At 64.8% G+C, this 54866-nt stretch carries 62 protein-coding genes and 2 pseudogenes (1 of these 64 running past the window's edge); 29 read left to right on the forward strand and 35 right to left on the reverse strand.

Going from position 1 to position 54866, the window contains the following annotated elements; genetic code table 11:
- Positions 1-193: pseudogene (locus J7347_RS11130) on the reverse strand (energy transducer TonB); the annotation flags it as partial.
- 368 nt (positions 194-561) lie between these two features.
- Between J7347_RS11130 and J7347_RS11135 the strand changes: the two are divergent.
- Genes J7347_RS11135 through J7347_RS11145 form a run of 3 tightly spaced genes read left to right on the forward strand, consistent with a single transcriptional unit; the run spans position 562 to position 3236 of the window.
- A complete protein-coding gene (locus J7347_RS11135) occupies positions 562-1422 on the forward strand; it encodes a hypothetical protein (RefSeq protein ID WP_245174050.1) in 861 nt (286 codons plus the stop codon).
- 58 nt (positions 1423-1480) lie between these two features.
- Positions 1481-1921 carry a thioesterase family protein gene (locus J7347_RS11140; protein ID WP_209162132.1) on the forward strand — a complete coding sequence of 147 codons (441 nt, stop codon included), beginning with the start codon at positions 1481-1483 and terminating at the stop codon, positions 1919-1921.
- The gene (locus tag J7347_RS11145; RefSeq protein WP_209162134.1) at positions 1914-3236 is read left to right on the forward strand and encodes a homoserine dehydrogenase; all 1323 of its coding nucleotides are present in this window, start codon (positions 1914-1916) and stop codon (positions 3234-3236) included. The genes J7347_RS11140 and J7347_RS11145 overlap by 8 nt, the downstream gene beginning before the upstream one ends.
- On the opposite strand, the gene J7347_RS11150 is transcribed toward J7347_RS11145, so the two are convergent.
- Positions 3196-3801, reverse strand: coding sequence for a hypothetical protein (locus J7347_RS11150; protein WP_209162141.1), 606 nt, complete (start codon positions 3799-3801; stop codon positions 3196-3198). The genes J7347_RS11145 and J7347_RS11150 overlap by 41 nt on opposite strands.
- A gap of 147 nt (positions 3802-3948) precedes the next feature.
- Here J7347_RS11150 and glpX point away from each other — a divergent pair, with 147 nt between their 5' ends.
- Both glpX and J7347_RS11160 read left to right on the forward strand, forming a co-directional pair.
- Positions 3949-4932 carry a class II fructose-bisphosphatase gene (gene glpX / locus J7347_RS11155; RefSeq protein WP_209162149.1) on the forward strand — a complete coding sequence of 328 codons (984 nt, stop codon included), beginning with the start codon at positions 3949-3951 and terminating at the stop codon, positions 4930-4932.
- A 205-nt stretch (positions 4933-5137) separates the two neighbouring features.
- The gene (locus J7347_RS11160; RefSeq protein WP_067681549.1) at positions 5138-6073 is read left to right on the forward strand and encodes a ribose-phosphate pyrophosphokinase; all 936 of its coding nucleotides are present in this window, start codon (positions 5138-5140) and stop codon (positions 6071-6073) included.
- 9 nt (positions 6074-6082) lie between these two features.
- Here J7347_RS11160 and J7347_RS11165 read toward each other — a convergent pair whose 3' ends face one another.
- The gene (locus J7347_RS11165; RefSeq protein WP_209162151.1) at positions 6083-7081 is read right to left on the reverse strand and encodes a helix-turn-helix domain-containing protein; all 999 of its coding nucleotides are present in this window, start codon (positions 7079-7081) and stop codon (positions 6083-6085) included.
- 199 nt (positions 7082-7280) lie between these two features.
- Between J7347_RS11165 and J7347_RS11170 the strand changes: the two genes are divergently transcribed.
- A complete protein-coding gene (locus J7347_RS11170; protein WP_209162153.1) occupies positions 7281-8087 on the forward strand; it encodes an inositol monophosphatase family protein in 807 nt (268 codons plus the stop codon).
- A gap of 1 nt (position 8088) precedes the next feature.
- Here J7347_RS11170 and J7347_RS11175 read toward each other — a convergent pair whose 3' ends face one another.
- Positions 8089-8796, reverse strand: coding sequence for a bacteriorhodopsin (locus tag J7347_RS11175; RefSeq protein WP_209162155.1), 708 nt, complete (start codon positions 8794-8796; stop codon positions 8089-8091).
- 93 nt (positions 8797-8889) lie between these two features.
- Here J7347_RS11175 and J7347_RS11180 point away from each other — a divergent pair, with 93 nt between their 5' ends.
- Complete coding sequence (locus tag J7347_RS11180) at positions 8890-9669, forward strand: SDR family oxidoreductase (protein WP_209162158.1); 780 nt, start codon at positions 8890-8892, stop codon at positions 9667-9669.
- 16 nt (positions 9670-9685) lie between these two features.
- Positions 9686-10426 (forward strand): SDR family oxidoreductase, encoded by a 741-nt coding sequence (locus J7347_RS11185; RefSeq protein WP_209162159.1) that lies wholly within the window; start codon positions 9686-9688, stop codon positions 10424-10426.
- An 18-nt stretch (positions 10427-10444) separates the two neighbouring features.
- Here J7347_RS11185 and J7347_RS11190 read toward each other — a convergent pair whose 3' ends face one another.
- The gene (locus J7347_RS11190) at positions 10445-11092 is read right to left on the reverse strand and encodes a hypothetical protein (protein WP_209162161.1); all 648 of its coding nucleotides are present in this window, start codon (positions 11090-11092) and stop codon (positions 10445-10447) included.
- Between the two features lie 197 nt (positions 11093-11289).
- Between J7347_RS11190 and rpmI the strand changes: the two genes are divergently transcribed.
- The 10 genes from rpmI to J7347_RS11240 all read left to right on the forward strand — a co-directional run bounded on the left by rpmI (position 11290) and on the right by J7347_RS11240 (position 21305).
- Positions 11290-11493: a 50S ribosomal protein L35 gene (gene rpmI / locus J7347_RS11195; protein ID WP_067681531.1), complete on the forward strand. Its 204-nt coding sequence runs from the start codon at positions 11290-11292 to the stop codon at positions 11491-11493.
- Positions 11494-11552: 59 nt separating this feature from the next.
- Positions 11553-11912: a 50S ribosomal protein L20 gene (gene rplT / locus J7347_RS11200; protein ID WP_160661505.1), complete on the forward strand. Its 360-nt coding sequence runs from the start codon at positions 11553-11555 to the stop codon at positions 11910-11912.
- Positions 11913-11998: 86 nt separating this feature from the next.
- The gene (gene pheS / locus J7347_RS11205) at positions 11999-13102 is read left to right on the forward strand and encodes a phenylalanine--tRNA ligase subunit alpha (RefSeq protein WP_209162163.1); all 1104 of its coding nucleotides are present in this window, start codon (positions 11999-12001) and stop codon (positions 13100-13102) included.
- Complete coding sequence (gene pheT, locus J7347_RS11210) at positions 13099-15483, forward strand: phenylalanine--tRNA ligase subunit beta (protein ID WP_209162165.1); 2385 nt, start codon at positions 13099-13101, stop codon at positions 15481-15483. The genes pheS and pheT overlap by 4 nt, the downstream gene beginning before the upstream one ends.
- Before the next feature lies 1 nt (position 15484).
- Positions 15485-16237, forward strand: coding sequence for an SDR family NAD(P)-dependent oxidoreductase (locus tag J7347_RS11215; RefSeq protein WP_209162167.1), 753 nt, complete (start codon positions 15485-15487; stop codon positions 16235-16237).
- A gap of 17 nt (positions 16238-16254) precedes the next feature.
- A complete protein-coding gene (locus tag J7347_RS11220; protein ID WP_067681516.1) occupies positions 16255-17787 on the forward strand; it encodes a peptide chain release factor 3 in 1533 nt (510 codons plus the stop codon).
- Between the two features lie 49 nt (positions 17788-17836).
- A complete protein-coding gene (locus J7347_RS11225; RefSeq protein WP_067681513.1) occupies positions 17837-18706 on the forward strand; it encodes an alpha/beta hydrolase in 870 nt (289 codons plus the stop codon).
- A gap of 4 nt (positions 18707-18710) precedes the next feature.
- On the forward strand, positions 18711-19412 hold the full coding sequence (locus J7347_RS11230) for an endonuclease/exonuclease/phosphatase family protein (RefSeq protein WP_209162169.1): 702 nt from the start codon (positions 18711-18713) through the stop codon (positions 19410-19412).
- 145 nt (positions 19413-19557) lie between these two features.
- The gene (locus J7347_RS11235) at positions 19558-19896 is read left to right on the forward strand and encodes a P-II family nitrogen regulator (RefSeq protein ID WP_209162171.1); all 339 of its coding nucleotides are present in this window, start codon (positions 19558-19560) and stop codon (positions 19894-19896) included.
- Positions 19897-19922: 26 nt separating this feature from the next.
- Positions 19923-21305 (forward strand): ammonium transporter, encoded by a 1383-nt coding sequence (locus J7347_RS11240; RefSeq protein WP_209162173.1) that lies wholly within the window; start codon positions 19923-19925, stop codon positions 21303-21305.
- 460 nt (positions 21306-21765) lie between these two features.
- On the opposite strand, the gene J7347_RS11245 is transcribed toward J7347_RS11240, so the two are convergent.
- From J7347_RS11245 to J7347_RS11265, 5 genes are read right to left on the reverse strand one after another with little or no spacing between them, the layout of a single operon-like run.
- Entirely contained in the window at positions 21766-23349 is a 1584-nt protein-coding gene (locus J7347_RS11245) for a GMC family oxidoreductase N-terminal domain-containing protein (protein ID WP_209162175.1), read from the reverse strand.
- Positions 23350-23374: 25 nt separating this feature from the next.
- Positions 23375-24310: a sterol desaturase family protein gene (locus J7347_RS11250; protein ID WP_209162177.1), complete on the reverse strand. Its 936-nt coding sequence runs from the start codon at positions 24308-24310 to the stop codon at positions 23375-23377.
- Positions 24311-24320: 10 nt separating this feature from the next.
- Positions 24321-24719 (reverse strand): hypothetical protein, encoded by a 399-nt coding sequence (locus J7347_RS11255; RefSeq protein ID WP_209162179.1) that lies wholly within the window; start codon positions 24717-24719, stop codon positions 24321-24323.
- A gap of 11 nt (positions 24720-24730) precedes the next feature.
- Positions 24731-25171 (reverse strand): TIGR01244 family sulfur transferase, encoded by a 441-nt coding sequence (locus J7347_RS11260; protein ID WP_209162181.1) that lies wholly within the window; start codon positions 25169-25171, stop codon positions 24731-24733.
- Positions 25168-25992, reverse strand: a complete 825-nt coding sequence (locus J7347_RS11265) for a TerC family protein (RefSeq protein ID WP_209162183.1) — start codon at positions 25990-25992, stop codon at positions 25168-25170. The genes J7347_RS11260 and J7347_RS11265 overlap by 4 nt, the downstream gene beginning before the upstream one ends.
- 281 nt (positions 25993-26273) lie before the next feature.
- Between J7347_RS11265 and J7347_RS13450 the strand changes: the two genes are divergently transcribed.
- The 7 genes from J7347_RS13450 to J7347_RS11300 all read left to right on the forward strand — a co-directional run bounded on the left by J7347_RS13450 (position 26274) and on the right by J7347_RS11300 (position 33238).
- Positions 26274-27050 (forward strand): cold-shock protein, encoded by a 777-nt coding sequence (locus J7347_RS13450; protein ID WP_209162191.1) that lies wholly within the window; start codon positions 26274-26276, stop codon positions 27048-27050.
- A gap of 149 nt (positions 27051-27199) precedes the next feature.
- Positions 27200-28393 carry an aspartate aminotransferase family protein gene (locus tag J7347_RS11275; RefSeq protein ID WP_209162193.1) on the forward strand — a complete coding sequence of 398 codons (1194 nt, stop codon included), beginning with the start codon at positions 27200-27202 and terminating at the stop codon, positions 28391-28393.
- Entirely contained in the window at positions 28390-29349 is a 960-nt protein-coding gene (gene argF, locus J7347_RS11280; RefSeq protein ID WP_209162195.1) for an ornithine carbamoyltransferase, read from the forward strand. The genes J7347_RS11275 and argF overlap by 4 nt, the downstream gene beginning before the upstream one ends.
- Positions 29350-29404: 55 nt before the next feature.
- Complete coding sequence (locus J7347_RS11285; RefSeq protein ID WP_209162197.1) at positions 29405-30334, forward strand: Hsp33 family molecular chaperone HslO; 930 nt, start codon at positions 29405-29407, stop codon at positions 30332-30334.
- A gap of 97 nt (positions 30335-30431) precedes the next feature.
- A complete protein-coding gene (locus J7347_RS11290) occupies positions 30432-30848 on the forward strand; it encodes a DUF3617 family protein (protein WP_245174052.1) in 417 nt (138 codons plus the stop codon).
- 39 nt (positions 30849-30887) lie between these two features.
- Positions 30888-31598 (forward strand): 7-cyano-7-deazaguanine synthase QueC, encoded by a 711-nt coding sequence (gene queC / locus J7347_RS11295; protein WP_209162201.1) that lies wholly within the window; start codon positions 30888-30890, stop codon positions 31596-31598.
- Positions 31599-31618: 20 nt separating this feature from the next.
- Positions 31619-33238, forward strand: a complete 1620-nt coding sequence (locus tag J7347_RS11300; RefSeq protein ID WP_233999418.1) for an MFS transporter — start codon at positions 31619-31621, stop codon at positions 33236-33238.
- Between the two features lie 45 nt (positions 33239-33283).
- Here J7347_RS11300 and J7347_RS11305 read toward each other — a convergent pair whose 3' ends face one another.
- The 21 genes and pseudogenes from J7347_RS11305 to J7347_RS11400 all read right to left on the reverse strand — a co-directional run bounded on the left by J7347_RS11305 (position 33284) and on the right by J7347_RS11400 (position 49822).
- Positions 33284-33832, reverse strand: a complete 549-nt coding sequence (locus J7347_RS11305) for a superoxide dismutase family protein (RefSeq protein ID WP_209162203.1) — start codon at positions 33830-33832, stop codon at positions 33284-33286.
- 116 nt (positions 33833-33948) lie between these two features.
- Positions 33949-35025, reverse strand: a complete 1077-nt coding sequence (locus J7347_RS11310; RefSeq protein ID WP_209162205.1) for an OmpA family protein — start codon at positions 35023-35025, stop codon at positions 33949-33951.
- A gap of 189 nt (positions 35026-35214) precedes the next feature.
- Positions 35215-35673 (reverse strand): DUF2793 domain-containing protein, encoded by a 459-nt coding sequence (locus J7347_RS11315; protein WP_209162208.1) that lies wholly within the window; start codon positions 35671-35673, stop codon positions 35215-35217.
- A 24-nt stretch (positions 35674-35697) separates the two neighbouring features.
- A complete protein-coding gene (locus J7347_RS11320) occupies positions 35698-37875 on the reverse strand; it encodes a phage tail protein (RefSeq protein WP_209162210.1) in 2178 nt (725 codons plus the stop codon).
- A gap of 6 nt (positions 37876-37881) precedes the next feature.
- A complete protein-coding gene (locus J7347_RS11325) occupies positions 37882-38304 on the reverse strand; it encodes an NlpC/P60 family protein (RefSeq protein ID WP_209162212.1) in 423 nt (140 codons plus the stop codon).
- The gene (locus J7347_RS11330) at positions 38301-39116 is read right to left on the reverse strand and encodes a DUF2163 domain-containing protein (protein ID WP_209162214.1); all 816 of its coding nucleotides are present in this window, start codon (positions 39114-39116) and stop codon (positions 38301-38303) included. The genes J7347_RS11325 and J7347_RS11330 overlap by 4 nt, the downstream gene beginning before the upstream one ends.
- Entirely contained in the window at positions 39113-41455 is a 2343-nt protein-coding gene (locus tag J7347_RS11335; protein ID WP_209162216.1) for a DUF2460 domain-containing protein, read from the reverse strand. Before J7347_RS11335 ends, J7347_RS11330 begins: the two co-directional genes overlap by 4 nt.
- Positions 41456-41605: 150 nt before the next feature.
- Positions 41606-42181 carry a tail tape measure protein gene (locus J7347_RS11340; protein ID WP_209162218.1) on the reverse strand — a complete coding sequence of 192 codons (576 nt, stop codon included), beginning with the start codon at positions 42179-42181 and terminating at the stop codon, positions 41606-41608.
- The gene (locus tag J7347_RS11345; protein ID WP_209162220.1) at positions 42174-42365 is read right to left on the reverse strand and encodes a phage tail assembly chaperone; all 192 of its coding nucleotides are present in this window, start codon (positions 42363-42365) and stop codon (positions 42174-42176) included. The genes J7347_RS11340 and J7347_RS11345 overlap by 8 nt, the downstream gene beginning before the upstream one ends.
- Positions 42362-42673: a gene transfer agent family protein gene (locus J7347_RS11350; RefSeq protein WP_209162481.1), complete on the reverse strand. Its 312-nt coding sequence runs from the start codon at positions 42671-42673 to the stop codon at positions 42362-42364. Before J7347_RS11350 ends, J7347_RS11345 begins: the two co-directional genes overlap by 4 nt.
- A 14-nt stretch (positions 42674-42687) precedes the next feature.
- Positions 42688-43095, reverse strand: coding sequence for a phage major tail protein, TP901-1 family (locus J7347_RS11355; protein ID WP_209162222.1), 408 nt, complete (start codon positions 43093-43095; stop codon positions 42688-42690).
- Positions 43096-43339: 244 nt separating this feature from the next.
- Positions 43340-43732 carry a DUF3168 domain-containing protein gene (locus J7347_RS11360; protein WP_209162224.1) on the reverse strand — a complete coding sequence of 131 codons (393 nt, stop codon included), beginning with the start codon at positions 43730-43732 and terminating at the stop codon, positions 43340-43342.
- A 10-nt stretch (positions 43733-43742) separates the two neighbouring features.
- Positions 43743-43886, reverse strand: coding sequence for a hypothetical protein (locus J7347_RS11365; protein ID WP_209162226.1), 144 nt, complete (start codon positions 43884-43886; stop codon positions 43743-43745).
- The gene (locus J7347_RS11370) at positions 43883-44194 is read right to left on the reverse strand and encodes a hypothetical protein (protein ID WP_209162228.1); all 312 of its coding nucleotides are present in this window, start codon (positions 44192-44194) and stop codon (positions 43883-43885) included. Before J7347_RS11370 ends, J7347_RS11365 begins: the two co-directional genes overlap by 4 nt.
- A 191-nt stretch (positions 44195-44385) precedes the next feature.
- A complete protein-coding gene (locus tag J7347_RS11375) occupies positions 44386-45558 on the reverse strand; it encodes a phage major capsid protein (RefSeq protein ID WP_209162230.1) in 1173 nt (390 codons plus the stop codon).
- A 272-nt stretch (positions 45559-45830) separates the two neighbouring features.
- On the reverse strand, positions 45831-46229 hold the full coding sequence (locus tag J7347_RS11380) for an HK97 family phage prohead protease (protein WP_209162231.1): 399 nt from the start codon (positions 46227-46229) through the stop codon (positions 45831-45833).
- On the reverse strand, positions 46226-46534 hold the full coding sequence (locus tag J7347_RS11385; RefSeq protein ID WP_209162232.1) for a DUF6127 family protein: 309 nt from the start codon (positions 46532-46534) through the stop codon (positions 46226-46228). Before J7347_RS11385 ends, J7347_RS11380 begins: the two co-directional genes overlap by 4 nt.
- Positions 46531-47679 carry a phage portal protein gene (locus tag J7347_RS11390; protein WP_209162233.1) on the reverse strand — a complete coding sequence of 383 codons (1149 nt, stop codon included), beginning with the start codon at positions 47677-47679 and terminating at the stop codon, positions 46531-46533. Before J7347_RS11390 ends, J7347_RS11385 begins: the two co-directional genes overlap by 4 nt.
- A 97-nt stretch (positions 47680-47776) precedes the next feature.
- Positions 47777-47911: pseudogene (locus J7347_RS13350) on the reverse strand (GIY-YIG nuclease family protein); the annotation flags it as partial.
- A gap of 47 nt (positions 47912-47958) precedes the next feature.
- Complete coding sequence (locus tag J7347_RS11395; RefSeq protein WP_209162234.1) at positions 47959-49329, reverse strand: terminase family protein; 1371 nt, start codon at positions 49327-49329, stop codon at positions 47959-47961.
- Positions 49316-49822: a hypothetical protein gene (locus J7347_RS11400; protein ID WP_209162235.1), complete on the reverse strand. Its 507-nt coding sequence runs from the start codon at positions 49820-49822 to the stop codon at positions 49316-49318. Before J7347_RS11400 ends, J7347_RS11395 begins: the two co-directional genes overlap by 14 nt.
- Before the next feature lie 247 nt (positions 49823-50069).
- On the opposite strand from J7347_RS11400, the gene J7347_RS11405 reads away from it, so the two are divergent.
- Positions 50070-50729: a DedA family protein gene (locus tag J7347_RS11405; protein WP_209162236.1), complete on the forward strand. Its 660-nt coding sequence runs from the start codon at positions 50070-50072 to the stop codon at positions 50727-50729.
- Complete coding sequence (locus J7347_RS11410) at positions 50726-51424, forward strand: MIP/aquaporin family protein (protein ID WP_209162237.1); 699 nt, start codon at positions 50726-50728, stop codon at positions 51422-51424. Before J7347_RS11405 ends, J7347_RS11410 begins: the two co-directional genes overlap by 4 nt.
- A gap of 71 nt (positions 51425-51495) precedes the next feature.
- Here the strand turns inward: J7347_RS11410 and J7347_RS11415 are convergent, their stop codons facing one another.
- From J7347_RS11415 to J7347_RS11430, 4 genes are all read right to left on the reverse strand, one after another.
- On the reverse strand, positions 51496-51927 hold the full coding sequence (locus tag J7347_RS11415; RefSeq protein ID WP_067685054.1) for an OsmC family protein: 432 nt from the start codon (positions 51925-51927) through the stop codon (positions 51496-51498).
- A 73-nt stretch (positions 51928-52000) separates the two neighbouring features.
- A complete protein-coding gene (locus J7347_RS11420) occupies positions 52001-53263 on the reverse strand; it encodes an aminotransferase class I/II-fold pyridoxal phosphate-dependent enzyme (RefSeq protein WP_209162238.1) in 1263 nt (420 codons plus the stop codon).
- A 7-nt stretch (positions 53264-53270) separates the two neighbouring features.
- On the reverse strand, positions 53271-53519 hold the full coding sequence (locus tag J7347_RS11425; RefSeq protein ID WP_209162239.1) for an acyl carrier protein: 249 nt from the start codon (positions 53517-53519) through the stop codon (positions 53271-53273).
- 146 nt (positions 53520-53665) lie between these two features.
- Positions 53666-54034, reverse strand: a complete 369-nt coding sequence (locus J7347_RS11430; protein ID WP_209162482.1) for a response regulator — start codon at positions 54032-54034, stop codon at positions 53666-53668.
- 123 nt (positions 54035-54157) lie between these two features.
- On the opposite strand from J7347_RS11430, the gene J7347_RS11435 reads away from it, so the two are divergent.
- Positions 54158-54391, forward strand: a complete 234-nt coding sequence (locus J7347_RS11435) for a DUF3572 family protein (protein ID WP_245174081.1) — start codon at positions 54158-54160, stop codon at positions 54389-54391.
- On the forward strand, positions 54388-54866 hold the 5' portion of the coding sequence (locus tag J7347_RS11440; protein WP_209162240.1) for an HAD family hydrolase. 151 nt of this gene lie beyond the right edge of the window; only the first 479 of its 630 coding nucleotides appear in the window; it begins with the start codon at positions 54388-54390; its stop codon lies off the right edge, out of view. The genes J7347_RS11435 and J7347_RS11440 overlap by 4 nt, the downstream gene beginning before the upstream one ends.

Genomic DNA, 54866 nt, shown 5'->3' on the forward strand with positions numbered 1-54866 from the left:
GGGGCTCCTCCTCCGGCTCAGGCGGGGGCGGGGGCTCTTCCACATCGATCGTGGTCACGCGTTCGAGCACCTTGGTAGCAGCCTCGTAAGCGAGACCGGTGACGAGCGCGTAGCCTAGGGCAATATGGATGAGGGCAACGATAATAATCGCGATTACGCGATTGCCGCTCATCTGTTGGTCAGCATAAGCCATTCGGTCGCATCACTCCATCGTCCGTACCGGGCGGACCCGGCGGCCATTCATCCGGGACGTCGTAGCGTTACCCGGACGGCGTTCTGGTGTTCCGCCGACATCCTTCCCAAGCCCCTCCAACGGCGTCAGCCATCGGAAGTTTCCGAAAAGGTCCGCTGCGGACCCGCCGGGGCAATTTTGTAATCTTTATCCCCGGACCGCCCGATCCTGTAGCCATGGTGACCGTACGGGGCAATCGCTTTATCGGTTAACCCTTGATTCACCGCTTAGGGCCTCCAATTCGAACCAAGGTGCGCGGTCGCGATGGAACCGGTCGCGCGCAAGATCGACTGGTAAATCTTCCGATCGGCTCAAACACTGGAACGCCCATGACCTTTATCGCCCGCTCAATGCGCCTCGCGCTGTTTGCTGCCAGCTTTGCTACGCTGTCGGCATCTCCTGTCGTGGCACAGACCGTGCCGCCAGCGTCCACAGCGCCGACCTATGCCGATCTGGTCGCGCTGGCCGAGGGCGCGCCGCTGGTCCTGAAGGCGCGGATCAAGGACCAGGCGGTCCTCAAGCCCGAGCGGGCTCCGAACCTCGCGCCCGGCTTCGCGCGCCTCTATGTCGAGGCACAGACCCAGGCGCTGCTCGCGGGCAATGTCCCGGTCGGCGAATCGCTGCGCTATCTCGTCGACGTACCTCTCGATGCGAAGGGCAAGGTACCCAAGTTCAAGAAGCAGGAGGTGGTCCTGTTCGCCCGCCCGGTCTCGGGTCGGCCGAACGAGCTGCAATTGGTCGATCCGCGTGCCCAGCTTGCCTGGACGCCCGATCTCGACGCGCGCCTGCGACCCGTGCTCGAACAGCTGGCGGCCGCCGATCGCCCGCCTCAGGTGACCGGCGTGCGCGACGCGCTGTCCATCGCAGGCACGCTGGTGGGCGAATCGGAAACGCAGCTGTTCCTCGACACGGCGAATGACGGGCCGGTTTCGATCACCGTCGTGCGCCGTCCGGGGATGGAACCGCGCTGGGGCGTGTCGTGGACCGAGATCGTCGACCAGGCGGCGCGACCGCCGCGCACCGGTACTCTCGAATGGTATCGCCTCGCCTGCGCTTTGCCACGCACTCTGCCTGCCGAGGCGAATCTGTCGCGCGATGCGGAAAGCCGCGCGCGCGCCGCGGAGGATTACAGTTACGTGATCAGCCGCCTCGGCGCGTGCGAGCGACGGCGCGGTTCGAACCAGAGCTAGGGCTGCGGCAAGACAAACTGGTTCCCACCCCGCCGCACGCTCGGCTAGGCGCGAGGGCATGGCAGATCCGTTTTCCCATCGTTTCCGCGTGCGCTATTCCGAAGTCGATCCCCAGGCGGTCGTCTTCAATTCGCGCTATCTCGAATATGCCGATGTCGTCGTGTCGGAGTTCTTCCGGGCGCGCCGCGCCGAAGGCATGCCCGACATCGAATTCCACATCCGCAAGGCCGAGGTCGATTATCTGCGCCCGATTCGGCTGGAGGAACTAGTCGAGGGACGGCTGACGGTCCTGCGGATCGGCAATTCGAGCATGCAGATGCGGATGGAGCTGCACGGGGCCGGCGAGACTTCCGGAGAAAACGATCTGCGCGCCGAGATCGCGCTGGTCCAGGTCCATATCGATCTCGACAGCGGAGAGCCCCGCCGCATCCCCGATACCGTGCGACAGGCTTTCGGACCCTATATCGCCGAAACCGCAAAGGAGACGGTCGATGTCTGAGGCCGCCGCGAAACCCCTGCGCATCGCGCTCGCCGGACTGGGCACGGTCGGGGCGGGCGTCCTGCGCCTCCTTGAAACCAATCGCGCCGTGGTGGAAGCGCGGGCGGGACGGCCACTCGAAATCGTCGCGGTCAGCGCGCGAGATCGCCAACGCGATCGCGGTGTCGATCTGTCGCCCTATGCCTGGTGCGACGACATGACCACGCTGGCGGAGCGTGACGATGTCGATGTGGTGGTCGAGCTCGTCGGCGGGTCGGACGGCCCGGCGTTGGCGCTGGCGCGCCGCACGCTCAATGCGGGCAAGTCGCTGGTCACGGCCAACAAGGCGATGGTCGCGCATCACGGGATGGCGCTGGCCGAAGCGGCCGCCATCGGCGGCGCTGCGCTCAAATTCGAAGCGGCAGTCGCGGGCGGCATTCCGGTGGTGAAGGGATTGCGCGAAGGGGCGGCGGCGAACGCGATTGAGCGCGTATCGGGCATTCTCAACGGAACCTGCAATTTCATCCTGACGCATATGGAAAAGAGCGGCGCGGATTTCGGTGCCGTCCTGTCCGAAGCGCAAGCCAAGGGCTATGCCGAGGCGGATCCCGCCTTCGACATCGAAGGGGTGGACGCGGCACACAAGCTCGCCATCCTGGCCGCGATCGGCTTCGGCGCGCGAATCGATTTCGACGCGGTTTCGGTGACGGGCATCACGCAAGTACGCGCCGCCGACATCGCTCGCGCCGACACGCTCGGCTTCGTCATCCGCCTCGTCGGTATCGCCGATTGCGATATGGCGGAAGACGGATCGCCCCGCCTGCTCCAGCGCGTGCGCCCCTGCCTTGTGCCTAAGCACCACCCGCTCGCCCATGTCGACGGGCCGACCAATGCCGTGGTGGCGGAAGGGAATTTCTCCGGCCGCCTGCTGTTCCAGGGTGCCGGCGCAGGCGACGGGCCGACCGCGAGTGCGGTCGTTTCCGACCTGATCGACATCGCGCGCGGCGATATCGGCGCGCCGTTCTCGGTCCCGGTTTCGGACCTTGTCGCCATGGCACCTGCCGATCCCGGCCACCGTGTGGGCCGCGACTATATCCGCTTCACCGTCACCGATCGTCCCGGCGTCCTTGCCGAGATCACCGCCGCGATGCGCGACGCCGATGTCTCGATCGAAAGCCTGATACAGCAGGGCCGCGATCAGGACGGGGGCGAAGTGCTGGTGGCCATGGTCACGCATGAAGGCCCCGAACGCTGCGTAGCCAAGGCGCTCGACCTGCTCGACGGGTCGGACAGCCTTACTGCGGCGCCGCTGGTGCTGCCGATCCTTCGGGACTGACGGGCGCGGCCTCGTCCTCGTCCGCAAAATCGGGCGGGGGAGGCAGATCGAGCGTGTCGGCGTTCTGCGCAGGCGGCAGCGGCAGGCGCGGCCCGTCGCGACCGAGCGGCGGGAGGCCGCGCGCGATCCGGTCTGCATCCGATCCCGGCGGCGCTTCGGGCAGAGCCGCGAAATCGACCACGATCGCAGGCGGAGGAGGGCATTTCTGCAGGCCCGGTATGCACAGGCCACCGACGGTCGGCGCACCGCGAAAGATGCCGGGCCCTGCGACATCGACCGGATCGGCCCCGCGCGTTTCGGCGGCATAGCGCTCTTCCCAGGCCTTTTTGTCGAAGCCGTAGGCAGCGGTATCGTCCCGCGACCTTCGGCAGACGACGATCTCGCCCGAAATCAGCGTCGCTTCGTCGGTCTCGCTGCAATTTTCGAGCTCGCCTTCCGCATTCTCGCTGGCAATCTCACGGCTCTGGGCGAGAAGATCGACTCGTTCGGGCGGGCTTGCCTGCGTGGGCGACGCGATCGGTTCGGCCTGCTGGGCGGCGAGGGCGGCGGGCGCGGCGAGAAACAAGAAGGTTATCGCGGGTAGCGGCAACCTTCGCCCGATCTGGCCGGTTCGAAACGGTATGCGCACCAGCCCTGGCGCCGATTGTCTCGACAAGCCCATCCTCCCTGTCTACTCCGCCGCTCAAAGACCGCTTTGGGGACTGAACCGGCCATGAACTCGACCACCGACACTGCTCGCAATCCGCTCGACCGTATCCTCGTGCTCGAAATGGTCCGTGTGACCGAGGCGGCGGCGGTCGCGGCTTCCAAGCTGATCGGGCGGGGCGATGAAAAGGCCGCCGACGCCGCCGCGGTCGAAGCGATGCGCCAGGCTTTCGATGAGCTGTATATGGACGGCACGGTCGTGATCGGGGAAGGCGAGCGCGACGAGGCGCCGATGCTCTATATCGGCGAAAAGGTCGGCGGCGCGCCGGGTAAGGGGCCCAAGATCGACATCGCGCTCGATCCGCTCGAAGGCACGACCATCACTGCCAAGGCCGGGCCGAACTCGCTGGCCGTGCTGGCGGCGGCGGGCGAAGGCGATCTTCTGAACGCGCCCGACGTCTATATGGACAAACTGGCGGTGGGGCCGGGCTATCCCGACGGGATCATCGACCTCGCCAAATCGCCGAGCGAAAACGTGAAGGCAGTCGCCAAGGCCAAGGGCGTGGAGCCGGGCGAGATCATCGTCTGCGTGCTCGACCGTCCGCGCCATGCCGATCTCATCGCCGAATTGCGCGCGCTGGGCTGCGGTGTGGTGCTGATCGGCGATGGCGACGTGGCAGGCGTGATCGCGGTGACCGACGAGGACACCACGATCGATATGTATATGGGCCAGGGCGGCGCACCCGAAGGCGTGCTGGCGGCGGCGGCCCTGCGCTGCGTCGGCGGGCAGTTCAACGGACGGCTGGTGTTCCGCAACGATGACGAGAAGGCGCGCGCGGCGAAGTGGGGGATCGAGGATCTCGACCGGATCTATACGCGTGACGATCTGGTGAAGGGCGACTGCATCTTTGCCGCCACAGGCGTCACCAGCGGTTCCTTGCTCGAAGGTGTGAAATATCGCCGGAACGGCAAGATGACGACCGAAAGCGTGGTGATGCGCGCGAGCTCGGGCACCGTGCGGTGGATCAAGGGCGAGCACCAAGCGAAGTAGGCAGCGGGAAAGTCCTCTGCCCCGCCCAGTGCGCGACGGTCCTCGCGCGTCTCCAATAAAGGAGTGCGGTGGATCAAGGGCAAGCATCAGGCGAAATAGGCCCGCATGCAGGCGGATTGGGGGCAAAAACGGCCTTCATGTTGCAATCCGATGTCGCTCGGCTAGGCGGGGCGCGAAACCGCGCTACGTAAGGATTCGCTCCCACATGAAGATCATGGCCGCCAATTCGAATCTGCCGCTCGCCCGGGCGATTGCAGGCTATCTCGAAATGCCGCTGGTGGATGCCGGCGTGCGCCGCTTCGCCGACGAGGAGATCTTCGTCGAGATCCACGAAAACGTGCGCGGCGAAGACGTTTTCGTGGTCCAGTCGACGAGCTTTCCGGCCAACGACAATCTCATGGAGTTGCTGATCTGCATCGATGCGCTGAAGCGCGCCTCGGCCCGGCGGATCACGGCGGTCGTGCCCTATTTCGGCTATGCGCGGCAGGACCGCAAGCCCGGCCCGCGCACCCCGATCTCGGCCAAGCTGGTCGCCAATCTGATCACCCATGCGGGCGCGGACCGCGTGCTGGCCGTGGATCTCCACGCCGGGCAGATCCAGGGCTTCTTCGATATCCCGACCGATAACCTCTATGCCGCGCCGGTGATGGCGGCCGATATCCAGGCGCGCTATGGCGATCAGGATCTAATGGTCGTCAGCCCCGATGTCGGCGGCGTGGTGCGCGCCCGCGCGCTGGCCAAGCGGCTCGACAACGCGCCGCTCGCCATCGTCGACAAACGGCGCGATCGACCGGGCGAATCGGAGGTGATGAACATCATCGGCGATGTGCAGGGGCGGCATTGTATCCTCATCGACGATATCGTCGATTCGGGCGGCACGCTCTGCAATGCGGCGCAGGCTTTGCTCGATCAGGGGGCGAGCAGCGTGGCGGCCTATATCACGCACGGTGTCCTGTCGGGCAGCGCGGTGGCGCGCGTCGACAAATCGGCGCTCAAGGAGCTGGTCATCACCGATTCGATCCGCGCGACTGACGATGCGGTGGATTCGGACCGCATCCGCATTCTCACCATCGCGCCGCTGATCGGCGAAGCGGTGCGCCGGATCGCGGACGAAAGTTCGGTCAGCTCGCTCTTCGACTGAGTGCGGATGTCAGCGCGGCCGGATTTCCATCCGCGGATCGCGCCAAGGGGCGGGCTTGTCCGGCGAGAGGCGCTTCAACGCCTCCATCCGGCGAGACTGGCGGATCTCAAGATTGAGCATCAGCAGCGGATTGCTCTCTTCGCGCAATTGGCGCGGAGTCCTGTCGAAGAAATGGCGGATTTCGCGGATCTGATGCGACTGGTCGAAATAGCGCAGCTTCATTTCCGCCTCTTCCTCGCTCATCGCCACGCCCATTAAGGCCGCGGCGAGATCGAGCGCGCGGGCACGGCGCATGACCTGTTTGGGTGTCAGCCCATACGCCTTGCGCACCACTCGTTCGACGGTGCGGATCGAGACATCGTTCGCTTCGGCGAATTCCTGAAGCGTGAAATCCGGGTCCGCCAGCGTGCACGTTTCGAACTCCAGCGCGATGCGATCGGGACGTGGCGGCGTGATTTCGGCCAGATACCGCCCGAAATTGCGCGCGAAGGTTTCGTACCAGGCCTGCGGCGGCGCTGCGAAATCGAACAGCGAGGCGAAATGGCCGCGCCCCATGAGTTCGTCGAAATCCATGACGCGGTCGATCGTCTCGTTCTGCGCCGGTGCGCCGAGCGCCTGCGCCCCGCCGACGCCGAGATAGATGGTGATGGCCTTGAAAGAGCCGTCGACCGATGTCGGCATAACCTTGCTCTGTGGGCCGAAATACAGCGCCATGCCTTTTTCGCCCGGAACGAAGACGCGCGGCCCATCGGCTGTCAGGGCCGTCCAGGTGCCGCCTTGGAAAACCCGGATGGCGGCATGATCGCCGAGGATGCCGCCTTCGAGCACTTCGCTATCGGGCTTTTCCGCATGGGTGGCGGCAAACCAGCCCACCCACGGCCGCAGATCGCGTGCAGGAGCAACATTATACGCGAGCGCATTGCCATCGTGTGCCCTGCCCGTGCGCCCGATCAGAGGCGTGTGTTGAGGCGGATCGTTCGATACTCTCTTCTTGCGCAGCGTCGCCATTTCCAACCCCCAGCTAGAAATCGCCGATTAGGCTCCAAGCATCCTGTCCAAGACCCGGCGGCGTCGAATTCGTACAAATTTTGACAGTAATCAAGACCGCTCGTGGAGAGTGAATGATCCGGTATGAACCTATCGAAGGGGCGTTTCGCAACTGCGCGGTGCGGCTTGCACGGCGCGCTCGCGCTGCTAGGCGCTGGGCATGCCATCTTTCCAGAACCAGTCGCCCGACCGCGACGACCTCAAGCTCGCTCACCGCCTCGCCGATGCGGCGGGAGAGGCGATTCGCCCCCTGTTTCGCGGAAACTGGGACAGCGAGCGCAAGGCGGATCGTTCGCCCGTCACCGAAGCGGATCGCGCCGCCGAGGCGGCGATTCGCGCCATTCTCGAAGCGGAGCGGCCCGATGACGGCATTCTGGGCGAGGAATACGGCCTGACTCGCGAAAATGCCGGGCGCCGCTGGGTGCTCGATCCCATCGACGGGACGATCAGCTTCATGGCGGGACGCCCGATCTTCGGCACGCTGATCGCGCTCTTGCAGGACGGCTGGCCGATACTCGGCGTGATCGATCAGCCGATCGGCCGCGAACGCTGGGCCGGGCAGGTCGGGGGAGGAACCACTTTCAATGGCAAGCCCGTCGCCGCGCGTACCTGTCCCTCGCTCGAAGGGGCCGTTCTCGCCACAAGTAGCCCACACTATTTCGGCCGGGACGAGGCCGATGGCTACATGAAGCTGGCCGGCGCGGTGGGCGGAAACGAGCGCCAGGCCACCATCGTCTATGGCGGGGACTGCTACAATTACGGCCTGCTGGCGAGCGGCCACGTCGACATCGTGTGCGAGGCGGGGATGGCGATCTACGATTACGCCGCCCTGGTGCCGATCGTCGAAGGGGCGGGCGGCACCATGTCCGACTGGCAGGGCAATCCCTTGGACGCCGATAGCGACGGGACGGTGCTCGCCCTTGGCGATCCGGCACGCCTTGACGACGTGCTGGATGCCATGGGGTGATTCAGCCGTAGCGGCGGGTCTGTTCCGGGGTTCCGTCGGGCAGGGCCTTGAACCGCGCGGTGGCGACGAAGCCGTAAACGACCTTGGCCGTCACATCGAGCACCAGGATCAGCCAAAGGCTAGCCGTGCCGCTCAGGATACCCAGCCATTCCGGTCCGATCGCGAACGCCACGGGATAGACCAGCCAGACCACGGTCAGGAAGACGAGGTTCCCGCGATAGACGTTCTCCATCGCCCCGCCGAGATTTTCGCCGATATCGCGCACCGGCTTCCAAAGGATGTAGAGCACGCCCGCAAAGGCGGCACAGGACCACGCGAACCAGATCAGCTTCTGCGTCGGATCCTCGGTGAGCGCGGCGACCAGGCCGGTCGCGACCATGATCACGTCGAGCACGATGGCGGGCAGGATATAGGTGGAGTGGCGCGGATGTTCGTGCAGCCCGGTCAGGATCAGCCCGGTGAGCAGAATCGGTGTCGTCACCGACCAGTCCAGATAGCGCGGGAAATAGATCGTCGTGCCGCCGATTTCGATCACGCCCGTGCCCAGCGTCATCGCCAGATAGGCAGTGGCCGCGATAAAGGGGACAAGGGAATGAAATTGGGTGTGGTGGCGGAACTCGCGCCGTTTATCGCCGTGAAGGAAGATCGCCACGCTACCAAGTGACATGACGATGAAACCGATCAGCAGCGGTATTTGTTCGGGCGTCATGGCAATCTCTCCTTTGTTAGATAATCTCGCAACGCAAGATTTCGGGTTTGGTTGCGGCACGATGAATGAGAATCCCGCAAGAGGAGTTGCGCGATGCAGGATACCAAGCAGACGATAATGATCACCGGCGCAGGCAACGGAATCGGGCGCGCCGCGCTGATGCATTTCCACGGCCTCGGCTGGCGCGTCATCGGCCTCGATCTGGACGACAATGCCTTAAGCGAGTTGCGCGAAACTCTGCCGGGCGACACAGCGCTGCTGCTGGCCTGCGATGTCGGCAAGGAAAAACCGGTCGCGGAGGCGTTCGAGAGCATTGCGGACTGGATCGGCGAGGATGCGATCCACTGTCTGGTCAACAATAGCGGCATTGCCGATCCGTATTCGGGGCCGCTCGAAGATCTGTCGCTGGAAAAATGGCAGGCCTGGATCGACGCTTCCCTGACCGCCGCTTTCCTCGTCAGCCGTTCCGCGATTCCGTTTCTGCGCCGCGCCGCCGGGAACGGTGGCAGCGCGAGCGTGGTCAACATCTCCTCCACCCGTGCGGTGATGAGCGAGCCCGAAAGCTATGCCTATGCTTCGGCCAAGGGCGGGCTCGACGCCCTGACCCACGCCATGGCGGTGACGCTGGGCCCCGATATTCGCGTCAACGCGATCCGCCCCGGCTGGATCGAGACCGGACCGTGGCAGAAGAAGGAGGACCGTTCGAACCCCGACCATCGCGATATCGACCGCGATCAGCACCCGGTGGGCCGGATCGGGGAGCCGCAGGATATTGCGGAGGCCATCCAGTATCTCCACGAGGCGGGCTTCGTCACCGGCCAGCATCTGAATGTCGATGGTGGCATGACGGTAAAGATGATCTACGAACATTGAGAGAGCGGGCATTGAGATGAGTGACAGGCTGAGGGGCAAGCGCGCGCTGGTGACCGGCGCGGCGCGCGGGATCGGCTTCGCGATCGCGCAGAGGCTGGCGCAGGACGGCGCGCAGGTGCTGCTGAACGGGCGCGACGGCGACGCGCTGGCGGATGCGGCGACGCGGATCGGCGAACGCGCGCAGGCAATGCCCTTCGATATCGCCGACGATGCCGCCACCGCCACCGCCTTCGAGAGGCTGGCGGAGGGCGGGCTGGACCTTCTCGTCAACAATGTCGGCCAGCGCGACCGCCGTCCGCTCGCCGAACTGGCGCGCGTCGATATGGCGGCGCTGCTTGCGGTGAACCTCGTCGCACCCTTCGATCTCGCTCGCCGGGCAGCCGCGATCATGAAGCCGCGCGGGTTCGGGCGCATCGTCAACATCACGTCTATCGCTGCCGATATCGCGCGCGGCGACGTGCTCTATACGGCTAGCAAGGGCGGGCTCGCCGCGCTGACCCGCGCGCTGGCGGCCGAATTGGGCGGTAGCGGTATCACGGTCAATTCGGTCGCGCCGGGCTATTTCGCCACGGAGGCGAATGCGGACATGGTGGCGGACCAAGATGTCGCCGCGCATCTCCAGCGCCGGACATCGCTCGGGCGCTGGGGCAAGCCGGACGAGGTCGCTGGCGCGGTCGCCTATCTCGTTTCGGACGATGCGGCCTATGTCACCGGCCATTCGCTCGCCGTCGACGGAGGCTATCTTAGCCACTTCTGACTCGCAGCTCTAAGACGCCTAATTCATTTTCCAGTGATCTAATTTGGCGCGGACGAAATCCACGAATAGCTCGGCGTACTCAAGGTTCTCGCCGTGAAGCCAAAACGAGTATTCGAAGCCGTTACGCCGAATGCTGAAGAGGCAGGTGTGATATTCTCCACCATCTTGCGTCTCGGATATCATACAGGCGGGCGGTAGCATATCGTTTCGCTTCCAATCGCCTTCTTCATCCAAAAGGTCGAACATTCCTCGGCTTCCAACGTCCCAAAAGAAATTGGTTTGACCATAGCGAGTTAGCTTATCAGACGTCGTCGCACGCTGGACATTAGTGACGAGCGCCGATTGGAAGTTCGATTTGTCGGGAACACGTTCCACGACCACACTAGGGCTCGCATCTACGGGTCCGATATACCCTTGGGTTTTCGCCTTGAAACCGGGGATTGCAGCAGCAACTTCCGCGCCCGCGAATACTAATCCGATCTGATTGGCGTCCGATGCTAGAGCACCGCCATAGGTAAAGGTCACGTATTCACCCGCGAAGGTGTTCATCAGCAGATTTTCCGCCGGAATATCGTAGCGATCAACTTCTTCGGTTGCGGCCGTTGCCTTGAAAGCACCTAAAAACAGAAGGATTAGCAATCCACTGGAGATGACGATTTTTCTCATAGGTGCAGATCTAACGCAATGACGGTATCAGGGTAAAGGAGCCGAATGAAGCCGGGATGGATGACGGCTCAAATGACTTGCGTTTGGCCCGTAAAACGCTATGTCGCGCGCCTTCACTGACACGTGATTCATCTGCCTGCCTGGCGACAAGGGCTGCCAGGGCCGGTTCGGACGTGTCTCTGCCATAGGAGATGAAAATGCCCAAGCTGAAGACCAAGAGCGGTGTGAAGAAACGCTTCAAATTCACCGCCACCGGCAAGGTCAAGCATGGTGTCGCGGGCAAGCGCCACCGTTTGATGAGCCATAGCGCAAAGTATATCCGCCAGCGTCGCGGCACCGAAGTGATGGCCGACTGCGACGTCGGTCACGTCAAGCTCTGGGCGCCCTACGGCCTCAAGTGACGCATTGGCCGCGCGGCCTCGTGGCTGCGCGCCTTTCCAGATCATAAGGATACACTGATATGCCTCGCATCAAACGCGGCGTCACCACGCGCCAGAAGCACAAGCGGCTCCTAGACCAGGCCAAGGGCTATCGCGGTCGCCGCAAGAACACCATCCGCGTCGCGCGCCAGGCGGTCGAAAAGGCCGGCCAGTACGCCTATCGCGACCGCAAGGTTAAGAAGCGCACCTTCCGCGCCCTGTGGATCCAGCGCATCAACGCCGCGGTCCGCGCCGAAGGCCTGACCTATTCGCAGTTCATGCACGGCGTGAAGCTGGCCGGGATCGAACTCGATCGCAAGGTCATGGCCGATCTCGCCATGAACGAAGCAGGCGCGTTCAGCAGCATCATCAAGCAGGCGAAGGACGCGCTTCCCGCCTGATTTGTTGAAATGAAAATCGAGGAAGCGCCATTCCCGCACATGCGGGGGTGGCGCTTTTTCGTTGTCCCTCCTAATCGAGCGCCACGATGAGCACCGAACACGAACAACAGGTCACCGACACGCTGGAGCGGCTGCATAGCGCCGACAGCGTCGATCAGGTCGAAGCCATCCGCGTCGAGGCGCTGGGCAAGCAGGGCTGGATCAGCCAGCTGATGAAGACCCTGGGCAAGATGAGCCCGGAGGAGCGCCAGCAGGAAGCGCCCCGCATCCAGGGACTGCGCACGCGCGTCGCCGATGCGGTGGAGGATCGCAAGGCGGTGCTGGAAGCGGCGGCGCTGGAAGAACGGCTGGCGTCCGAAACGCTCGATCTGACTCTGCCCGCGCCCATCACGCCAAAGGGATCGGTCCATCCGGTCAGCCAGGTGATGGACGAGCTGGCGGAGATTTTCGCCGATCTCGGCTTCTCGGTCGCCACCGGGCCGGAGATCGAGGACGACTGGCACAATTTCACCGCGCTCAACATGGCCGAAACGCACCCCGCGCGCGCCATGCATGACACGTTCTATTTCCCAGATTTGGACGCGGATGGGCGGCGGATGTTGCTCAGGACGCATACGAGCCCTGTGCAGATCCGCTCGATGGTCGCAAACGGCGCGCCGATCCGCATTATTGCGCCGGGCCGCGTCTATCGCAGCGACAGCGATGCGACCCACACGCCGATGTTCCACCAGATCGAAGGCCTGGTGATCGACCGGGACATCCATCTCGGCCATTTGAAATGGACGCTGGAAACCTTCCTCAAGGCCTTCTTCGAGCGTGACGATATCGTGCTGCGCCTGCGCCCCAGCTATTTCCCCTTCACCGAACCCAGCGTCGAAGTCGATGTCGGGTGGAAGGACGTGAACGGCAGGCGGGTTCTGGGCGGCGACGGCGATGCGCCGGGCCATGGCTGGATGGAATTGCTGGGCAGCGGCATGGTCAACCGGCGTGTCATCGAATTCGCCGGGCTGGACTCTCAAGAATGGCAGGGCTTCGCCTTCGGCGTCGGCGTCGATCGCCTCGCCATGCTGAAATACGCGATGGACGATCTGCGCGCCTTTTTCGACGGCGATAACCGCTGGCTGACGCATTACGGCTTCTCGCCCTTCGATCAGCCGACCCTCTCCGCCGGTGTAGGAGCGCGGACATGAAATTCTCGCTCGAATGGCTCACATATTTCCTCGAAACCGATGCCTCGGTTCAGGAGATCGCAGCCACGCTCAATCGTATCGGCCACGAGGTCGAAGGGATCGAGGATCCGGCGGAAAAGCTCGCCGGTTTCCGCGTGGCGGAAGTGCTGACCGCTGGCCCGCACCCCGATGCCGACAAATTGCAGGTGCTGAGCGTTTCCACCGGCGATGCAGAGCCTTTGCAGGTCGTGTGCGGCGCACCCAATGCGCGTGCGGGCATGAAGGGCGTGCTCGGCCTGCCCGGTGCGGTCGTGCCCGCCAACGGAATGGAATTGCGCAAGAGCGCGATCCGCGGCGTCGAATCGAATGGGATGATGTGTTCGGTGCGGGAGCTCGAACTCGGCGAAGAGCATGACGGGATCATCGAGCTTCCCGCCGATGCTCCGGTCGGAAAAGCTTTCGCCGAATACAGCGACGTTTCGCCCGTCTTCGACGTGGCGATCACGCCCAATCGCCCCGATTGCATGGGCGTGCTCGGCCTCGCGCGCGATCTGGCGGCGGCGGGGCTGGGGACATTGAAGCCCGTCACTTCCGATCCAGTCGAAGGCGAAGGCAAAGCGCTCGATATCCGTATCGAGGACGAGCAGGGCTGTCCGGCCTTCTACGCCCGCACCATTACGGGCGTGACCAACGGCCCGAGCCCGGCCTGGATGCAGCGCCGCCTGAAAGCGGCGGGCCAACGGCCCATCAGCGCGCTCGTCGATTGCACCAATTACCTGATGCTCGCCTTCGGGCGCCCGGCGCATATCTACGATCTCGCCAAATTGAGTGGTCCCGTTACCGCGCGCCGCGCAAAGGACGGCGAGAGGGTCGAGGCGCTGAACGAGAAGACTTACACGCTCGATTCCAGCATGACCGTGATCGCCGATGAAACCAGCGTCCACGATATCGGCGGGATCATGGGTGGGGAGCATTCGGGCGCCACCGACGCGACCACCGATGTCCTGCTCGAAATCGCCTATTTCGATCCCGAGGCGATCGGCGTGACGGGCCGCAAGCTCGGCATTGCGAGCGATGCGCGCACCCGGTTCGAGCGCGGGGTCGATCCCGCTTTCCTCGACGAGGGGCTGGATATTCTGACGAGCCTCATCCTCAAGACCTGCGGCGGTACGCCCGGCGCAGTGACGCGGGCAGGCAAGCCCCCGGTCGAGCCGAAGCGGATCGCCTTCGATCCCAAGCTGACTGCGACGCTCGGCGGCGTCGACGTGGCCGAGGACGAGCAGAAGCGCATTCTCAAAGCGCTCGATTTCGAGGTCGCAGGCGATTGGCAGGTCACCTGCCCGCCGCGCCGCCACGATATCGAAGGACCTGCCGATCTGGTCGAGGAAGTCGTGCGCATATACGGGCTCGACAAGGTCGAGAGTGTGGCTTTGCCGCGCGCCGAAGGCGTCGCCAAGGCAACCGCGTCTCCTCTCCAGCTCACTGAGCGCAAAGTGCGTCGGGCAGCGGCGGCGCGCGGGCTGAACGAGGCGGTGACGTGGAGCTTCCTTCCGACGCAGGCAGCGCAGCATTTCGCCGACGGTGCGGATTTGTGGGTGCTCGACAATCCGATCAGCGAGGATCTGAAGGCGATGCGCCCTTCGCTGCTGCCAGGCCTCTTGATGGCGGCCAAGCGCAATGCGGATCGCGGCGCGGATACATCGCGCCTGTTCGAGATCGGCAGGCGCTATTTCCGCGCGGCGAACGGCGCGAGCGACGAGAAGCCGACGCTGGGTGTCGTGTTGGCAGGCGAGAAGACACAGCGCGGATGGAGCGACGGTAAGGCGGAAGGCTTCGATGCCTATGACGCCAAGGCGGAAGCTCTGGCGCTGCTCGAAGCGGCGGGGGCGCCGGTCGACAATCTGATGGTATTTGGGGAAGCCGGTGCGCAGTTCCATCCCGGCCAGTCCGCCACCCTGCGTCTCGGGCCGAAGAACGTGCTCGCGCGGTTCGGTGCGCTGCATCCCGCGACGTTGAAGGCGTTCGACCTCGATGGCCCGGTTGTCGCGGTGGAGATCTATCTCGACGCGATTCCGGCCAGGAAGAATGCCGGATTTGCGCGGGCTCCCTATGCGCCGCCCGCTCTGCAGGCGATCACGCGCGATTTCGCGTTCTTGGTGCCTGCCAATCTCGCGGCGGGCGATCTGGTCAAGGCGGTGCGCGGCGCGGACAAGCAGGCCATCGTCGAGGCGCGCGTCTTCGACGTGTTCGCAGGCGCAGGCGTGCCCGAGGGCAGGAAATCACTCGCCCTCGAAGTCACGCTCCGGCCCGGCGAGAAAAGCTTCACCGAGGCGGAGATCAAAGCGCTGTCCGATAAGATCGTCGCCGCTGCGAGCAAGCAGGGTGCGGAGTTGAGAGGCTGATATGACCAAGACCGCATTCGTCACTGGGGCCACCGCCGGGATCGGAGAAGCTACCGTGCGCGCTTTGGTCGCGGGTGGCTGGCGCTGCGTCGCGACCGGGCGCCGCAAGGAACGGCTCGACGCGCTGGTCAGCGAATTGGGAACCGACAAGGTCCACCCGGCTGTCTTCGACGTGCGCGACGAGGATGCGATGGATGCCGCCATCGCGGCGCTGCCCGGCGAGTTCGCGAAAGTCGATCTGCTCGTGAACAATGCCGGGCTCGCCCAGGGGCTCAGCCCCGCGCAGGAAGCCGATCTGGACGATTGGCAGACCATGATCGACACCAATGTCACCGCCATGGTCAAGCTGACGCGCAAGCTCTTGCCGGGCCTCATCGAGCGCAAGGGCGCGATCATTGCGCTGGGCTCGGTCGCGGGGAATTACGTCTATCCGGGCGGCAATGTCTATGCCGGGTCCAAGGCCTTTGCGAACCACTTCACGCTGGCGCTGCGCGCGGACCTTCACGGCACCGGCGTACGCGTGACGAGTATCGAGCCCGGCATGGTGGAAACCGAATTCACCCTCGTGCGGACGGGCAGCCAGCAGGCGTCGGACGATCTCTATCGCGGTTCCGATCCGATGACGGGCGAGGATATCGCGATGATGATCAAATGGGTGGCGGAACTGCCGCCCCATCTCAATATCAACCGACTGGAACCGATGCCGGTCAATCAGGATTTCGCGGGCTTCCGGGTGGCGCGGGAACAGCAGTAACGCCCTAGGAAAACAGAATGCCCGATACCCACAATTCCCGCCGCACCTTCGCGATCATCTCGCACCCTGACGCGGGCAAGACCACGCTGACCGAAAAGCTCCTGCTGACCGGTGGCGCGATCCATCTCGCCGGCCAGGTCAAGGCGCGCGGGGCGGCTCGCCGTGCGCGTTCGGACTGGATGAAGATCGAGCAACAGCGCGGGATTTCCGTGACCAGCTCGGTCATGACGTTCGAGCGTGACGGGATCACCTTCAACCTGCTCGACACGCCGGGGCACGAGGATTTCTCGGAAGACACTTATCGCACGCTGACCGCGGTCGATTCCGCCATCATGGTGATCGACGCGGCCAAGGGGATCGAGCCGCAGACGAGGAAGCTGTTCGAGGTGTGTCGCCTGCGCAGCGTGCCGATCATCACCTTCGTCAACAAGGTCGATCGCGAAGGGCGTCCGGTCTTCGAACTGCTCGACGAGATCGCGGACATGCTGGCATTGGACGTGAGCCCCCAGGCCTATCCGGTCGGGATGGGCGGCGAATTTCAGGGCGTGCTCGATTTTTCGACTGGCTGCGTCGCGCGGCCCGAGGGCCCGTCCAAGGAGTTCAAGGGCAAGCGCGATGCGGATGTCGACCTGCCAGAGAAAGTGGCCGAGAACGTCGAACTGGCGCAGATCGGCTATCCCGAATTCGACCTCGACGCCTATCGCAACGGCGATCTGACGCCGGTCTATTTCGGATCGGCGCTGAAGAATTTCGGCGTCACCGAGCTGATCGAGGCGATCGCCGAATTCGCACCCCCGCCGCGCCCCCAGCCTGCGGGCGAGGAGAAGATCGGGCCGGACCATGACGAGGTGACGGGTTTCATCTTCAAGGTTCAGGCCAATATGGACCCCAATCACCGCGACCGGATCGCCTTCATGCGGCAGGTGTCCGGCACGTTCAAACGCGGTATGAAGCTGACGCCTAGCGGCCTCGGCAAGCCGATCGCGGTGCATTCGCCGATCCTGTTCTTCGCGCAGGACCGCGAGCTGGCCGACACGGCGGAGCCGGGCGACATCATCGGTATTCCCAATCACGGCACTCTGCGCGTGGGCGACACGTTGAGCGAGACCAACACGGTCCGCTTCACCGGCCTGCCCAATTTCGCGCCGGAAATCCTGCGCCGCGTCCAGTTGAAAGATCCGACCAAGACCAAGCAATTGCGAAAGGCGCTCGACGATCTTTCGGAGGAGGGCGTGATCCAGGTCTTCTATCCCGAGATCGGCGCGCAGTGGATCGTCGGCGTGGTCGGCCAGTTGCAGCTGGACGTGCTCGTTTCTCGCCTGTCTGCGGAGTACAAGGTGGAGGCCGCGCTCGAAGCCGCGCCCTTCGCCACTGCGCGTTGGGTGTCGGGCGATGCCAAGGCGCTGGACCAGTTCGAAAGCTTCAATCGTGCCAATCTCGCCAAGGATCGCGACGGCGATCTGGTCTTCATGGCCAAGAGCCCATGGGACGTCGGCTATCAGGAAGAGAAGAATCCGGAGCTGAAATTCTCGGCGACGAAGGAGCGATAATCGGGCGAACGGGCTTGCGCAGCGGCGCGGAGGATTTCAAACCGCTGGCATGACTCTCACCGGACCCACCTCGCAGACCTTCGTCTCGCAGCGCCTGCGCCTCAATTACCTCGATTGGGGCAATCCCGAAAAACCGCTGCTGATGCTCGTCCATGGCGGGCGCGATCATGCGCGCAGCTGGGACTGGGTGGCGGAGGAATTGCGTGAGGACTGGCACGTCGTCGCCTTCGACCATCGCGGCCACGGCGATTCGGACTGGGTCAGCGATGGAAATTACAACGTGCAGGACATGGTCTACGACCTTGCCCAGCTCGTCCATCAACTTGGCGACGACGAAGTCACCATCGTCAGCCATTCGATGGGCGGCAATGTCGCGCTGCGTTATGCCGGGACGTTTCCCGACAAGGTCCGCAAGATCGTCGCCATCGAAGGGCTCGGTCCCAGTCCCAAGCGGCAGGAGGAGATGCGCGCCGATCCCTATCCCCAGCGCATGGCGGAATGGATCGAGAAGAAGCGCGCCGCCGCCGCCCGAACGCCCCGCAAATACGACAGCATCGAAGCTGCCTTCGCGCGGATGATCGAAGAGAACAGCTACCTCACCGAGGCGCAGGCCCGCCATCTGACGTTGCATGGGGTCACCCGCAACGAGGACGGAACCTATAGCTGGAAGTTCGATCCGCATCTGAATGTCTGGCATGTCGAGGATGTGGCGGACGAATTTCTCCACCAGACCTGGGCCGCGATCACCGCGCCGACCCTGCTGCTCTATGGTGCGGACAGCTGGGCTTCCAACCCGCAAGGCGATGGGCGGCTGGAGCATTTCGAAAATGCGAAAGTGATCGAATTCGAGAATGCCGGACACTGGCTGCACCACGACCAGTTCGACCGCTTCATGCAAACCTTGCGCGACTTCCTCTGAGCGCGTGAAGCTCACATTCGCCAGCTATAACGTCCACAAGGCCGTCGGCGTCGATCGGCGGCGGGATCCCGACCGGATCATTTCCGTGCTCCGCGAGATCGATGCCGACATCATCGCCTTGCAGGAAGCCGATCTACGGCTGGGCGATCGCGCCAGCGTGCTGCCCAAGGCCTTGCTGGACGATACGCCTTGGCGCGTGATCCCGGTGGCGAAGCGACCGCGCAGCATCGGCTGGCATGGCAACGCCCTGCTGGTGCGGCGCACCATGAAGGTGGAAAGCGGCGAGGCGCTCGACCTGCCGACACTGGAACCGCGCGGCGCGGCCTGCGGCCATATCGCAGTCGAGGGGCGGGCGATCCGCATCATCGGCACTCATCTGGACCTGTCCGGGCTGCGGCGGCGCGATCAGGTGCGCTCGCTGCTCAAATTCGTGCGCGAATGCGAGGGCGACTGCCCCACCGTGATTGCGGGCGATTTCAATCAATGGGGCCGCAGCACCGGCGCGATGCGCGAATTCGGCGACAGGTGGACGCTGATCACGCCGGGCGCGAGCTTTCCCAGCCGCAAGCCGATCGCCCGGCTCGACCGGCTGGTCGCTTCGGACCATTTTCGCGTGATCGAAAGCGGAACGCATCACACCGCGCTCTCGGCGGTCGCATCCGACCATTTGCCGATCACGGCGACACTGGAGCTGCCTAAGATTTAGGCACGAGCTTATTCGTTAAACAAAGGTTACCGAAGCGCGCAGTCGCAGTGTATTGTTATTGCGCGATTTCGGGGTTTGGCACGCGCTTTGCTGCACTTGCGAGAGCCGGGAACGGGCCCGGCCTCTAACAAGGGGGATGCGCGCCGTGAAATACATCATCGCCGTCATCAAGCCGTTCAAACTCGACGAGGTGCGCGAAGCTCTCGGAGCGATCGGTGTTGCTGGCATGACCGTTTCGGAAGTGAAGGGTTTCGGACGCCAGAAGGGCCAGACCGAAATCTATCGGGGGGCCGAATATTCGACCAACATGCTGCCGAAGGTGAAGCTGGAAATCGCCGCGAGCGACGATTTGGCGCCGCAGGTGGTGGAAGCCATCCAGCAGACCGCGAGCACCGAAGCGATCGGAGACGGCAAGATCTTCGTGCTCGACCTCGCCGCCGCAACGCGCATCCGCACCGGCGAAACGGGAGACACCGCGCTATGACCTGCGTCACGAACATGGGAGGCACCATGATCCGCACACCTTTCGTCCGTGCCGCTTCGATCGGCACTGCTCTTCTGGCCGGGGCATCCTCGGCCATCGCAACGGCGCAGGAAGCCGTTCAGGAAGCGGTTGACGGCGTCACCGGATCGCCCATCGCGGGCGCGACCGTGGAAGCCGCTGCGGCCGTTCCCAATCCGGGCAACAATGCCTGGATGATGACATCCACCATTCTGGTCCTGCTGATGATCCTGCCGGGCCTCGCGCTGTTTTACGGCGGCCTGACGCGGTCGAAGAACATGCTTTCGACGCTGACGCAGGTGGGCGCCACTGCCGCGCTCGCCATGCTGATCTGGGTGATGTGGGGCTATTCCACCGCCTTCGGCCCCGAAGGCAACGCCTTCTTCAGCTGGGGCAACGCCTTCCTCACCGGCACCACCGCCGACAGCACGGCGGCGACCTTCAGCGACGAAGTCATCAGCGAATACGTCTTCATCAGCTTCCAGATGACCTTCGCGGCTATCACCGCGGCCCTGATCCTGGGCGCCACGGCGGAGCGGATGAAGTTTTCCGCCATGATGGTGTTCGTGCCGATCTGGCTGACCATCGTCTATTTCCCGATCGCGCACATGGTGTGGGCGACCGGCGGTCTCCTGTTCGATGCAGGCGCGCTCGATTTCGCGGGCGGCACCGTGGTCCACATCAATGCCGGTGTTTCCGGCCTGGTGCTGGCCATGATGCTCGGCAAGCGTCGCGGCTATCCCGCCGAACCGATGCCGCCGCATAGCCTCGTGATGACCATGATCGGCACGGGTCTCCTCTGGGTGGGCTGGTTCGGCTTCAACGCCGGGTCGGAACTGGAAGCCGACGGTGTCGCCGGTCTCGCCATGATCAACACCTTCGTCGCCACGGCGGCAGGTGCACTGACCTGGATGGTGATCGAGAAGCTGGCCGGTCACAAGGGCAGCGCGCTCGGCTTCTGCTCGGGCGTGATCGCCGGTCTCGTCGCCGTGACCCCCGCTGCGGGCAATAGCGGCCCGTTCGGCGCGATCCTGCTCGGCATCGTGGCCTCGGCGGTGTGCTACTTCTTCGTCGCCAAGGTGAAAACCAAGTTCGGTTACGACGACAGCCTGGACGCTTTCGGCATTCACGGCATCGGCGGCGTGGTCGGCGCGATCGGCACCGGCATCGTGGTCCAGCCGTTCATTGGCGGTCCGGGCGATGGCGAAGTCGGCACGCTGGCGCAGGTCGTCATCCAGCTCGAAGGCGTGGTCGTCACCATCGTCTGGGCGGCAGTCGGTACCTTCATCGCCGGCATGATCGCCAAGCTCGTCACCGGTCTGCGCGTCTCGGAAGAAGACGAGGTCAACGGCCTCGACATCGCCGAGCACGGGGAGCGGGCCTACAACTGATCCTACCGAATTGGCGGGGCCGGGGGCTCTCTCTCCTCTCTCTCAAACCCCGACCCCGCCAACCGATGTTCCTCCTGCGAACATAAGACTAAGGCCGGAGCTCCCGAACGGAGTTCCGGCCTTTTTTTGTTGGGTTTAGTGTTTCGAACCCGCCTCCGCGGGTTCGTCCTCGGTGCTGTTCCTCCCTACGGTCGGGCACCTGTGGGGCGGGCGCGTGCCCTTGCGGTCCGCTCGTCGCGGACCGTTGCCGTTTAAACATCTCGGCTTGGTGGCGGAGCTCGGACCCGCAGGGTCCGCAAGGGCGACCGCCCGCCCGCAGCGCCGCAGGCGCGAGGATATCGCGAGCGCGGACGCGCTTGCGCAAAACACAACCTCAACGCTTGGCCCTGGTGCGCGCGCTATCGGTCTAGCGCCCGAAGCCGAGAGCGACCAATCTATCTCGCCATTCCCGCAGGCGTATCTACCCCAGCTCGTCCTTCACGAAGTCGGCGCATCTCTCCCCGATCATGATGCTCGGCGCATTGGTGTTGCCGCTGACCAGGCGCGGCATCACGCTGGCGTCCGCGACCCACAGCCCCCTGATCCCGCGCACCTTGAGCTTGGGGTCGACCACGCTGTCCTCGTCTGCGCCCATCCGGCAGGTGCCGACCGGGTGATAGACGGTATCGGCGCGGCTGCGGATCAAATCGTCGAGCGCGTCGTCGTCGTCGAGGTCGATGGGATAGCGATCCTTCGGCTCGAAAGCCTGCATCGCCGGTGCATCGACGATCCGGTGCGACAGGCGCACGCCTTTCCTCAGCACCGCCATGTCGCGATCATCGTCGAGGAAGTTGGGATCGATCACCGGCGCATCGGCCGCCCGTCGGCTGGCTAGCCGCACCGTGCCCCGGCTTTCGGGCCGCAACACGCAGGCATGAAGCGAGAAGCCATGCCCCTTCACCTTGGTGCGTCCGTGATCTTCCAGCATGGCGGGGACGAAATGCCACTGGACGTCGGGCGCGGGCGCATCCTCCATGACCGTCCAGAAACCACCCGCCTCGGCATAGGGCGTGGTCATGATCCCGGTGCGATGGCGGCGATGTTCGATCAGCGCCTTTGCCATGCGCATCGTGCCTTTCAGGCTGTCGCCGAAAAACCCGTCATCTTGGGTCTGCCAGCTCGAAACGTAGTCGATATGGTCCTGCAGATCCGATCCCACCGCGTTGCAGTCCCGTTGCACGGTTATTCCATGTTCGCTCAAGTGACCGCCCGGGCCCACGCCCGACAGCATCAGGATCTGCGGCGAATTGAACGCGCCCGCGCTCATCACCACGCCGCCGCGCGCGCGCACGGTGCGCTGGCGATCGCCCGCCGAATAGGTCACGCCGGTCGCGCGGTCGCCGTCGATCTCCACCTTCTGGACCGTCACGCCGATGCGGACATCCAGATTGCGGGACTTGCGCAGCGGCTCGACATAGCCGCGCGAGGCCGACCAGCGCTCGCCATCCTTCTGCGTGACCTGATAGATGCCGAAGCCCTGCTGGCGCTCGCCGTTGAAATCGGTGTTGCGCGGCAATTGCAGCTGCGTTGCCGCCTCGACGAAGGCGTGGCTGCCGGGATTGACCGCGCTCTGGTCGCTGACCCACAGCGGGCCGGACGCGCCGTGATAGGCGTCATCGCCGCGCACATTGTGTTCGGCGCGTTTGAAATAGGGGAGCACGTCATCATAGCTCCACCCGTCGCATCCCAAGGCCGCCCAATTGTCGTAATCGTAGCGATTGCCGCGGATATAGATCATCGCATTGATCGCCGACGATCCGCCAAGGCCCCTGCCGCGCGGCTGGTATCCCTGCCGCCCGTTGAGGCCTTTTTGCGGCACGGTTTCGTAGCGGTAATTGATCTTCGGCCCGGTGAAGGCGAGCATGGCGGGGGTCTTGACGCCGAACGTGTCGTTGCGCCCACCCGCTTCCAGCAGGCACACGCTGTATCCCGCTTCGGCCAACCGGCCTGCGACCGCGCATCCGCCGCTGCCGCCGCCCACCACGATGACGTCGAATTCGTCCATGCTCTCTCTCCCTTGGATCGGGAGGTTAGGTAGGCTTTCGCGTCTCGGCAATCGCGTTTTCGACTGCAACCTTGTTCGCGGCCTCGGATCGCGCGATCCAGTCTGCGCGGATCTGATCGGACGTCGCGCGGCTGCCGTCGTGGCTCCAGCCGGGTTCGCGCAGCAGATACGACAATTTGTGCCGCCAGGGTGCGCGCCATACGTCGTCGGCGATCCCGACCCATTCGTGGAAGACCGCCCAGACCAGATTGAAGCTGCCGAGCTGTTTCACGATGCCGTAGCGGATGCGCTCTTCGTCGCTCTCCGGTTCGAACGTGCCGAACAGTCTGTCCCACACGATGAAGACGCCTGCGTAATTGCGGTCGAGATAGCGCGGATTGGTGGCGTGGTGGACGCGGTGATGGCTGGGGGTGTTCATCACCGCTTCGAACCAGCGCGGCATTTTATCGATCGCTTCGGTGTGGATCCAGAACTGATAGATCAGATTGAAGCCCGCGCAGATCGCGATCATCCCGGGGTGAAATCCGATCAGCACCAGCGGCAGCTTGAAAGCGAAGCCCAGCGTCAGGAAACCGGTCCAGCTCTGGCGCAGCGCGGTCGAGAGATTGTAGTGCTGGCTGGAATGGTGATTGACGTGGCTGGCCCAGAACCAGCGCACCCGATGGCCGAAGCGGTGGACCCAGTAATAGGCCAGATCGTCGAGCACGAAGCACAGCGCGAAGGCCCACCAGCTCCAGGGGATGTCGAATGCACGAAACTGCCACGCCCACAGGAAGAGTGCGAGGAAGAGGCCGCCGGTCAGCAGCCCGGCCACCGTGCTGCCCAGCCCGAAGGCGAGGCTGGTGAGCGTGTCGCGCGGCTCGTACGCCTCACGCCGTTTGCGCCACGCCCAGATCATCTCGACGAGAACCAGAGCGATGAAGCCGGGCACGGCGAGTTCGGTGGGCGAGAAATCCGGCATCGTCGCGCGGTTATAGGCGCGCGATTGCGGCTCTCCAAGTTTCGGGATCGGCGATGGCGAGCCGCACCGCGCCGTAGCGCCGCTCGCCACAGTCCACGATAAGCGCTCCCTCCTCAATCCGGGCACTCGCCCTGGTGTCCAGCAGGCGCCCGGCAAAGTGAGCGCCGTGCTGGCGAATCAGGAGAAGGCGATCGTCGGCATCGCGCAGCAGGGCGGCGCCGCCTTCGCGATCGCGGGCCAAAGCGACGGGCTCGAATCCGTCCAGCGCCTCACGGCCCGCCTCGCGCGCTGCGTCGTCGCTATCCAGCCTGCGCTGCGGCCCTAGTTTGAGCGACCAGGCCAGGCCCGCGAGCAAGAGGATCGCGATGAGCGATCCGGCAAAACGCAGCAGGTCGGGCGAAAGTCCCACCGCTTGCGAAATCAGGAGCGGGCGCGGGCGGCGAGCTGGTCCATCGCGGGACGGACCGGCGAGACGTCATAGCCCGCCTCAGCCGCTTCGCCCGCCACTTCGTCGAGGTCGCGACCTTTATGGGCCTGAACGAGCGCCCAGAGCAGTGTCGAGCGAGTGCCGGTCCGGCAGAAACCGAGTACCGGTCCGTCTGCCGTGTCGAGCACGCTGGCCAGCGCTTCGACATCTTCCAGACCGAAGCCGTTCGGCCCGATCGGGATCGCAGTATAGGCAAGGCCCGCTTCGTCCGCCGCTGCACGGATCGCCTCGCCCGGCGGCTGGTCCGGCACCTCGCCATCCGGGCGATTGTTGACCACAGCCACCACGCCCGCCTGTTTCGCCTGCGCGATATCCGCAGGTTCGATCTGCCCTGCGGCCAGGAAGCCTCCGGCAATCGGTTTGAAGTCGCTCATGCGGAAATCTCCTGTGCGGCCCGCTGCTTCTGACGGCGGTTGCGCTGGACGATGTTGAGGATCTCGACTCCGACCGAAAAGCCCATGGCCGCGTAGATATAGCCCTTGGGCACATGGAAGCCGAACCCGTCGGCAATCAGCACCACGCCGATCATAACGAGGAAGGCGAGCGCCAGCATCACCAGCGTCGGGTTCTTCTCGATGAAGTTCGCCAGCGGATCGGCGGCCACCATCATGATGCCCACGGTGATGACCACGGCGGCGACCATGATCGGGATATCGTCGGTCATGCCCACGGCGGTCAGGATCGAATCGACCGAGAAGACGAGATCGATGGCGACGATCTGCGCGATCACCGTGCCGAAACTCGCCTTGACCGCATCGCCCACCGTGGGGGATTTGCCGGGCGTCTTGTCCAGCAGATCGCCCGAATCGTCTTCTGGCTCCATCGAGTGATGGATCTCCTTGGTCGCCTTCCACAGCAGGAACAGCCCCCCGACGAGCAGGATCAGATCGCGCCCGGAAAACGCGGTGTCGAAGCTCGGCTCCCCATATTCGTTCGGCGCGCCTCTGATGCCGAGATCGAATAGGGGCGTCTGCAAGGTCACCAGCCAGCCGATCAGCATCAGCATTCCGATTCGCATGATCAGCGCCAGCGAAAGCCCGATCCGCCGTGCGCGCTGCTGCTGGTGTTCGGGCAGCTTGTTCGACAGGATTGCGATGAAGATGAGATTGTCGATCCCCAGCACGACTTCGAGTGCGATGAGCGTGAGCAGGGCAAGCCAGGCGGCGGGATCGGAAAGAAGCGCGATAATGTCCATACCGTGCGAATGCCCGGCTTCGCTGAACAACGCAATCGCCAAGCGGCATGAGAGATAGGTTGCAATACTAGCCACGAAGATTGGCGAAAATGTCATAATGATGCGCCAATTTGTTCATCGGCGCTAAATCGTTCGCGTATCGTTCGAATTGTCGCTATGAGGGATTCGATAATGGGGCGGATTTGCCTTTTCGGGCATGGCCGCTGCGCGCCGGTTCGCATTCGCGGCCCTCGATCCGGCGCATTCACGACGGGGCGGCGCGACAAGGTATATGTTGAGTTATGGGTTACGATAAAGGCCGTCGACGGGGACGGGACAAGCGCGACGGCATCGGAGAAGATTACGATCCCTTCGGCGGACCTCCGGGCGGCGGCTTCGGCGGTGACGACCGGGGCGGCTACGGCGGCGGTGGCGGCGGCTATCGCGGCGGCGGTGGCGGCTATCGCGGTGGCGGAGGCGGCTTCGGCGGTGACGACCGGGGCGGCGGTGGCGGCTTCGGCGGCGGCGGCGGCGGTGGTGGTTTCCGCGGCGGTGGCGGTGGCGGTGGCGGCGGTGGTAACCGCATGCCCGCACAGGTCGTCGGCACCGGCAAGGGCACTGTAAAGTTCTTCAACGCACAGAAGGGTTTTGGCTTCATCCAGCAGGATGGCGGGGGCGAAGATATCTTCGTCCACATCAGCGCCGTCGAACGCGCCGGCCTCGAAGGTCTGGGCGAAGGGCAGGAGCTCGAATTCAACCTGGTCGATCGCGGCGGCAAGGTGTCCGCCCAGGATCTCCAGATCGTGGGCGACGTGGTGCCCGCCGGCAATGCCGGTGGCCCGCCCAAGCGCGATCTGACGGGTGAAAAGGCAACCGGTACGGTCAAGTTCTTCAACGCGATGAAGGGCTTCGGCTTCCTCACGCGGGATGACGGCCAGCCCGATGCGTTCGTTCACATCAGCGCCGTCGAGCGCTCCGGCCTTGCCGGGATCAACGAAGGCGAGCGCTACACGTTCGATCTCGAAGTGGACCGACGCGGCAAGTACTCGGCGGTCAACCTGGTCCCCGCTTCCGACTGAGGAGCGAGCCGGGACGGTCCCGCGCCCCCGTTTGACCGGGCAGGCGCGAGACCATAGAACGCCGAGCAAACGAGAATGGCGGTTCCTCTCGGGGGCCGCCATTTCTCGTTCGGGATGCTACCGAGCCATGAGAATTTCCGGAGATGCAAATGTCGATTTCGCCGCTGATGCCTGTCTATCCCCGTTGCGGTGTACGCCCGGTCCGGGGTGATAACTGCCATCTGATCGACGAGGATGGCACGCGCTATCTCGATTTCGCCAGCGGAATCGCGGTCAATCTGCTCGGCCATTCGCACCATGCGCTGATCGGTGCGATCCAGCGCCAAGCGGAAACGTTGATGCATGTCTCGAACCTCTATGGCAGTCCACAGGGCGAGAAGCTGGCCCAGACGCTCGTCGACAACACCTTTGCCGATACGGTCTTCTTCACCAATTCGGGCGCCGAGGCGGTTGAGACCGCCATCAAGACCGCGCGCGCCTATCATCAGCACGAAGACGGCGATTCGAATCGCACCGAGCTGATCACCTTCACCAACGCGTTCCACGGCCGCACCATGGCGACCATCAGCGCGTCCAATCAGGAAAAGATGCACAAGGGTTTCCAGCCTTTGCTGCCCGGCTTCGTCTATTGCGAGTTCGATGATCTCGAAGCGGCGAAGGCGTTGATCGGGCCGAAGACGGCTGGCTTCCTGGTCGAACCGATCCAAGGCGAGGGCGGCATCCGCCCGGCAAGCCGCGAATTCATGACCGGCCTGCGGGCCCTGTGCGACGAACATGATCTGATGCTGGTGCTGGACGAGGTCCAGTGCGGTGTCGCCCGCACCGGCAAGCTCTATGCGCACGAAGCCTACGGAATCGAGCCCGACGTTATGGCCAGCGCCAAGGGCATCGGCGGCGGCTTCCCGCTCGGCGCCTGTCTCGCCACCGAAAAGGCAGCCCGAGGGATGGTGTTCGGGACGCACGGATCGACCTATGGCGGCAATCCGCTGGGCATGGCGGCGGGCCAGGCGGTGATGGACACCGTCGCGAACGAGACATTCCTGTCCGAGGTGACCGCCAAGGGCGAGCGGCTGCGCAGCCGTCTCGAACAGTTCATCGGTAATTATCCCGATCTGTTCGATTGTGTGCGTGGCATGGGTCTGATGCTCGGCATCCGTATGAAGGTGGAGAGCCGCCCCTTCTTCGTCCACCTGCGCGACAATCACCAGCTGCTGACCGTGGCGGCGGGCGATCAGACGCTGCGCGTCCTGCCGCCGCTCGTGGCTGACGAAGCCGAGTTCGACGAATTTCTCGACAAGCTGTCGGCCGGCGCGGCGAGCTACGATCCGGAAGCTGCGGGATGACGAAGGAGCAGCCTCTCGATCTCGCGCCGACCGTGCGCAATCTCCTCGACCTGTCCGATGCGGGCGGCAATGCGATCGCGGCTATGATCGGCGACGCGATCGATCGGAAGGCTGCACGCGCAGGATGGCCCAAGGGCAAGGCTGACGCCGACGCTCCGCTGGCTGGCCATGTCCTGGGGATGATCTTCGAAAAAGCATCGACGCGCACGCGAGTCAGTTTCGACATCGGCATGCGCCAATTGGGCGGTTCGGCCCTGATCCTCGATGCCGGTACCAGCCAGTTGGGGCGAGGGGAAAGCATCGCCGATACCGCGCGCGTGCTGAGCCGCATGGTGGATGCGATCATGATCCGCACGGACGATCACGCCAAGGCCGAGGAGCTGGCGCATCATGCGCATGTCCCCGTCATCAACGGCCTCACCGATCGCTCGCACCCCTGCCAGATCGTCGCCGATCTGCTGACGCTGGTGGAGCATGGCAAGGCTCTGCCCGGTCTCGAACTCGCCTGGTTCGGAGACGGCAACAATGTGCTGCATTCGATTCTCGAAGCGGCGGGATTGATGAAGTTCAACGTACGCGTCGCGACGCCCCCAGGTTACGAGCCGGATGGCGAGTTCGTGGAAATGGCCCGTAATAGCGGGGCAACGATTACGCTCACTCAGGATGCCGAGGCGGCGGCGCGCGGGGCGGATGTCCTCGTGACCGACACTTGGGTTTCGATGGGTCAGGCCCATGCCGAGGATAAGCTCAAGGCGATGGAGCCGTTTCGCGTCGATGCCCGGCTGATGGAAGCGGCCAAGTCCGACGCGCTTTTCCTTCACTGCCTGCCTGCCCATGTCGGCGACGAAGTGAGCGAAGACGTGTTCGAAGGCTCGCAATCGGTGGTGTTCGACGAGGCGGAAAACCGTATCCACGCGCAGAAATCGATCCTGCGCTGGTGCTTCGGCCAGCTTTGAGCGCGGTTCTCGTGGCGGTCTTCTCAGCGGGCCGATCGGTCCCCATATGGCTGGAATGACGGAAAAGAAGACCGCCCCGCAATTGCCTGCCGAAAACCCGCTACCAGAAATATTTGCCGGGCAAGTGCTCGGCTTCATGATCCCTTCGCAGCATGCGCGCGGCCGCGCCGTGCGGCTCGATGCGGTGCTGGATGAAGTCCTCTCGGCGCATGACTATCCGCCGCCGATCACGCACCTTCTGGCCGAGGCGCTGGTGCTGATCGCACTGGTCGGATCGCTACTGAAGGACGAGGGCGCGCAAGTCACCATGCAGGCGCAGACACAAGCCGGGCCGGTGAGCCTGCTCGTGTGCGATTACAAGGATGGCGCCTTGCGCGGCTATGTCGATTTCGACGCAGATCGCCTCGTCGAACTGGGTGCGAATCCTTCGCTTTTCGCCTTGTTCGGGGCCGGATATCTGGCGCTCACCTTCGACCTGCCGGGCGAACAGGGGCGCTATCAAGGGATCGTTCCGCTCGAAGGCGATAGTCTGGCCGAAGCCTGCCAAAGCTATTTCGTCCAGTCCGAACAGGTGCCCACTCTGATCCGCGTGGCGATAGCCTCGGGATCGGATGGTTGCCGGGCCGCAGGCCTGCTGGTTCAGCACCTTCCGGACGGCGAGGAAGGGCGGGAGCGTCTGCACGTCCGCCTCGACCATCCCGAATGGGAGCACGTCGCAGTGATGGCGGGATCGATCCGGCACGAGGAATTGCTCGACACCGGTTTGTCGATGGACGCGATTGTCTGGCGGTTGTTCCACGAAGAGGATGCGGTGCGCGTCACGCGCGGTCCGCATCTCGTTCGTGGATGCCGCTGCACCAGCGACCATTATGAGAAGGTGCTGTCGCGCTTCTCCGAAAAGGATCGTCAGGAAATGCGCAATGAAGACGGGATCATTCTCGTCGATTGCGCATTCTGTTCGCGGAGCTTCCCGATCGCCGCCTGAAACGCTGGTCGACCCGCGAAGCCTTTTCATAGACCGAGAGGACAAACGGCACGATTTCACCTACAAGAGTAGGGTGGTCGCAGCTTGGAGAATGGCTATGGCCAAAACTGTTCGTAAATTGGGCGTCCTTGCGTCGATCCTCGTCGGCGTTTCGGCGAGCGTGATTGCATTCGCTCCGGCGACTGCGCAATCCTCGCTCCAGATGCTGTCGAAGCTCACGCCCGGCCTGTGGGAAATCCGTGGCCGCGAGGGCGATATGGCTCGTTCGATCTGCGTGCGCGACGGTAGCGAGCTGATCCAGATCCGCCATCGCGGCGCCGCCTGCAACCGGTTTGTCGTGGAGGACGGCGCGAACGAGGTGACGGTGCAGTACACCTGCCGCGGCGACGGCTATGGCCGGACGCATATCCGGCGCGAGACCGCCACTCTGGCGCAGATCGACGGTCAGGGCATTGCAGGCGGAAAGCCATTTCAGTTTGCCGCCGAAGCGCGCCGTGTCGGCTCCTGTCGCTGATACTTGAAGCGCCGTCCCGAGCGGCGTAGCGCCGCCCCTATGGCCAACACTCCTTCGACCACCGCTCCTCCCGCCGTAATTCTGTTGTCGGGCGGCCTCGACTCCATGGTCGTCGCCGCTCTGGCGCGCGAGCAGGGCTTTGCGGTGCACGCGCTCAGCGTCGATTACGGACAACGGCACCGGCGCGAGCTCGAATCAGCGCGTGATATCGCACGGCGGCTGGGCGTCGCTCGGCATGTCGTGCTGCCCCTCGATCTGCGTCAGTTCGGGGGCTCGGCGCTCACCGACGATATCGACGTTCCGAAATCGGGTGTCGAGGAGGGGGCGATCCCGGTTACTTACGTACCAGCCCGCAATCTCGTCTTTCTCGCGCTGACGACGGCCTTTGCCGAGGCGAGCCATGCGCGGGATATCTTCATCGGCGTCAATGCGCTCGATTATTCGGGCTACCCCGATTGCCGCCCTGAATTCATCGCCAGCTTCGCCGAAACCGCGCGGCTCGGGACGAAGCAGGGCGTCGAGGGGGAGCCTTTCACCATTCATGCGCCGCTGCAATTCCTGACCAAGTCCGACATTGCGAGCGAATGCCACAGGCTGGGCCTCGATCCGGCGTGGAGCTGGTCGTGCTACGATCCGGCGCCTTCGGGGATCGCCTGCGGCGTCTGCGATTCCTGCAGACTACGGCGAAAAGGCTTTGCCGAAGCGGGGGTTGTCGATACCACTCCCTATCAAGAGGATAATTCGGGTTAGGGAGAGAAGGCTTGAGCAAGATCGACGATGTCGTGCGTCCGGAGAAGACACCGATCGATCCGAACGCGAAGGTGCCCGCATATAGCTGGTATGCCCTCGGCGTCCTGGTGCTGGTCTATGTCCTGAATTTCATCGACCGGCAGATCCTCTCGATCCTGGCTAACGACATCAAGGCCGACCTCGGAGTCGAAGACGACTATCTAGGCTTTTTGTATGGAACGGCGTTCGCTGTCTTCTATGCGCTTTTCGGTATTCCGCTCGGCAAGCTGGCCGATAGCTGGAAGCGCGTTCGTCTGATGAGCATCGGCCTCGCCTTGTGGTCCACGATGACCGCGCTGTCCGGTTTCGCCAAGAATGCCTCCACGCTCACCGTGGCACGGATCGGGGTCGGTGTGGGTGAAGCGACGGCCAGTCCGTCGGCCTATTCGTTGATCTCGGACTGGTTCCCAGCCCGCCTGCGCGCCACCGCGCTGGCGATCTATTCCTCCGGCCTTTACATCGGCGGCGGAATCTCGCTGCTGATCGGAGGGCTGATCGTCGAAAACTGGAATGCGGCCTATCCCGGCGGCGGGCCTTACGGCATCGTCGGTTGGCAGGCTGCTTTCCTGAGCGTTGGTATTCCCGGCCTTCTTCTGGCGCTTTGGGTGCTGACCTTGAAAGAGCCGGTTCGCGGCGCGATCGACGGTTTGGAGACGCCAGAAGATCCCGAACCCTTCCGCGGTTTCCTGCGCGAGCTTTTCCAGGTGATCCCGCCCTTCACGATCTTCGGCGCCGCTGCGCGCGGCAGCCGGGCGCTGTTCATCAACCTCGCGGGCCTCGCTGGTTTCGCGATTCTGGCGTTGGTGCTGACCCAGCTCGTTCCCGCCAGTTCCACGCTGATGAATTTCCTCGGCGCCCCCGGCCTCGTATCGGATCAATGGTTGTTTCTCGGGGTCGGCTATTACGCTGTGTTCAGCTGGGCAATGGGCCTCAAGGCGCGCGATCTTCCGACTTTCTCGCTGACCTGGGGATCGCCAGCCTTCCTGTGCGTGGTGCTGGGCTATGGGATGGTGGCATTCATGGCTTACTCCGCTTCTTACTGGGGCGCGCCCTATGCGGAGCGGGCGCTCGGTGCGGCGAAGTCCGATCTTGGTTGGTTCCTCGGCGCTCCGGCAGCAGTCGCCGGTTTTCTTGGCGTCATCCTGGGCGGTCGCATGGCCGATTTCCTGCTCGAACGGCGGCCTGCCGGGAGGATCTGGGTCGTGCTTTTCGGTCTGATTGTGCCGCTGCCCTTCGTGGCTATCGCCTTCACGACCGATAACGTCACGATCTTTTATATCTTCAGCTTCATCGGCAATCTGCTGATTGCATCGGCGCTTGGCGCCGCAGCCGCTTCAAGCCAGGCGCTGGTCCTGCCGCGGATGAGAGGTATGGCGACGGCGATCTTTTTCCTGGCCACCACGCTCGTCGGTCTCGGGCTCGGACCCTTCATGGCCGGATACGTATCGGCAGCGAACGGTGACAATCTTTCGCTCGGTGTCCTGTCGACCTTCGTAGCGGTACCTTTCGGGCTCGCGCTCCTGTTCACCGCCCTGAAGCTGGTTCCGGAGGCGGGTGCCAGCGTGGTCGAGCGTGCACGCGAAGCGGGCGAGGCGGTCTGAATACCCCTCGCCCGAACATTTCGCTTTAGGAAGGTCCTCTGACGATTAGCTGCGGACGAGCACACCGCAGGCCTCGCGCGAGCCGGCATCGCCCGATGGATCGGTGCGATAATCGTCCGGTCCGGAATGGATCATCACTGCCGTGCCGTCAGCGTCGAAGATCTGTGCCAGCGTGTCGTTGCGCACATCGGGCACCTCGACAGTCGCCGTGACCATTCCGTCCGCGCCTACCTGAAGGTTGGTCATATCGCCGAGATGCGGACCTTGGGGATCGAGCCGTCCGTGACTGCGATTGCCGGGATTGAGATGACCGCCCGCGCTTGTGAAGTCCGGTGCCTCGCAGCGGCCGGTTGTGTGTAGGTGGAAGCCTTTCGCGCCGGGTTGCAGGCCCATGCCGCGGATCGCAACCGCGAAGTCGTCACCGTCGCGCATCAGCGTAGCAGTTCCGGCAGAAGCGCCGTTGGCAAGCATCAGATTGGCGACGCCGAGCGTTTCGCCAACCATTTCGTTTCCATCCGACATGGTGGTGCAGGCCGCCGTACCGGCCAGAAGGGCAACAGTGCCCGTAAGTGCGAGGAACGGTTTCAGGGTCATAAAGAGTGCTCCGATAGGAAGGTTGGGATGGCGCGATAAGCGCATTCACAGTGGAGCAACGAAAAAGGGGCCGGATTGCTCCGGCCCCTCAATCATTTCAACGCTAGGCGTTGGGCTTACATGCCCGAACCCGGACCGTAGGTGATTTCCACACGACGGTTTTGCAGTTCGCGGACGCCGTCGGCGGTCGGAACGCGCAAGTTCGTTTCACCGAAGCCTTCGCTGGTGATGCGGCCACCCGGGACGCCACGCGCCGTCAGGTAATCGCGGACCGAAGCGTTACGACGCTCGGACAAGCCGACGTTGTACTGTGCCGAGCCCGAGGTGTCGGTGTAGCCGGCGAGCATGACCGAAGCCATGCCGCAATTGGCGTAGGCCGAAACCGCGTTGTCCAGAATGGACGCTGCTTCCGGAGTGATGTCCGACTTGTCCCAGTTGAAGAAGACGATGTACGGACCCGATTCACAAGCCGGAGCCGGCGGCGGCGGGGGAGGCGGCGGCGGAGCCACGACGTCCGGCGCACCGAAGTTGTAGGTCAGCGTACCCATCAGCGAGTGCGAACGGACGTCTTCCTGGAAAGAACGGCCAAGCGCATCGGTCAGAAGGACGTTTTCCGCATTGAACAGGCGATACTTCAGGCCGACGTCGATATTGTCGGTCAGCGGAGCGCGAACGCCGGCAAGGATCTGCCATGCGAAGTCGGTGTCCGAATCGTCGATACCGGCGGGGCCGCTCTGCGTGATGCGAGCTTCGAGACCCGTGCGGGCTACGCCAACACCACCGCCGACAAAGCCCTGAAGGCCATCATCGGGACCGAAATCGGCAAGGCCGTTCACCATGAACGCGAGCGAATCGATCTGGCCGCTGGCGGGATAGACGCCCGAACCGGCGCGAATGTTCGAAGCGAGGAAGCCCGTGTTACCGACAGTAACCTGGTCGATATTGGCTTCGGCATAGCGCGCTTCGGCTTCGATGCGAACCGGACCGAAATCGTAGCCGACGAAACCACCGGCATCGAAGCCGTAGTCGTAATCGACACTGGCGACGTCTCCGGTCGCACCGATGTCGAAAGTCGTATCTTCGACGATCATCGGACCTGCTTCCACGCCGACGTACCAAGCGCCGTCACGTGCAAGGGCAGGCGAAGCAAGGGCCGTAGAGGCCATCGCCATTCCTATGACGAGTTTCCGCATTATAAATTCCCCTTATTGCGAATTAGAGCCACCGAGTGGCGGGTTCTGTAACTTTTCCCCTCACGGGTGGCAAGCCGGACGTAGGCGTGAACTGTTGCAAGATAGTCGCTAAACTGCGCCATTGTCTTTTAATTCAGGCGGGATGTCCGTCTCGATAGCTGCAAACGAGCCCCCCCATTTCAAGTTCCCTTAATTCGCGGGAAGAATACCGAGAGCCCGAAGACTTTCCAGAAGTGTTGCAATAGCGCCACGCGCTTCGTCGTCGACAACCGCCCCCCCGGCTGGGTCGGGGATCGGGGGCGAAAGGCTCCAGCCGCCCCGCCAAATGCGGATGGTTTCTTGTTCCCGATCGAAAATCCGCATCCCTTCGTAAGGAACCTGGAATTCCCAGTGCGTATCCTGCGAGATCGCGAGAGAGCCCTCCTGACCGGTCCATTCCGCGCTGGCTGGGTCGGCGACGAGAAACGTATCGCCCGCCGCATGGGTCGCGGGAGGAGCCGAAAGGGTAGAGGTAATGACTGGCTGGGCAAGCGCATCGAGCCGCGCGAGCGCTTCGTTCACGAACACTTCCTTCTGAGCCTGGCCGGGATAGAGAAGCGGCAGGGAATGGCGCGGCGTACGCACGCCGAGCGCGATGGGATCGGTCATGGGGGAATCCTCTTCGAAGTGAAATCAGGAAAGGGTGGTCAGCGCGAGCGGCACGGAACGGGCATGGGTACCGACCTGGCGAACCCAGACCACGCTTTCCGGCGCTGACGTCGCGAGGGCGGAGCGCTCCGATCCGGAGATCGCGAGCGACGGCGTGGATGTCTGCCAAAGAGCCTTTGGTGCTGCGACCGGGCCGACGCCGACCTCGTAGAGCTCGTCTTTGTCGATGAGCGGACCCTCTCCCCCGTCATTCCAGCGCCAGCCCCCCTGGATGCGGCGTGTCCACGCCAGCGACAACGTCCCGTCCGCCGCCATCGTCACGCGCGGATGCACGGGCGACGGGGGTGCGGCAGCCGATCCGCGGGCGCGGATGGAAGCGTAGACCGGCTCGTCTTCGGCTGTGCCGATTGCGGCGATCCGATCGACGGATAGCGTGTGTTGAGGATCCAACGCCAGAATACGCTCGTCGAGCAGCGCCATTCGAGCGCCGACCGCATGGCCGTCCCGCGCCGCGTGTTCGGTCCCAAGCCGACCGCGCAGTAGCCCAGTAAGCGCCCATCGCCGGGGTCCGATCTGCTCCGCGTGGACGAATTGCAGGACTTCCTCGCCAAGCATAAGCCGATTCGCGCCCAAGGCGACGGCCTCCATGGTGGCGGAATTGAGCTGCATGTCTTCACTCGCGAGATCGAGCACGAGCGGTGCGCCCGTTTCCATCATCAACGCCGGTGAGCCGCGTAACGGTTCTGCGAGGCTTCCAACGATGGCGCGCAGGCTCGAACTCGGGCCGAGCGACTTAAGAGCGCCGCCGCTTTCGGCGTAGAGTGCCGCACCCGCCCAGCGGCCCTCGCTCGCGCTGACGGCCGCATGGACGGTTCCGATATCGGGTGCGCCGTAACCGTCCCACGGCAGTTCGAAAGCCTCGAGCAGAGTTGCGCCCGCACCCCGATCGGGCGGCGACCAGGGCAGGCCCTGGCTGGCGGGCGCGGGAAGCTGTGCTTGCGTAAAAGCGAGGCGATGCAGTTCGAGTTCGACGCCTTTCTCGCGCCATTCCCAGGCGACGACGCTCCAGACCCCCGCACGACCGGGGATGCGGACGCGGGCACCCGGCATAAGCGATGGATCGAGCTCCGCAAGGCGCACGAAGTGACGCGAGCGTCGCTCGTCCTCCCGGCGCTGGATCGTCCGACCGAGCTGGCGCGCGCCTTCGGCAAAGGTGGCGATCGGCAGATCGATCAGATCGTGGCCGGTCCTTTCGGGCCGGGCGATGGCGCGCTGGACACCGGGAAGGTAATCGCGCTCGACATCGTAATAGCGAACCCCGGCGAAGCGCGTTGGCGAAGGCGCCGCGCTTTCGCTGCGAACACCGCCCTGCGCCGCAAATTCGCCATCGGCCCAGTCTGCGAAGGGGCCGAGGTCGCGTGCGGTCTCGGGCGGAGGCGGCGCGTCGAGCCGCAATCCATCCGGCGATGCGACGGGCACCATCGGCACGACCGTATCGAGGAAAGCGAGCGTCTGGATCGGCGCTTCGCCCATCTGCGTGAACCCTTCGATCTGCGGCAGCATCAGCGCAGGGTCCGCCGCGATGCCGGCCTCGCGCGCCAGCACGCCGACTGTTGCCGCGCCACTCCCGGCGAACACTTCGTAACTCAGCGCCGGAATGCGGTTGCCGAAATCGGCGAGCTGGAGGTCTTCGAACACCAGATAGGCGATGCCGCGAAAGGCGGGGCACTGCGCGCCGAGCGCTGCCTGCATCAGGGGGTCCGGCAGCTGATCGCCATGGCCATGATGGATGCGCAATTGGCCGCCGGTCTTGAGATCGCCCGCCGCCCCGCGCAGCAGGTTTCCATCCGCCCAGATGCGCCCGACCGCGTCGATGGGGTGACAGGCGAGCGCCACTGCGAAGCTGGTCGAATAGGAATAGGTCGTGGTCTTGGGTCTACCCTTGCCGCCGCTCGTCTCGCCATGCTCCTTCAGGTCGGTCGCCCAGATGATCGTGCCCGCCGTGCGCATTCGCCCGACATGGCGCGGGATCGGCTGGCCATAGCTGGAGGTGGTGACCTTCAATTCGTCGAGCCGCGGCCCTTCGCGTTTGGGGCTGCCGATGATCGCGCCGTCGATCTGCCGCCCGGCCAGCGCGCCGAGGGCGCCACCGAGCGGACCGCCGACCAGAGTGCCGACGGCGCCGAGGACCAGAGTTGCCATGGTGATCTACTCCGTTGGAAGCCGCCAGGCGCGCAGGATCGGCATGGCGGGCTCAGGGTCGGTGGGAAGGGGCTGAGAGACGATCCGGCGAAGGCCGGCATGGGCGTGGACGATCATATGGGGAGCAGTCGCGATGGCGAGATGGTGCTGGGCCGCGCCGGGCCGCAAAAGAAGGACGTCGCCCCGGATCGGATCGCTGTCGCAAGGCTTGAGGCCTGCAAGTGTGGCGAAGGGAAGGAAATCGGCGATATCGGCATTGCGAAGCCCGTATCCGGCGGGCACCGATACCGATCGGCCCGACCTCGCCAGCGCAGCCGCGACCAATCCCACGCAATCGAGCCCGTAGGCGGTATCGCGTCCGAACAGGCGGAAGGGAGTACCGACAAGGCTTTCCGCGGCCTGCGCGAAGGCTTCGCGCGTTTCGCTCATCGCGGCATCGGATAATGGGTCAGCAGGTCGTTACCCGGCAAGTGCGGCTCGCCCTGGAAATTCGCGGCGTTGGTGAAGCGTGTGGCACAGGTCGCGATCGTGTGGTCGCATCCTTCGCGAATGAGCACGCGATGGCCGGGAAGGGTCTCGGGATCGATAGCCCGGTCGAGCACCAGCCCGTCCGCATCGGCGGCGATCACGGTCGCGGCGAGGCCGGTCTGTGGCCCGTCGATCCAGCGCAGTTCCCCTTCGGCGAAGCGCGTCGGATCCGCTATGGCGAAGCGCACCCGGTCGAGATCGCGGTCGATCGCTTCGGCCACCGCGCGATGTGTGAAGCGGGCGGGGGAGAGAGTGCAGCCTTTGTCGCAGAAGCGCGCGCGACAGCCCGGGCTGGTGCGCGGGATCGTGTCGCGCGCCAGCAGGGCCTTCGCCGATTGCAGCCGGGCGGTGAAGCTGCCGTTCTCGCGCCCGACGCTTTCGATCGTGCCGCGATAGAGGATTTCCGTCTCTCCCGTTTCCCAGTCGATCGCGCCCACCGCCACGCGCGCGCCATCATAGCGTCTGGCGGCAAGGTCGCTCTCACGGATGGCGTCGTGCGACAGCGCACCCTCGATTTCGGCGGCGTCATCGGCGAAATCGACCGTGCGACGGATCGCGGACGGGACCATTCCGGGGCCTGCGCGATGGAGGAGGCCGTCCGACCAGATATCCCGATCATGCGTGGTGAAACCGAGCGCCACGCCGTCGCGGCGATGGATGCGCCAGACGCTCGCCACCGTATCGAGCGGGCGGTCGAAGAAAATGCGGCTCACGCGAAGATCTCCTCCCGCAATTCGATCAGCGGGATCGAAGGCGCTTCCCCGGCAGCGAAGGAGAGGCCAGACACGTCGATCCGATCCTCGGCGAAGCGGACGGGCACGTCGAACAGGAAGCCTGCGCGCAGGATCGCGCCGGCAGGCGGTCCAGTTTCGAACAGGATATTCCCGCCCGTGCCAAGGGTCCATTCGTTCGTCTCAGCGCCGTCGACGCTGACAAGCACCAAGCCTGCGTCCGGGCGCGTGATGCGGCGGGTCTGTTCGTCATAGGTTTTGACGAGCGCGAATTCGGATGCGAGCCCGTCGCCCGTGCCGATGATCTGGTCGAAGGCGGTCGGTACTCCCGTCATTCCGTTCGAGCTGAAATCGAACGGATCGCGGAGGCGAAATCCGCGTGCCGGACCGTGGCGGGCGCGGAAGAAAGCGATCAGCGTGCCAAGCTCGTCCTCCGAGCGGATACCCGGCCCGACATCGAAGCGCAGCCGCGCGTCCGACCACAGGGCATTGCGCCGCTCGTGCCCCGACGCGGTCAGAGCGACGGCGGTCGAGAATTCCGGGCTGACCGAAGCGTCCCGCCCCAGCGCGAGCGGATAGGCGATATCGTCGAAAGGCGTCATGGCATCCTCGTGAGTGTCGTCGGGATTGGGCAGGCGCGTGTATCCGTCGCGTGCGATCTGCGGCAGCGCCCAGACATAGCGACGCGGAACGCCCCGGCGGCGCGCCTCGTCCAGTCCCGCATCGATCCGCCGCCAATAGAGGTCGGCATCCTGTGCCAGCAGGACGAAACCGGAGAGGAAATCCTGCACTTCCAGCGGATAGCCGAGCCGCGCCTGCACCAGATCGTAGCCCGCCCGCCGCGCGGCGGTGGCACCCCCGGTCAACCAGTCGTAATCTTCCAATTGCAGCCGGTCGAAGGCGGGATAGGCCCAGCCGATGGGCAGGTTCGCGCGCTTCAACTCGGGCATTTCGGGATCGAGAATTGTCGGTGTGAAGGCGAGCAGCAGGATTTCCGCCTCGCCCCCGCCGCCGTCTACAGTCGCATCGCGGACCGCCTGGGCCAGCGCCGCCGTCGATTGCGCCAACAATGCGCCCGCCGCATCGAGCAGGGCGAGCTGGCTCTCGTCCATCGCCGCGCGCATGTCGGATATCGGCGTCGCCGTGTCGCCCAAAACCGCTCTGCCGGCGTCATCGTAGAGGCAGGGCTTGCGGCCTTCGGGCTGGACCCACCACCACGGCTCACCGATCTGGAATTCGACCGACATTCCGGCATCCAGCGCGATTGCCACGAAAGCGGCGGCGACCTGGCGCAGATAGCCCATCGCGCCGTCATGCGCGGGCGAAAGCAGCGTCGATGGCGGCACCCACCCGGTCAGCGCAGGCGATCCGTCATGGGCGCGCTGCTTCCAGTCGTTCCAGCAATGTGCGTCGAACAGTTCGTAGGATAGCGACCAGATCACGGTGAAATCGCGCGCCATGGCCTCGGCAGCGAAGGCGCGGTGCCAGGCTTCGCACACGCGCGACAGCACGCCGCCCGCGAGGCTGACGTAATGGCCGCCGCCCGACGGTTCGAGCCGGAAATAATGGCTCATGCCGACATAATGGACGATCCGGTCGCGATAGCCGAGGGCTTCCACCGTGCGCAGCAGGCGCGCGGGCGTCTGGTTGAAACTGTCGTCGTAGGCGGTGGCGATCCCCTCGCCGTGGGCGGGCAGCATGACGTCCCCGATGGCCAGCATCGCGCGCTCGCCATGGCAGGCGATGTCGCTCATTTCCCCCCAGCCTTCGCTGCGCGCGGGAAGCGTCTGCGTACTGTCGGGGACGAAGGATGCGGGCACGAGGCTGACGAACATCCGGTCGATATCCGACGGATAAACCGGCTCGCCCGGCAGGCCGTAGCCCGATTGAAGGTCCGAAAAGCGCAGCGTGACGATCGCGTCTTCGGGCGTGCCGACCGCGTAATTCCACAATCGGACATACCAGACGCGCGCCGCGCCGCTCGCATCCCGGCCCTCGATCGTCAGCGTCGGCCCGTTCGGCTGGTCGAGCGGGACGATGCCACCCGAACGCCAGCGAAAGGTCAGGACGGTGCGCGAATAATCGCGGTCGGTGGTGTAGCGCAGCAGGGGGTGATCGAGCACGTCCTCGCTCGCCCAGATCAGTCCTGCGAGTTCGCCCTCGTGGTAGAATTCGCAGTCGACCCGCAGCGCGTCGGGCGCGGTGGCGACGACGCTTGCCATCATGGGGCGGGGGAAATTGACGGTCCAGAACCGCGGATCGAACCGCTGGATCGCGTCCTCGTCCTGCCCGTCGCGACGACGGGCGAGCCAGAAGGGCATGAGTTTTGGGTCCTTTCGTTGCGAACCGGCCTCCGCCGGTTCGTCCTCGGTGCTATTCCCTGCGCTTCGCTTCGGGACACCTGCGGGCGCGCGGTCGCGCTTGCGGTCGGCTGGTCGCCGACCGATCCTGGCCACGCTTTTTGGTTCTTATTATTCCACCACCGCTCGTCTTACGGCGCTCGCGATCTGTCTTGCCGAGCGTCGAAGCGCGACCGGAGTTTCGGCTCCGCGCGTGGCGGGGAGGGCGATGTTCACGCGCACGTCACGGCCGTGCGAGGCGCCTTCGCGGTTCGGTTCGACACGCCCGGCGCTGGTGGGGACGAACAGTTCCGGGCCTCTCTCGCCGACCAGATAGGGCCGCTCGGGCGAAACCAGACCGCCGGTGGCGCGGCCGGGGAGGCCGGTCAGGCCCGCCAGGAGCCCAGCCAGAACCCCGCCGATCCCGCCGCTTTTGCCCCCGCCGCCCATCACGCGGTCGAGACCCAATTGGAGCGCCTGCCCGGCGATCTGGTCGAGCGCGCCGAGCGCCACGCGCTTCAAATCCTCGAAACCCAGGCTCCCCTTGCGGATCGCCGAGAGCAGTCCGCGTTCGAGCACGTCGCCCGCGCGGGCGAATCCGTCCAGCAATTGTCCGTCGAAACTCGCCCGCATGCGCGCGATATCGGCGGCGAACCCGGCGGTGTTGGCGCGGATATCGACCAGCAGCGGGTCCAATTCGTCATCCATGGCGATCCCTTTCGATCATGGCCGCGATCTCGGCACGGTCGGGCGGTGCGGCATCGGCGGCTTCTTGGCCGATGCAGGCGGCGAGTTCCGCCGGCGTCGCGGCCCAGAACACAGGCGGCGTCCACCCCAGCGCTCGCGCGGCAAGGCCCGACAGGCGCAGCGCCGTTTCGGCGAAATCGGTCACCCGGTGCCTTTCAGGATCTGACCGAGCAGCACCCGCAGCGCCGCGGTGCAGCGGGCAAGGCCTAGCGCCATCACCGCCTCGCCCACCCGTTCGCGCGGCACGGCGCGATCGGCGAGGCAGTGCCAGAAGAGCGCCGCGATCTCGGCCAGTTTGAGCTGCCCGGCACCCGCCCGCTCGACCAGCGCGAAGAGCGGGCCGAGTTCCTCTTCGGCCCGCACCAGCGCGTCGAACGTCGGACGAAGCAGATGCTCGTGTCCGGCAATGGAGAGTAAGGCTTCTCCGCGTAGTGTGTTCGCGCTGCCGGTCATGGTTTCAGCGCGGCTCACGACGGCACAACCGCGCCGGAACTTTCCAGCTGCATGGAATAGGTCCGTTCGCCATTGAAATCGCCGGAATAATCGAGCCGCTGGACAAGGAATTGCCCGCGCATCTTCGCCCCGTCCTCGAAGCTCAGCTCGTACTGGTCGAGCGTGCCCGCCAGCGCATGGGAGCGGACCCGCGCTTCGGCATCCGAGCCGAGGAATATCCCGCTCGCCGAGACCGAGACAGACCGCGTGCCCGCCCCGGACAATAGCTCGCGCCAGCCTCCGGACTGCTTGTGCGTGACGACCACGGTATCGATATTGACGCTCATCTGCGTGGTGCGCAGCCCGGCGACGGTTTCATAGGACGGTGTGGCGGCGCCATCGCCGATCTTGAGAAGGAAGGCAGCGCCTTTCTGGGCGGTCATGGGTAGGTCTCCTTTTTTGTTTTCCGCACGCCATCCGGCGTGCGATATCCTCGCGCCTGATGGCGCTGCGGGCGGGCGGTCGCCCTTGCGGACCCTGCGGGTCCGAGCTCCGCGACCAAGCCAAGATGTTTTGACGGGAACGGTCCGCGACCAGCGGACCGCAAGCGCGACTGCGCGCCCGCAGGTGCCCGACCGAAGGTTGGAACAGCACCGAGGACGAAGCCACGGAGGTGGCTTCGAAAAACTAATTCTCTTCTAAAAGCCGAAACCGGTACTCTATGAGCACCGCACTCAATCCCTTCGCTCGCCGCTCCGCGCGGCTGCGCAGGAAGTGTGTGCTCACGATGCGATAGCTCTGCTGGATCGGCGCCATGGTCGCCAAGCGGCGCTCGATCAGGGCGATGGTCTCGGCCGTCGCGGCTCCATCATCGGTGCGATCCGCCAGTTCGAGCGCCACCCGCACCTCGCGGCCCGCAAAGGTCTTGCCGCTCCAGTCGGCAGACGCGCTCGCGGCGATGCCGAGCCAGGGTGGGCTGGCGGCGGCGGGGCTTTCCTCCTCGACTGCGTTGAGCCGCGTGGTCAGCGCGGGATCGGCGCGCAGCCAGGCGATCAGATCGTTGCGAAACAGGGCTTCCATGGTGTGGGTCTCAATTCGCGAACAGGGGCCAGAGATAGGGGGCGGAGCGCCAGCGATGGCCTTCGGGGCGCCGCTGTCGGGCGCGGGCGAGGCGTTCGGCGCGCGCGGTCAGCGCGGCGGCGAGGCGGTCGAACGGATGTGTCGGCGCGCTCACAGGCGAAGCGTCCGGTAAGGCCGCCACAGCGCCGCGATCGCGGCGGGGGGAGGGCGATCGACCCCGCCGTCCCGCTCGCGATATTGCCAGGCGGCGAAGCGGACGATCCCTTCGGCGAGCGCGGAGGGTAGCCCGGCCCAGTCGGCGGGCATTGCGCTGGGTTCGACGAAGCGCGCGCATGTCTCGTAGCCCGCAGCCAGCAGCCGCAGCAGCAGGGCATCCTCGCGCGGGCCGGAGATCGCGAGCCACTCCTTCAGCGCAGCGAGCGGCGCGCCCGTCAGATCGGGCACGACGATAAGTGTCGGCATGGGCGGGTCCTTGAAAGAGGGGAAAAGGGGTGGGGGAGGACAGGGGAAATCCTCCCCCACCGGGCAGCGCCGCGAGAAGACTATCCGAGCCGGAGGCGAGGCAAGCGCGACTGCGCGCCCGCAGCGCCATCGGGCGCGAGGATAGCCAAGGCCGCGAAGGCGGCCGCCGGCGCTTGAGGCCAAACGAAAGCTTAGGCTTCGATTTTCAGCAGCTTGATCGCATTCCCGTCGAGCACCTGGCCGCCCACCCGCTTGGTGGCGTAGAAGTGGACGAAGGGCTTGTTGGTGAAGGGGTCGCGCAGGATCTGCGTCGCGCTGCGTTCCGCGATCAGATAGCCGTGGCGGAAATTGCCGAAGGCGATCGGATAGGTACCCGCCGCGATGTCGGGCATGTCCTCCGCTTCGACCACCGGATAGCCGAGCAGGCGGTCGGGCTGTCCTTCGACGAGGCCCGGCTGCCACAGAAAGGCGCCATCGGCGGTTTTGAACTTCCTGACCTCGGCCAGAGTCGCCGAATTCATCACGAAGCTTGCGCCCTGGCGATGGCCTGCCTTCAGCGTATGGACGAGGTCGATCAGCGTGAGATCGGGCGCAGCGCCCAGTCCCGCCGCATCGCCGCTGCCGATATATTGCAGCGCGCCGAAAGCTCGCGCATCGTCCGCCGCGATTGTTGCCGGGGCGGTCAGGAAGCCTTCGGGCTGGTTGAGCCCGCTCCCGTTCACGAAGGCGGCGCCTTCCGCGCGGGCGAATTCCATTGCGATCTCGCTCGCCAGCCACGCCTGAAGGTCGAAGCCGACATCGTCGAGCATGGCTTGGGATGCCGCCGGATTGGCGTAAAGCTCACCCGTCGGCGGGGCGATTTCGTGGAAATCGGGCGTGGCGGTGCCGGGGCGGGCGGCGGTCTCGCTGACCCAGCCAGAGGCCGTGCCGCCAGTTGTCACCAGCTTGCGATAGCCCGCGCTGCCGGTCTGGACGACTTGCGCGATTCCCCGGATCGGGCTGATCTCGGTCAGCGCACGGGCGATGGCGGCGTCGATCTGACGCGGGACGGCATAGCCCCCGTCGGACGGCGCCGCACCGCTGATCGACTTGATTTCATGCGCCGCGCCCCGGCGCAGATAGCCATCGACGAAGCCCTTCACTTCCGGAGCGGTTTCCTGGCCGGAGGGTGCGAGGGCGGGGCGGGCAGCCGCGCGGGAGATACGATCGACGCGGGCCTTCACGTCCTCGACATCGGTTCTGAGCGCAGTGACCTCAGCCTCGGTCCGGTCCTGCCGTGCGACGATGTCGAAGCTGGCTTCTGCGATGTCGGGGGTGGGGGCGGGGGTGGTAGCCGTGTCGGGAGTGGTGGTCTGGAAATCCATTCTCTTTCCTTTCGTGGACGAAAATCGGGGAGTCTTTGTGTTTCGAACCGGCCTCCGCCGGTTCGTCCTCGGCGCTGATCCTCCCTTCGGTCGGGCACCTGCGGGGCGCGCGCGTGCGCTTGCGGTCCGCTGGTCGCGGACCGTTCCCGGCCAAACGTGTCGATGTGTTCGCGGAGTTCGGACCCGAAAGGGTCCGCAAGGCCGACTGGCCGCCCGCAGCGCCGTCAGGCGCGAGGATTTCGCGCGCCGGATGGCGCGCGGAAAACTGAAAACTAAATCAAAAAATGCACCCGCGCCCCATGCTGGAGCGGGTGCGTCACCACGCTGACTTCGAACAGGTCGATTGCGGCCAGTTCGCGGCCCTGCGGCGTGTGGCGAAAGCCGCGGGCGCGGTAGCCGAAGCTCAGGCCGCTGACCTTGTGGGCGCGCAGCATCCGGCCCGCGCGACCCATCGGATTGTCGATCGTCGCAATCACGCGTAGCCCGCGCGCATCCTCGCCCGCAGTCTCGACCCAGCCGATGCGCTGTTCGGGCCGGTGCTGCCAATAAAGCGGGAAGGGCCCGCGCCGCGCGGCCAGCGTATCGCGGAAGGCGCCGGGCAGAATGACGTCGCGATCGGCATCCGGCACACCGAACAGAGCGGCATAGCCCGCGATCCTCAGCCCGCTCATCGCACCATATCCCCGACGCCCAGCCTGACCGCGATGCCGACCAGCAGCAGCGCGAAGACGCCGCGCACCAGCCACTCGACCGCTGCCTTCCACGCGCTCGCCTTGGCGTCGCGCCAGGCCGAGAGAAGCTCGCGCAATTCGTCGATATCTCCCGAAGCCTTGTCGTCGGCGAGGCCCAGTCGGGACAGCGCGCGAGCCGCGCCCAATTCGCTCGCTTCCTCGATCAGCGCGCGCAGCGTGACGAGATCGCCGCCCTCCGCCGCCGCCTGGCCCACGAGGCGCGCGATCATGTCCTCGCGGTTCATGCGCGGTCCTCCAGCCCGAGCAGCTTGCGCTTCTCATCGTCCGACAGGAAATCGGCCGCGCCCACCTGCGACCACAATTTCTCGCGGTCTTCGGACAGCGCGGGCACGCGGTCGAGATCGACGCGCAGGCTGGCCTCGCCGAACCACGGCTCCAGCCCCCGGACGAGCCCGTCGAGCATACGCGTCGCCAGCGGGAGCAGGGTCAATCGCCACAGCGCGCGATTGGCCTCGCGGTAATTGGAATAGGTGTTGTCGCCGGGAAGCCCCAGCAGCATGGGTGGCACGCCGAAAGCGAGCGCGATGTCGCGCGCCGCGCCCGCCTTTAACGCGGCGAAGTCCATGTCCGCCGGGCTCAGAGACATGCTCTGCCAGCTGAGGCCTCCTTCCAGCAGCATCGGACGCCCGGCATTGCCAGCGCCCTGAAAGGCCTGGGCGAGTTCGGCCTTCAAGCGATCGAATTGCTCGCCCGTCAGGCCCGCGCCGTCGCCGGTTTCGTAGACCAGCGCGCCGGAAGGCCGCGCCGCATTGGCGAGCAGCGCGCGGTTCCATTCGCTCGCCGCATTGTGGACGCCGACTGCGCCGTGTGCGGCGGCAAGGCAGCCTGCGCCGTAATGGTCGTCACCGGGGTGAAAGCCCTTCAGGTGGATCACTTCGGGCCATCCGTCCTCGTCCGCCAGTGCGAGGTCGATCACCTGCTCGGCCACGCGGTAGCGATAGAGAGCGGGCCAGCCGTCCTCGCCCGCAATCACCTCGACCCGCTCGGGCCGCAACGGATGCAGATCGACCGGATCGCCCGCCGCATCCTTCACCACCTGACAATAGGCATTGCCGTGCAGCAGAAGCTGCGCCGCCAGCGTCTCCAGCAGCGGCTGCGATCCGCAGGCGCAGTTGACGAGTCTTTCGAGCGCCTGCGTATCGCAGGACAGCGGCGCGCCGCCGATCCCCTCCGCCACGATCCGGACGCTGCGTTGCGCCACCGGATTGTCGAGATAGGCCTCGCGAATGGCGGCGGTGTAATCGAAGCCGGGACTGGCGGGGCTTGCGTCAAACAGAGTGCTCCATGGCGCGACGAAGCCGCCCGCGACAGGCACGCGGACATCGCCCCCGCCCTTGAAGGCGGAGACGAGAGTGGTGAGGAAGGACATGAAAGTCTCCGTGGTGGCGGATTGTTAGTTCGGGGTCGCGCGTGGGCGTTGGCGCGGCAAAGTAAGGGGCGTCATCCCCGCGAAGGCGGGGATCCAGTCAGCGCAAGGGTTCGAAGCCGAGATCGACCGCAAGGTCTCGCCAAGCGGGATTGGCTTCTTCGATCAGCCGCAGTTTCCAGGCGCGGTTCTATTTCTTGATCCGCTTTTCGCGAAGGATCGCGTGTTCCATCGTGCCGTGCGGTTCCAACGAAAGGAGCGTCTTGGTGGACAGCGCGGCGCTCACAGCCCACGCACTCTTGGCTCCCCGCCACCCTTCTTCAAAACCAGCTCCGTCAGCGCCCAGACCAGCGCGTCCGCGCGGTCGGGCGAGCGGCCCGGGCCTTCGTAGGCGCCGCCTGCCAGAAATCCGCACATCTGGTCTTCCAGTTTCGCGAACAGGCCGACATGGCGCACGCGGCCCCGCTCATAGAGCGCGGCGACGGGTTCGGCGCGGGCGGCCTTGCCCCGGCTGGCGTGGACCAGCCTGATGGGGAGCGATATTTCGGCGGCGCGAAGTACGCTTTCCACCATCGCGCCGCCCTGATTGGCTTCGGCGACGACGCGATCGGCATCCCAGTCCTGCGCCGCGCGTGCCACTGCGCGGGCCCAGCGTTCGGGGCTGGCGCGCTCGACCGAGCAATCCGCCAGCACGCGGGCGATCCCGTCCTGGCCGGCTGCGCAGACCACGATGCCGCACGCATCCCCTCTGGCCGAGGCCGGCGGATCGACGCCGATTACCACGCGGGTGGGCGGAGAAGATGGCGACGCTTCGCGGCAGCGTTCGATCAGCGCGCGGGTCCACAGCGCGCCTTCGCTGGCCTCCACCATTTCACCGTCAAGTTCCTGCCGCCCGAACCCGCTTTGCGAGAACTGTTCGATCATGCTGGCGAAATAGTCGGCGGGCAGGATCTCGCGATTGTCGACCGTCCTGCCGCGCGCCAACACGACCTTGCCGCGCTTCGCATCCGCCAGCAGCAGGTGCATCAGCGGCGCGTTGCGCGGCGTGGTGGTGGCGAGGACGCGGGGCTTGTGGCCCAGCCGCATGGTGAGCTGGAGATTGTTCCAGCACGTCATGGCGCGCTCGCCTGCATTATCCCATTTGGCGATTTCATCGCACCAGGCATGGCTGTGCTGCGGCCCGCGGAGGCTTTCCGGTTCGGCCGCCGAATAGAGAAAGGCGAGGGCCCCGTTCTCCCAGGTGAGGCGTTTGAGGCTCGGCTCGTAAACCGGCGCCAGCGCACCGGGCGCGGCGGCCAGCACGCCGCTATCGCCTTCGACCATGACGGAGCGGACTTCGGCAAGGCTCGCGCCGACAAGGGCGATGCGCGCCGCACCATCGTTTCGCGCCACGTCGCGGACCCATTCCGCACCCGCGCGCGTCTTGCCGAAGCCCCGCCCGGCGCAGATCAGCCAGGTGCGCCAGGCATCGGACAGCTCGCCTTGCGGGGGCAATTGCTCGTCGCGCGCCCAGCCTTCCCAGTAATAGCTTCCCAGAGCGGCCAGTTCATGCGGGGCGAGCTGGGCGGCGAGAGTCTCGCGATCCGCCGCGCCGCCCGCATCCATGCGCCGCAGCCACGATCCGCGCGACAGCTCGCGCTTACGCCGCGCCATCGTGGTCCGCTTCGGTCTTGCGCGCTTTCACGCCCTTGCGGGCCGTCGCTCGTGCTTCGGAGATCGCCTTGTCCCCCGCCTTGCGCTGGGCGCGCAGGGCATCGATCTTGGCATTGATCGCCGCGATCGTGGTGACTTCGCCCGCCAGCGTGCGGCGGCCCTTTTCGCGCGCCACCGCCTCGCGATGCGCGGTCAGGCACCTGAGAGCGCCCGCCGTATCGAATTTGCGCTTCGCCCCATCCTTTGCGCCAGCGGCCTCGCCGTGGCGCAGATGTTCGAGCAGCTGCATTTCCAGATTGTCATATCCTTCGCACAGCGCATCGAACCAGCGCCGGGCGAAATCCGGATCCTCGCGCCGCGTCTTGTAGACCCAGCTGAGGCTGATCTCCGCCGCTTCCGCCGCAGCGCTGATGTTCGACGTTTCGCCCAAGGCGGCGATGAACCGGTCGCGCCAATTCCTCGGCGCGCCGGTCCTGAAGCGCTTCTTCGTCATATGTCCCGTCCCGATCGTCTGGCGAGCGTGCGACACGAAAAAGGGCGGCGCCGTTGCCGGCCCGCCCGTTTCATCGATCCCGCCGGTGCAGCGGCGAATCACACTATCGCGATGTTCCGTTTCTCTAACCAAAGAGCGTCACGATGTCAATCATAAAACGCCATATAGGTTAAATAAGCCTTGCTTGCCGCTCGCCCCCGGTTCCTCTATTGGCGCGCCACCTGTCGCTTTTCCGGACGATTTCCCGATGCTGATGAAGCCCCTGCGCGGTCTCTACGAATGGACCATGGACAAGGCGGCGCATCCGCACGCCGTGTGGTGGCTGGCGCTCTTCTGCTTCATGGAAGCGAGCTTCTTTCCTGTACCGCCGCATCCGTTGCTCGGCCTGATGTGCCTGGCCGAACCGAAAAAGGCGATCCGCTTCGGCACTGTGGCCACCCTGTCCTCGGTCGCGGGCGGCCTGCTCGGCTACGCGATCGGCTGGGGCTTGTGGGATTCGGTGGGGGCGCAGCTGATCGGCCTGTTGGGCATGACCGACAGTTTCCCGGTCGCGGCCTGTTACCTGCGCGAATTCGACTTCGAAGCGATCCTGATCGCGGGCGCGACGCCGGTGCCGTTCAAACTGCTGACCATCGCATCGGGCTTCGTCGGCATGAATCTGGTGACCTTCGTGCTCGCCAGCATTGTGGGCCGGGGGATGATCTTTTTCACCGTCGGCGTGCTGTTCCGCGTGTTCGGCGCGCCGATCAAGCGCTTCATCGACGAATATCTGGGCCTCGTCACGATCGCCTTCGTCGCGCTGGTGGTGGGCGGCGTGTTCGTGCTGACCATGGTCGGCAGCGGCGAGGAAGACCCGACTGATGTGTGCGCGGGCGCAACCTACGAAAGCCTGGGGCTGGAAGGATGAGCGACGCGCCGTTCGAGCCGGACCTTGCAAGGCGGCTCGCGGCCGAGGCGATCGGGAGTTTCTTCCTGTTCGCGGGCGTCTTGGGCTCGGGCGTGATGGCGGAAACGCTCAGCGGCGGTAATATCGGAATCGCGCTGCTCGCCAACACGATCGCCACCGGTGCGATCCTTTACGTGCTGATCGCCATGCTCGGCCCTTATTCCGGCGCGCATTTCAATCCGGCAGTAACGCTGGCCTTTGCGCTGCGGCGCGAATTTCTCTGGCGCGATGTCCTGCCCTATGCGCTCGTCCAGATCGTCGGCGGCGTGCTGGGGGCTTTCGCCGTCCATCTGATGTTCGATCTGCCGATCCTGCAACTCGCGACCAAAGCGCGCGAGGGGACCGGACAGCTTGCGGCGGAAGCGATTGCAAGCTTCGGCCTGATCTTCACGATCATCGTAACGCTGCGACGCCTGCCCGCATCGGTCCCGGCCAGCGTGGCGCTCTATATCAGCGCGGCCTATTGGTTCACATCTTCGACCAGTTTCGCCAATCCGGCGATAACGCTGGTCCGCAGTCTGAGCGACACATTCGCCGGAATCGCTCCCGCCGACGTGCCCGGTTTCATCGCCGCACAGATCGTGGGGATGTTGCTGGCGGTGGTTGCAGGCGGATGGCTAACAGCCGATCCGCCCACTAGACAAACGGATGGCTAACAGCCGGTCGGCCCACCAGACAGGCGGACGGCTAACAGCCGATCCGCCCGCAGTTCAGAGGTTGAGCGACCTCAGCCGGTGAATTCGGTTTCCAGCGTGATTTCGCAGGTCAACAGCTTGGAAATCGGGCAGCCCTTCTTGGCTTCGGCGGCGAGCTCCTCGAACTTCGCCTTGTCGAGACCGGGGACATTGCCCTTGAGGTGCAGGGCCGACTTGGTGACGGAAAATCCGTCGCCGTCCTTTTCGAGGCTGACCTTCGCTTCGGTTTCCAGCGTGCCGTCCTCGTGCCCGGCATCGGCCAGCTTGAAGGCCAGCGCCATGGTGAAGCAGCTGGCGTGGGCCGCCGCGATCAGTTCTTCGGGATTGGTGCCCGCACCGTCTTCGAAGCGGGTGTTGAAGCCATAGGGCTGATCGGACAGCGCGCCCGATTCGCTGGACACATGGCCCTTGCCCGATTTGCCGAGGCCTTCGTATTTCGCGTGTCCGGATTTAACGATCGTCATAAAAATCTCCTTGTTCAGGAGATCAGACGTTCGGCAAAGCGCGGAGTTCCGCGCGTTTCGGTTCCGCTGCGGCTCAGATGATCCCGACGGCCTTGCCCGCCTTCTCGAAAATCGAGAGAATCTGTTCGACCTCATCGCTCGAATGTTCGGCGCATAGCGAGCAGCGTAGCAGCGTCATGTTTGCGGGCGTTGCGGGCGGGCGGGCGAGATTGACGTAGAGGCCGTTCTCGATCAGCGCCTCCCACATCGCCGCACCCTGTTCGAGGTCGGGCATGATGACGGCGATGATCGCGCTTTCGGCTTCCTTCGTGCCGAGTTCGAAGCCGAGTTCCCGCAGGCCCTTGTGGAGCGTGCGGGAATTTTCCCACAGATGCGCGCGCTTGTTGCCGCCATGCTTGAGCTTGCGGATCGAGGTCGCCGCAGTGGCGACCACGCTGGGCGGAAGCGATGCGGTGAAGACGTAGGGGCGGCAGACCAGCCGCATGATTTCGAATTTGGGGTGATTCGACACGCAGAAGCCGCCGACTGTGCCCACGCTTTTCGAAAACGTACCGATCACGAAATCGACCTGGTCAAGCACGCCCTGATCCTCGGCCACGCCGCGGCCGTTTTCGCCGATGAAGCCCATCGAATGCGCCTCGTCGACGAGGACCATCGCGCCGTGTTCCTTGGCGACGCGGATCATCTCCTTCAGCGGCGCGGTGTCGCCCAGCATCGAATAGACGCCTTCGAGAATGACCAGCTTGCCCGCATCAGCGGGAATGCGCTTGAGGCGTTTTTCCATCGCCTCGATATCGTTGTGCTTGAAGGGCACGACTTCGGCCTTGCCCATCGCGCATCCGTCCCAGATGCTGGCGTGGGAATCGATATCGAGCACGACGTAATCGCCCTTGCCAGCGATCGTGCTGATGATGCCGAGATTGGCCTGATAGCCGGTGGAAAAGACCATCGCGTGGTCCATCCCGTAGAAATCGCGCAGCGCCTCCTCGCATTCTTTGTGGCCCTGATAGGTGCCGTTGAGAACGCGGCTGCCGGTGGTCCCCGATCCGAAATCGGCGAGCGCCTGCTTGCCCGCTTCGAGCACATCGGGATCGAAGGTCATCCCCATGTAATTGTAAGTGCCGAGCAGGATCGTCTCGCGCCCGTTGCAGATCGCGCGGGTGGGGGAGAGCACCTGCTCCATCACCAGATTGAACGGATCCTCGCGCCCCTGTGAAAGCAGGCCTTCGCGCATCGCAATGATGTCGTCGAACTTGGAGAACAGGTCCGTCTCGCCGCCTTCTGGCGTTCGGGCCGAGGTTTCGGGACGGTCGGGCTGGGCGATGCCTTCGCTCATCGTCGGATCAATCCTTGCCGGCGTGAAGCTTGGTCACGGCGTCGACCAATTGGCCGTAGGTCTCGATCTCGGCCTGCTGGTTCATCGAGATGATGATGTCGAACTCGTCCTCGATCGCGGCGACGAAATCCATCACCGTCAGGCTGTCGAATTCGAGATCGTTCGCAAAGGTCGTGTCGTCCGTGATCGTCACGCCCTTGGTGTTGAAGGGTTCGATCAGCGTGCGGATGCGGGCATCGGTTTCGGCGCGGTCCATGACAAAGGTCCAGTTCAATGAGTGGACGCGAAGGATCGCGTCGGTTGGTGGCGGGACAAGCGCAAGGGTGGAGGATTTGTCAAGCGCACTCGCATGGTGCGCCACGGCAAACGGTTGAAATTGCTGGCCAGCCAATCGCTCGTCGTTCAATCGTCCAGCAGGCCGCGCACGGCCCGCATGAACGGGCCGATCGAAACCGGTTTGGCCAGATAATCGCTCGCGCCCGCATCGCGGATACGCTCCTCGTCGCCCTTGCCCGCATAGGCCGTGACGGCAAGGATGGGCGTGGGCGCAAGCCGCGCATCGGCCTTCAGGCCCGCAATCAGATCGACGCCCGATACGTTGGGAAGCTGGATATCCATGATGACCAGCTCGGGCAGGAATTTGGTCGCAGTGGAGAGTACGTCCTGGCCGTCGGCTACGGGCACGACCTCGTATCCGTTCGCTTTTAGCACGTCGCAAAAGAGTTTGCGGTTGAGATCGTTGTCCTCGACAACCATTATCCGCTTGGCCACGGCATCGCTCCTATCCGGTGCCGCCCCTAGAGATTTCCGCGGAGACTGACAATCGATCCCAATTCGCCATTCCCCGCCAAGGCCAGCGCCGATGGCGTAACGGCACAGGACCGCGCGAGCGCGCTGGCTCTCGGCGCGCTGGGATGGGCGCTGGAGGATGCGCGCCGCGCCGAACGCCTGCTCGACCTGACCGGGCTGAGCGCACAGGAATTGCGCACCGGCCTGGGCGATCCCGCCGTGTTGGGCGCCGTGCTCGATTTCCTCGCCAATCACGAACCCGATCTGATCGCCTGCGCCGAAGCGCTCGAGACCGAGCCTGCCCAGTTGATCCATGCCGCAAAGGTCCTGAATTCATGAACCGCCCCCTGATCGTTTCCGATTGCGACGAAGTGCTGCTGCACATGGTCGCCCATTTCCGCGACTGGCTGGGGGAGGAGCACGCCGTGGATTTCCGGATGGACGGCGATTTCGGCAATGCGCTGACCCGGCGTGGATCGGGCGAAATCGTGCCGCAGGAAGAGGTCTGGACGCTGCTGGGCGGGTTCTTCGATACCCAGATGGATCGCCAGAAGCCGATCGAGGGCGCGCTCAAGGCGATCGACACCTTGTCGAACCATGCCGACGTCGTGATCCTGACCAATCTCGTCGACAAGCGGCAGGAGCGGCGGCGCGAGCAATTGCTGGCCCATGGGCTGGATGCGCGGGTCTTCACCAATCAGGGGCCGAAGGGCCCGGCCTTGCAGCGCATTCTCGACGAATACCGGCCGAGCCGCGCGATCTTCATCGACGATCTGCCGCAGCACCACCAATCCGCGCGCGAAACCTTCGGCAA

The sequence above is a fragment of the Erythrobacter sp. A6_0 genome (assembly GCF_017744235.1).
Lineage (GTDB): Bacteria > Pseudomonadota > Alphaproteobacteria > Sphingomonadales > Sphingomonadaceae > Qipengyuania.

Bases quoted from the DNA above. Each gene is read 5' to 3' on its own strand.
- J7347_RS11135 (WP_245174050.1), top strand. From the start codon at position 562: ATGACCTTTATCGCCCGCTCAATGCGCCTCGCGCTGTTTGCTGCCAGC.
- J7347_RS11140 (WP_209162132.1), top strand. From the start codon at position 1,481: ATGGCAGATCCGTTTTCCCATCGTTTCCGCGTGCGCTATTCCGAAGTC.
- J7347_RS11145 (WP_209162134.1), top strand. From the start codon at position 1,914: ATGTCTGAGGCCGCCGCGAAACCCCTGCGCATCGCGCTCGCCGGACTG.
- glpX (WP_209162149.1), top strand. From the start codon at position 3,949: ATGAACTCGACCACCGACACTGCTCGCAATCCGCTCGACCGTATCCTC.
- J7347_RS11160 (WP_067681549.1), top strand. From the start codon at position 5,138: ATGAAGATCATGGCCGCCAATTCGAATCTGCCGCTCGCCCGGGCGATT.
- J7347_RS11165 (WP_209162151.1), bottom strand. From the start codon at position 7,081: ATGGCGACGCTGCGCAAGAAGAGAGTATCGAACGATCCGCCTCAACAC.
- J7347_RS11170 (WP_209162153.1), top strand. From the start codon at position 7,281: ATGCCATCTTTCCAGAACCAGTCGCCCGACCGCGACGACCTCAAGCTC.
- J7347_RS11175 (WP_209162155.1), bottom strand. From the start codon at position 8,796: ATGACGCCCGAACAAATACCGCTGCTGATCGGTTTCATCGTCATGTCA.
- J7347_RS11180 (WP_209162158.1), top strand. From the start codon at position 8,890: ATGCAGGATACCAAGCAGACGATAATGATCACCGGCGCAGGCAACGGA.
- J7347_RS11185 (WP_209162159.1), top strand. From the start codon at position 9,686: ATGAGTGACAGGCTGAGGGGCAAGCGCGCGCTGGTGACCGGCGCGGCG.
- J7347_RS11190 (WP_209162161.1), bottom strand. From the start codon at position 11,092: ATGAGAAAAATCGTCATCTCCAGTGGATTGCTAATCCTTCTGTTTTTA.
- rpmI (WP_067681531.1), top strand. From the start codon at position 11,290: ATGCCCAAGCTGAAGACCAAGAGCGGTGTGAAGAAACGCTTCAAATTC.
- rplT (WP_160661505.1), top strand. From the start codon at position 11,553: ATGCCTCGCATCAAACGCGGCGTCACCACGCGCCAGAAGCACAAGCGG.
- pheS (WP_209162163.1), top strand. From the start codon at position 11,999: ATGAGCACCGAACACGAACAACAGGTCACCGACACGCTGGAGCGGCTG.
- pheT (WP_209162165.1), top strand. From the start codon at position 13,099: ATGAAATTCTCGCTCGAATGGCTCACATATTTCCTCGAAACCGATGCC.
- J7347_RS11215 (WP_209162167.1), top strand. From the start codon at position 15,485: ATGACCAAGACCGCATTCGTCACTGGGGCCACCGCCGGGATCGGAGAA.
- J7347_RS11220 (WP_067681516.1), top strand. From the start codon at position 16,255: ATGCCCGATACCCACAATTCCCGCCGCACCTTCGCGATCATCTCGCAC.
- J7347_RS11225 (WP_067681513.1), top strand. From the start codon at position 17,837: ATGACTCTCACCGGACCCACCTCGCAGACCTTCGTCTCGCAGCGCCTG.
- J7347_RS11240 (WP_209162173.1), top strand. From the start codon at position 19,923: ATGATCCGCACACCTTTCGTCCGTGCCGCTTCGATCGGCACTGCTCTT.
- J7347_RS11245 (WP_209162175.1), bottom strand. From the start codon at position 23,349: ATGGACGAATTCGACGTCATCGTGGTGGGCGGCGGCAGCGGCGGATGC.
- J7347_RS11250 (WP_209162177.1), bottom strand. From the start codon at position 24,310: ATGCCGGATTTCTCGCCCACCGAACTCGCCGTGCCCGGCTTCATCGCT.
- J7347_RS11260 (WP_209162181.1), bottom strand. From the start codon at position 25,171: ATGAGCGACTTCAAACCGATTGCCGGAGGCTTCCTGGCCGCAGGGCAG.
- J7347_RS11265 (WP_209162183.1), bottom strand. From the start codon at position 25,992: ATGGACATTATCGCGCTTCTTTCCGATCCCGCCGCCTGGCTTGCCCTG.
- J7347_RS13450 (WP_209162191.1), top strand. From the start codon at position 26,274: ATGGGTTACGATAAAGGCCGTCGACGGGGACGGGACAAGCGCGACGGC.
- J7347_RS11275 (WP_209162193.1), top strand. From the start codon at position 27,200: ATGTCGATTTCGCCGCTGATGCCTGTCTATCCCCGTTGCGGTGTACGC.
- argF (WP_209162195.1), top strand. From the start codon at position 28,390: ATGACGAAGGAGCAGCCTCTCGATCTCGCGCCGACCGTGCGCAATCTC.
- J7347_RS11285 (WP_209162197.1), top strand. From the start codon at position 29,405: ATGACGGAAAAGAAGACCGCCCCGCAATTGCCTGCCGAAAACCCGCTA.
- J7347_RS11290 (WP_245174052.1), top strand. From the start codon at position 30,432: ATGGCCAAAACTGTTCGTAAATTGGGCGTCCTTGCGTCGATCCTCGTC.
- queC (WP_209162201.1), top strand. From the start codon at position 30,888: ATGGCCAACACTCCTTCGACCACCGCTCCTCCCGCCGTAATTCTGTTG.
- J7347_RS11305 (WP_209162203.1), bottom strand. From the start codon at position 33,832: ATGACCCTGAAACCGTTCCTCGCACTTACGGGCACTGTTGCCCTTCTG.
- J7347_RS11310 (WP_209162205.1), bottom strand. From the start codon at position 35,025: ATGCGGAAACTCGTCATAGGAATGGCGATGGCCTCTACGGCCCTTGCT.
- J7347_RS11315 (WP_209162208.1), bottom strand. From the start codon at position 35,673: ATGACCGATCCCATCGCGCTCGGCGTGCGTACGCCGCGCCATTCCCTG.
- J7347_RS11320 (WP_209162210.1), bottom strand. From the start codon at position 37,875: ATGGCAACTCTGGTCCTCGGCGCCGTCGGCACTCTGGTCGGCGGTCCG.
- J7347_RS11325 (WP_209162212.1), bottom strand. From the start codon at position 38,304: ATGAGCGAAACGCGCGAAGCCTTCGCGCAGGCCGCGGAAAGCCTTGTC.
- J7347_RS11335 (WP_209162216.1), bottom strand. From the start codon at position 41,455: ATGCCCTTCTGGCTCGCCCGTCGTCGCGACGGGCAGGACGAGGACGCG.
- J7347_RS11340 (WP_209162218.1), bottom strand. From the start codon at position 42,181: ATGGATGACGAATTGGACCCGCTGCTGGTCGATATCCGCGCCAACACC.
- J7347_RS11350 (WP_209162481.1), bottom strand. From the start codon at position 42,673: ATGACCGGCAGCGCGAACACACTACGCGGAGAAGCCTTACTCTCCATT.
- J7347_RS11355 (WP_209162222.1), bottom strand. From the start codon at position 43,095: ATGACCGCCCAGAAAGGCGCTGCCTTCCTTCTCAAGATCGGCGATGGC.
- J7347_RS11360 (WP_209162224.1), bottom strand. From the start codon at position 43,732: ATGGAAGCCCTGTTTCGCAACGATCTGATCGCCTGGCTGCGCGCCGAT.
- J7347_RS11370 (WP_209162228.1), bottom strand. From the start codon at position 44,194: ATGCCGACACTTATCGTCGTGCCCGATCTGACGGGCGCGCCGCTCGCT.
- J7347_RS11375 (WP_209162230.1), bottom strand. From the start codon at position 45,558: ATGGATTTCCAGACCACCACTCCCGACACGGCTACCACCCCCGCCCCC.
- J7347_RS11380 (WP_209162231.1), bottom strand. From the start codon at position 46,229: ATGAGCGGGCTGAGGATCGCGGGCTATGCCGCTCTGTTCGGTGTGCCG.
- J7347_RS11385 (WP_209162232.1), bottom strand. From the start codon at position 46,534: ATGAACCGCGAGGACATGATCGCGCGCCTCGTGGGCCAGGCGGCGGCG.
- J7347_RS11390 (WP_209162233.1), bottom strand. From the start codon at position 47,679: ATGTCCTTCCTCACCACTCTCGTCTCCGCCTTCAAGGGCGGGGGCGAT.
- J7347_RS11395 (WP_209162234.1), bottom strand. From the start codon at position 49,329: ATGGCGCGGCGTAAGCGCGAGCTGTCGCGCGGATCGTGGCTGCGGCGC.
- J7347_RS11400 (WP_209162235.1), bottom strand. From the start codon at position 49,822: ATGACGAAGAAGCGCTTCAGGACCGGCGCGCCGAGGAATTGGCGCGAC.
- J7347_RS11405 (WP_209162236.1), top strand. From the start codon at position 50,070: ATGCTGATGAAGCCCCTGCGCGGTCTCTACGAATGGACCATGGACAAG.
- J7347_RS11410 (WP_209162237.1), top strand. From the start codon at position 50,726: ATGAGCGACGCGCCGTTCGAGCCGGACCTTGCAAGGCGGCTCGCGGCC.
- J7347_RS11415 (WP_067685054.1), bottom strand. From the start codon at position 51,927: ATGACGATCGTTAAATCCGGACACGCGAAATACGAAGGCCTCGGCAAA.
- J7347_RS11420 (WP_209162238.1), bottom strand. From the start codon at position 53,263: ATGAGCGAAGGCATCGCCCAGCCCGACCGTCCCGAAACCTCGGCCCGA.
- J7347_RS11425 (WP_209162239.1), bottom strand. From the start codon at position 53,519: ATGGACCGCGCCGAAACCGATGCCCGCATCCGCACGCTGATCGAACCC.